This is a genomic window from Brevibacterium sp. AGC70 (assembly GCF_057334195.1).
In genome coordinates this window covers 56,119-105,162 of the sequence record NZ_JBHFIH010000002.1, presented here as the reverse complement: position 1 = coordinate 105,162, position 49,044 = coordinate 56,119, and the positions used below count along the sequence as shown (strand labels likewise).

41 protein-coding genes and 1 tRNA gene are annotated in these 49,044 nt (G+C 61.9%); 11 read left to right on the top strand and 31 right to left on the bottom strand.

Features of this window, described 5'->3' with window-relative positions; all coding sequences use genetic code 11:
- Window positions 1–60: 60 nt before the first annotated feature.
- The gene (locus ACE03M_RS02840) at window positions 61–1,512 is read right to left on the bottom strand and encodes an RNA polymerase sigma factor (RefSeq protein ID WP_485932699.1); all 1,452 of its coding nucleotides are present in this window, start codon (window positions 1,510–1,512) and stop codon (window positions 61–63) included.
- 187 nt (window positions 1,513–1,699) lie between these two features.
- Window positions 1,700–2,887 carry a DUF4192 family protein gene (locus ACE03M_RS02835; protein ID WP_485932698.1) on the bottom strand — a complete coding sequence of 396 codons (1,188 nt, stop codon included), beginning with the start codon at window positions 2,885–2,887 and terminating at the stop codon, window positions 1,700–1,702.
- Window positions 2,888–3,051: 164 nt separating this feature from the next.
- On the opposite strand from ACE03M_RS02835, the gene ACE03M_RS02830 reads away from it, so the two are divergent.
- Window positions 3,052–3,843, top strand: coding sequence for a spermidine synthase (locus ACE03M_RS02830; protein WP_485932697.1), 792 nt, complete (start codon window positions 3,052–3,054; stop codon window positions 3,841–3,843).
- An 86-nt stretch (window positions 3,844–3,929) separates the two neighbouring features.
- Window positions 3,930–6,140: a HelD family protein gene (locus tag ACE03M_RS02825; RefSeq protein WP_143923768.1), complete on the top strand. Its 2,211-nt coding sequence runs from the start codon at window positions 3,930–3,932 to the stop codon at window positions 6,138–6,140.
- Window positions 6,141–6,440: 300 nt separating this feature from the next.
- Here ACE03M_RS02825 and nrdR read toward each other — a convergent pair whose 3' ends face one another.
- From nrdR to ftsW, 14 genes are all read right to left on the bottom strand, one after another.
- Window positions 6,441–6,938: a transcriptional regulator NrdR gene (gene nrdR / locus ACE03M_RS02820; protein WP_143923769.1), complete on the bottom strand. Its 498-nt coding sequence runs from the start codon at window positions 6,936–6,938 to the stop codon at window positions 6,441–6,443.
- A 2-nt stretch (window positions 6,939–6,940) separates the two neighbouring features.
- A complete protein-coding gene (gene hisD, locus ACE03M_RS02815; RefSeq protein WP_143923770.1) occupies window positions 6,941–8,251 on the bottom strand; it encodes a histidinol dehydrogenase in 1,311 nt (436 codons plus the stop codon).
- 60 nt (window positions 8,252–8,311) lie between these two features.
- A complete protein-coding gene (dnaE, locus tag ACE03M_RS02810) occupies window positions 8,312–11,821 on the bottom strand; it encodes a DNA polymerase III subunit alpha (RefSeq protein ID WP_485932718.1) in 3,510 nt (1,169 codons plus the stop codon).
- Window positions 11,822–12,047: 226 nt separating this feature from the next.
- Window positions 12,048–12,971, bottom strand: a complete 924-nt coding sequence (locus ACE03M_RS02805) for an RluA family pseudouridine synthase (RefSeq protein ID WP_143923772.1) — start codon at window positions 12,969–12,971, stop codon at window positions 12,048–12,050.
- Window positions 12,964–13,509, bottom strand: coding sequence for a signal peptidase II (locus ACE03M_RS02800; RefSeq protein ID WP_143923773.1), 546 nt, complete (start codon window positions 13,507–13,509; stop codon window positions 12,964–12,966). The genes ACE03M_RS02805 and ACE03M_RS02800 overlap by 8 nt, the downstream gene beginning before the upstream one ends.
- A gap of 132 nt (window positions 13,510–13,641) precedes the next feature.
- Window positions 13,642–14,478 carry a DivIVA domain-containing protein gene (locus ACE03M_RS02795; RefSeq protein WP_485932696.1) on the bottom strand — a complete coding sequence of 279 codons (837 nt, stop codon included), beginning with the start codon at window positions 14,476–14,478 and terminating at the stop codon, window positions 13,642–13,644.
- Between the two features lie 263 nt (window positions 14,479–14,741).
- Window positions 14,742–15,041, bottom strand: coding sequence for a YggT family protein (locus ACE03M_RS02790; protein ID WP_143923775.1), 300 nt, complete (start codon window positions 15,039–15,041; stop codon window positions 14,742–14,744).
- Window positions 15,042–15,143: 102 nt separating this feature from the next.
- Window positions 15,144–15,632 carry a cell division protein SepF gene (locus tag ACE03M_RS02785; protein WP_143923776.1) on the bottom strand — a complete coding sequence of 163 codons (489 nt, stop codon included), beginning with the start codon at window positions 15,630–15,632 and terminating at the stop codon, window positions 15,144–15,146.
- 76 nt (window positions 15,633–15,708) lie between these two features.
- Entirely contained in the window at window positions 15,709–16,467 is a 759-nt protein-coding gene (gene pgeF, locus ACE03M_RS02780) for a peptidoglycan editing factor PgeF (RefSeq protein ID WP_485932695.1), read from the bottom strand.
- A gap of 4 nt (window positions 16,468–16,471) precedes the next feature.
- On the bottom strand, window positions 16,472–17,644 hold the full coding sequence (ftsZ, locus tag ACE03M_RS02775; protein WP_186293178.1) for a cell division protein FtsZ: 1,173 nt from the start codon (window positions 17,642–17,644) through the stop codon (window positions 16,472–16,474).
- Window positions 17,645–17,834: 190 nt separating this feature from the next.
- Window positions 17,835–18,590 (bottom strand): cell division protein FtsQ/DivIB, encoded by a 756-nt coding sequence (locus tag ACE03M_RS02770; protein ID WP_485932694.1) that lies wholly within the window; start codon window positions 18,588–18,590, stop codon window positions 17,835–17,837.
- 5 nt (window positions 18,591–18,595) lie between these two features.
- Window positions 18,596–19,996: a UDP-N-acetylmuramate--L-alanine ligase gene (gene murC, locus ACE03M_RS02765; RefSeq protein WP_485932693.1), complete on the bottom strand. Its 1,401-nt coding sequence runs from the start codon at window positions 19,994–19,996 to the stop codon at window positions 18,596–18,598.
- Between the two features lie 2 nt (window positions 19,997–19,998).
- Window positions 19,999–21,099, bottom strand: coding sequence for a UDP-N-acetylglucosamine--N-acetylmuramyl-(pentapeptide) pyrophosphoryl-undecaprenol N-acetylglucosamine transferase (locus ACE03M_RS02760; RefSeq protein WP_485932692.1), 1,101 nt, complete (start codon window positions 21,097–21,099; stop codon window positions 19,999–20,001).
- Between the two features lie 4 nt (window positions 21,100–21,103).
- Complete coding sequence (ftsW, locus tag ACE03M_RS02755) at window positions 21,104–22,327, bottom strand: putative lipid II flippase FtsW (protein ID WP_260848229.1); 1,224 nt, start codon at window positions 22,325–22,327, stop codon at window positions 21,104–21,106.
- Window positions 22,328–22,373: 46 nt separating this feature from the next.
- Between ftsW and ACE03M_RS02750 the strand changes: the two genes are divergently transcribed.
- A complete protein-coding gene (locus tag ACE03M_RS02750; RefSeq protein ID WP_485932691.1) occupies window positions 22,374–22,685 on the top strand; it encodes a hypothetical protein in 312 nt (103 codons plus the stop codon).
- 27 nt (window positions 22,686–22,712) lie between these two features.
- Here the strand turns inward: ACE03M_RS02750 and murD are convergent, their stop codons facing one another.
- From murD to mraZ, 8 genes are all read right to left on the bottom strand, one after another.
- The gene (gene murD / locus ACE03M_RS02745; RefSeq protein ID WP_143923783.1) at window positions 22,713–24,248 is read right to left on the bottom strand and encodes a UDP-N-acetylmuramoyl-L-alanine--D-glutamate ligase; all 1,536 of its coding nucleotides are present in this window, start codon (window positions 24,246–24,248) and stop codon (window positions 22,713–22,715) included.
- Window positions 24,241–25,329, bottom strand: a complete 1,089-nt coding sequence (gene mraY, locus ACE03M_RS02740) for a phospho-N-acetylmuramoyl-pentapeptide-transferase (protein WP_143923784.1) — start codon at window positions 25,327–25,329, stop codon at window positions 24,241–24,243. The genes murD and mraY overlap by 8 nt, the downstream gene beginning before the upstream one ends.
- A complete protein-coding gene (locus tag ACE03M_RS02735) occupies window positions 25,326–26,792 on the bottom strand; it encodes a UDP-N-acetylmuramoyl-tripeptide--D-alanyl-D-alanine ligase (protein WP_143923785.1) in 1,467 nt (488 codons plus the stop codon). Before ACE03M_RS02735 ends, mraY begins: the two co-directional genes overlap by 4 nt.
- Window position 26,793: 1 nt before the next feature.
- The gene (locus ACE03M_RS02730; RefSeq protein ID WP_485932690.1) at window positions 26,794–28,356 is read right to left on the bottom strand and encodes a UDP-N-acetylmuramoyl-L-alanyl-D-glutamate--2,6-diaminopimelate ligase; all 1,563 of its coding nucleotides are present in this window, start codon (window positions 28,354–28,356) and stop codon (window positions 26,794–26,796) included.
- Window positions 28,356–30,137: a peptidoglycan D,D-transpeptidase FtsI family protein gene (locus tag ACE03M_RS02725; protein ID WP_143923787.1), complete on the bottom strand. Its 1,782-nt coding sequence runs from the start codon at window positions 30,135–30,137 to the stop codon at window positions 28,356–28,358. The genes ACE03M_RS02730 and ACE03M_RS02725 overlap by 1 nt, the downstream gene beginning before the upstream one ends.
- A gap of 49 nt (window positions 30,138–30,186) precedes the next feature.
- Complete coding sequence (gene ftsL / locus ACE03M_RS02720; protein ID WP_143923788.1) at window positions 30,187–30,753, bottom strand: cell division protein FtsL; 567 nt, start codon at window positions 30,751–30,753, stop codon at window positions 30,187–30,189.
- Entirely contained in the window at window positions 30,750–31,712 is a 963-nt protein-coding gene (gene rsmH / locus ACE03M_RS02715; RefSeq protein ID WP_485932688.1) for a 16S rRNA (cytosine(1402)-N(4))-methyltransferase RsmH, read from the bottom strand. Before rsmH ends, ftsL begins: the two co-directional genes overlap by 4 nt.
- Window positions 31,713–31,878: 166 nt before the next feature.
- The gene (gene mraZ, locus ACE03M_RS02710) at window positions 31,879–32,310 is read right to left on the bottom strand and encodes a division/cell wall cluster transcriptional repressor MraZ (RefSeq protein ID WP_143923790.1); all 432 of its coding nucleotides are present in this window, start codon (window positions 32,308–32,310) and stop codon (window positions 31,879–31,881) included.
- A gap of 653 nt (window positions 32,311–32,963) precedes the next feature.
- Here mraZ and ACE03M_RS02705 point away from each other — a divergent pair.
- From ACE03M_RS02705 to ACE03M_RS02695, 3 genes are read left to right on the top strand one after another with little or no spacing between them, the layout of a single operon-like run.
- Complete coding sequence (locus ACE03M_RS02705; protein WP_143923791.1) at window positions 32,964–33,953, top strand: AAA family ATPase; 990 nt, start codon at window positions 32,964–32,966, stop codon at window positions 33,951–33,953.
- Window positions 33,954–33,957: 4 nt separating this feature from the next.
- Window positions 33,958–35,106, top strand: a complete 1,149-nt coding sequence (locus tag ACE03M_RS02700) for a DUF58 domain-containing protein (protein WP_143923792.1) — start codon at window positions 33,958–33,960, stop codon at window positions 35,104–35,106.
- Window positions 35,070–37,442, top strand: coding sequence for a transglutaminase TgpA family protein (locus ACE03M_RS02695; RefSeq protein WP_485932686.1), 2,373 nt, complete (start codon window positions 35,070–35,072; stop codon window positions 37,440–37,442). Before ACE03M_RS02700 ends, ACE03M_RS02695 begins: the two co-directional genes overlap by 37 nt.
- 458 nt (window positions 37,443–37,900) lie before the next feature.
- On the opposite strand, the gene ACE03M_RS02690 is transcribed toward ACE03M_RS02695, so the two are convergent.
- On the bottom strand, window positions 37,901–38,311 hold the full coding sequence (locus tag ACE03M_RS02690) for a DUF3040 domain-containing protein (RefSeq protein WP_143923794.1): 411 nt from the start codon (window positions 38,309–38,311) through the stop codon (window positions 37,901–37,903).
- 130 nt (window positions 38,312–38,441) lie between these two features.
- Window positions 38,442–39,701, bottom strand: a complete 1,260-nt coding sequence (gene dinB, locus ACE03M_RS02685) for a DNA polymerase IV (protein ID WP_143923795.1) — start codon at window positions 39,699–39,701, stop codon at window positions 38,442–38,444.
- A 66-nt stretch (window positions 39,702–39,767) separates the two neighbouring features.
- Here dinB and ACE03M_RS02680 point away from each other — a divergent pair, with 66 nt between their 5' ends.
- Both ACE03M_RS02680 and ACE03M_RS02675 read left to right on the top strand, forming a co-directional pair.
- Window positions 39,768–40,310, top strand: coding sequence for a hypothetical protein (locus ACE03M_RS02680; protein WP_260848231.1), 543 nt, complete (start codon window positions 39,768–39,770; stop codon window positions 40,308–40,310).
- Complete coding sequence (locus ACE03M_RS02675; protein WP_143923796.1) at window positions 40,307–41,512, top strand: polyprenyl synthetase family protein; 1,206 nt, start codon at window positions 40,307–40,309, stop codon at window positions 41,510–41,512. Before ACE03M_RS02680 ends, ACE03M_RS02675 begins: the two co-directional genes overlap by 4 nt.
- Window positions 41,513–41,545: 33 nt before the next feature.
- On the opposite strand, the gene ACE03M_RS02670 is transcribed toward ACE03M_RS02675, so the two are convergent.
- Entirely contained in the window at window positions 41,546–41,896 is a 351-nt protein-coding gene (locus ACE03M_RS02670) for an Rv2175c family DNA-binding protein (RefSeq protein WP_143923797.1), read from the bottom strand.
- A gap of 129 nt (window positions 41,897–42,025) precedes the next feature.
- Between ACE03M_RS02670 and ACE03M_RS02665 the strand changes: the two genes are divergently transcribed.
- Window positions 42,026–43,171, top strand: coding sequence for a lytic transglycosylase (locus ACE03M_RS02665; protein ID WP_260848232.1), 1,146 nt, complete (start codon window positions 42,026–42,028; stop codon window positions 43,169–43,171).
- Window positions 43,168–45,270: a protein kinase domain-containing protein gene (locus tag ACE03M_RS02660; RefSeq protein ID WP_143923798.1), complete on the top strand. Its 2,103-nt coding sequence runs from the start codon at window positions 43,168–43,170 to the stop codon at window positions 45,268–45,270. The genes ACE03M_RS02665 and ACE03M_RS02660 overlap by 4 nt, the downstream gene beginning before the upstream one ends.
- Before the next feature lie 144 nt (window positions 45,271–45,414).
- Here ACE03M_RS02660 and ACE03M_RS02655 read toward each other — a convergent pair whose 3' ends face one another.
- Genes ACE03M_RS02655 through gcvH form a run of 4 tightly spaced genes read right to left on the bottom strand, consistent with a single transcriptional unit; the run spans window position 45,415 to window position 48,721 of the window.
- Complete coding sequence (locus ACE03M_RS02655) at window positions 45,415–46,809, bottom strand: class II 3-deoxy-7-phosphoheptulonate synthase (RefSeq protein WP_143923799.1); 1,395 nt, start codon at window positions 46,807–46,809, stop codon at window positions 45,415–45,417.
- A gap of 10 nt (window positions 46,810–46,819) precedes the next feature.
- Window positions 46,820–47,305: a bifunctional nuclease family protein gene (locus ACE03M_RS02650; RefSeq protein WP_143923800.1), complete on the bottom strand. Its 486-nt coding sequence runs from the start codon at window positions 47,303–47,305 to the stop codon at window positions 46,820–46,822.
- A 10-nt stretch (window positions 47,306–47,315) separates the two neighbouring features.
- Window positions 47,316–48,317 (bottom strand): FHA domain-containing protein, encoded by a 1,002-nt coding sequence (locus ACE03M_RS02645; RefSeq protein WP_485932680.1) that lies wholly within the window; start codon window positions 48,315–48,317, stop codon window positions 47,316–47,318.
- The gene (gene gcvH / locus ACE03M_RS02640; RefSeq protein ID WP_143923801.1) at window positions 48,317–48,721 is read right to left on the bottom strand and encodes a glycine cleavage system protein GcvH; all 405 of its coding nucleotides are present in this window, start codon (window positions 48,719–48,721) and stop codon (window positions 48,317–48,319) included. The genes ACE03M_RS02645 and gcvH overlap by 1 nt, the downstream gene beginning before the upstream one ends.
- 232 nt (window positions 48,722–48,953) lie before the next feature.
- Between gcvH and ACE03M_RS02635 the strand changes: the two genes are divergently transcribed.
- Window positions 48,954–49,027, top strand: a tRNA-Pro gene (locus ACE03M_RS02635).
- Window positions 49,028–49,044 lie beyond the last annotated feature (17 nt).

The following is a 49,044-nucleotide window of genomic DNA, read 5'->3' as shown; positions in this document are numbered from 1 at the left end:
GGCGATCGTCGTCACCGAGCTCATGCCGTGAGGCCGCAGCCATGGCAGGAGACAGCTGTGTCAGTCGAGGTAGTCCCGCAGAACCTGGGAGCGCGAGGGGTGCCGCAGCTTCGCCATCGTCTTCGACTCTATCTGGCGGATACGCTCACGCGTGACTCCGTAGACCTTGCCGATCTCATCCAGTGTCTTCGGTTGACCGTCGTTGAGGCCGAAGCGCATCGACACGACACCGGCTTCGCGTTCGGACAAGGTGTCGAGAACCGAGTGCAGCTGTTCCTGCAGCAGGGTGAAGCTGACCGAGTCAGACGGCACGACTGCTTCGGAGTCCTCGATGAGGTCACCGAACTCCGAGTCGCCGTCTTCGCCCAGCGGCGTGTGCAGAGAGATGGGCTCGCGGCCGTACTTCTGAACCTCGACGACACGCTCAGGCGTCATGTCGAGTTCCTTGGCGAGCTCTTCCGGGCTCGGTTCGCGTCCGAGGTCCTGCAGCATCTGACGCTGGACACGCGCAAGCTTGTTGATGACCTCGACCATGTGCACGGGAATGCGAATGGTGCGAGCCTGATCGGCCATGGCACGGGTGATGGCCTGACGGATCCACCACGTGGCGTAGGTCGAGAACTTGAACCCCTTCGTGTAGTCGAACTTCTCGACTGCACGGATGAGGCCCAGGTTGCCCTCCTGAATCAGGTCGAGGAAGAGCATTCCACGGCCGGTGTAACGCTTGGCCAATGAGACGACGAGACGCAGGTTGGCCTCGAGGAGGTGGTTCTTCGCAATGCGACCATCGTGGATGATCCACTTGTAGTCCATGGACTCACGGGGTTCGGTGATGCCACCGGCATCGAGCAGGTGCTCGGCGTACATTCCGGCTTCGATGCGCTTGGCCAGATCGACCTCTTCGGCCGCGTTGAGCAGTGCGACCTTGCCGATCTGCTTGAGGTAGTCCTTGACCGGGTCCGCGGTCGCGCCCGCAGAGACGACCTGCTGTGCAGGTGCATCTTCTTCGTCGGCGTCGGAGACGATGAAGCCGCCGGCCTCTGTGACAGCGGCGTTCTTCTCCTTCTCTTCGGAGTTCTTCGTCTCGGTCGCCTCAGCTGGGCTCTGCTCAGTGCCGAGAGCATCAGTTGCCGGCTCGGCTGCCTCGCCCGCCTCAAGCACGTCGTCGGACTTCTTCTTCGCCCCCGCGGCCTTGGTGGGCTTCGTCACCGTCTTCTTAGCGGCGGCGGTCTTCGCCACCTTAGCTGCGGTCGATTTCGTCGCAGCGACTTTGGCGGTCGTGGTCTTTCGGGCCGCGGTGGTCTGCTTGGTCCCGGTCTCCGCTGCGGTCGCTGAAGCCGATGTCTTCGTCGTCTTGGCTCCCTTCGACGCCGCAGTGGTCTTGGATCCAACGGTGGAAGTGTTGGCGGCCGTTCCCTCCGACTCTTCCGTCACCGTCGTGGATTCCTTGTCGACTCTCGGCACGTGTTCACCTTTCGCGAGCGTTGAAACTTCTCGAATGCACCAGGACATTACTAAGACCCATGTCAAGAGGTCCAGATATCTGGCCCGTGGGGAACACAGAGTTCGCCCATGATGCTATGACAGGGTCAACACCCAATTTTCGCACGATATTCCCGGCTTTGCGAATTGGGCCCCGGACGGGGGTTCGGGGCCCTGCGCCAAGCTCTTCGTGAGAGCCGCCACCGTATCGTCGGACTCATCCGGGGCCTCGGCGTGCTGACATCAGCCACCGTGGGAGATACCCCTGTTCCACTGCGTTCAGGATCAGGGTGGCCATCGCATGGTCAGCATCGAGTTCGAGCCCTGCCTGGGCGTAGTGCTCTGCCATGGTCGAGCCTCCCAACGACCATTCGAACCATGCGATCACAGCATATGCGGTGGCCCGAACGTCGGGATGTCCCAAGGGTATATAGGCTTTGAGGAACTCAATGCCCAACTGAACATCACAGGGGCGAGGTGCGCGTGGGGAAAGCCCCACCATCTCCTGTGCGGCTTGCGGGGACCTCGCGTATCTCTGTGCGCGAAGGTGCAGCTGTCCGGGACCGCACTTCTCGATGTCGGCTGGTGCGAAATTCGGGTGATCGAAGCTGAGGATCATTTCTAGTGCGTCCCGGGACCATTTTTCGCTGAGGATCGCGTCGACGGCCATGGTCGTCTGCAGAGTCATCAGCTCTGCGAGGGCAGTCGGGTCGATGCTGTCCTCGACCTCGCTCAGGCGAGCAAGGCGAGGGTAGAGGATGGATAGGACGTCGAAGCCTTCGGCGATGCTCAGCCAGATGTCGCGTTGGCCGTTGCGACTGGCGGTGAATTCTGCTGCCGACACGGGCCTGACCACGAGTTCCCGCGGGGACGCCGCAGGAGAGGAACCCGCCGCGACGAGTTCCGTTGCACACGCCGAGGTCGAGGCGGCTTCGAGCAGCGTGCTGATCTGAGCATCGTCGTCGATGCGGCCGAATCGCTCCTCACTGACCCACCATGCGCTCAGCGTATCGATGCCTCGGTCCCCCAACGACAGCGCGATCTCATCGATCGCCGCCCGGATGAGGTCTCGGTGGACGCGTGGGTACTCGTCGCTGTGCCCGCTGGCTCCTGCCAGAGCCGCCACTGGCAATCCGCTCTGGTACTCCGAGTCGTAGAGGACGAGGAACACCCCTGTCGCCGTGCACGCTCCAGCGATGAGATCGCTGTACCACTGACCACCTTCGGCCACGAGATGGGCCGCTGTCTCCAGGTCGAAGTCGACGCGAAGCGTCGTCGCACATGTCTGGGCGCCGTGTTCGTCGGTGCCCACGATGACGGCCACGAGGCTCTCCCGTGGAATGTAGCCGAGAGTGTGGGGCACGATTCCGATGATGTCTTCTGCTGTCTTCGCTGTGGTCTCCATGACAACACTTCAGCTCCTGCCCTGCCAGGTTGACCAGAGTGAGCTGTGCACATGTGGAAACGCTTGAGGCGTCCACACCCCGAACGCACATGAGTGTGGGCCGATTTCCCCAAGCGAAGTCGCACAGAATTGCCACCGCGGCTCAACTGGCATACAAGTGAGGGGTGGCAAAACGACGGATATACACAGCACCTGGCTCACAAGTCGTCGAAATCTCGACCGGCACCGCGCGCCTGGAGAAGGTCGACGGGGAGGTCGACAGCTATGTCCTCCATGTCAACGGGGTGCCTTCATCATCGATCACTCTGAGCGAGCCGACTCGGCTGGACTTCGAATATCTGGATTGGATGTCACGGATCATCGATATCCAGTTCGCGGCCGGTCCGCTGCGAGCAGTCCACATCGGGGCTGCGGGATGTGCACTTGCCCGGGCCATTCATGCCCAGCGGCCCGGTTCGAAGCAGACAGCGATCGATATCGATCCCCTGCTCCTCGACTACTCACGCACCTGGTTCGATCTGCCGCGCGCACCTGGTCTGGCTCTGCGTGCCGGAGACGGCGCGGTCGAAGCCGAAAAGTTCCGTCCCGACACCCTTGACGTGCTCATCCGTGATGCCTTCGATCATGACTCGGTGCCACCTGCACTGCAGACCTCGGTGTTCTTCACCACCTGTGCGCGCATCCTCAAGGACTCGGGTGTCTATATCGCCAACGTCCCCGATGCTGGTGACCACCGCGTCCTCAGAGCAGAACTGGAGCTGCTGAATTCTGCGTTCGACCATATCGCTGCCGCCGCCGAGCCCGGAATCCTCAAGGGACGCAGACGTGGGAACGTGGTCGTCATCGCCTCCAATTCGCCGCTGCACGTGCACGAGCTCGATAGGAGTCTGCGCACTGCGGCGACAATGGCGACTTTCCTGACGGGGCAAGCGCTGAAGTCGCGACTGGGGCTGTGACGGAACACACCTGGCATGATTCATTGCTTCCAACTACTCCCGGTGAGAAAAGTTCGGCATAATGGAATGCCGATTGGGAAGGTGAGATGACCGAGACTTCAGAAATACGCGTCGAGCAGGTCAAGCTTGACGAGCTCTATGCACGACTCGACGAATTACGAGATGAGGCAACTGCCCGGCTGGGTACGGTGAGGATCTCCGAAGTCGGCGGCAATCATCAGCACCGGAGCGAACGGGATGCGTTCGCCACCCTGTATGAGGACCAGCTGATCCGGCTCAACAGCGCCGAAGACGGGCTGTGCTTCGGCCGTCTCGATTTCAGAACCGACGCCGAGCCCAGCTACATCGGACGGATCGGGCTCACCGACGCCAACCGTCAGCAGATCCTCATCGATTGGCGCGCACCGGCTTCGGAGCGCTTCTACCAGTCGACTGCTGCCAACCCGGCGGGAGTCGTGCGGCGCCGCCACCTGGTGACGAAGAACCGCACGGTCACAGACCTCGAGGACGATGTGCTCGACATCGAGGCTCTCGACGATGCCGACCGATCGAATCTGCAGGGCGAGGGTGCGCTGATCGCGGCACTCACGAATCACCGGACCGGTCGAATGGGCGATATCGTCGCGACCATTCAGGCCGAACAGGATGCCATCATCCGCCAACCCCTCCAGGGTGTGCTCGTGGTTCAAGGTGGGCCGGGAACCGGAAAGACGGCGGTGGCACTCCACCGCGCGGCCTTCCTCCTCTATCGGCACCGTGAGCGGATCGCCAAGTCGGGCGTGCTGCTCGTCGGCCCCTCCGCTGTGTTCCTCAAGTACATCGAGAAGGTCCTGCCCAGCCTCGGCGAGACCGGTGCGCTTCTGCTGACACCGGGCCAGCTCTATCCAGGTCTCGAGACCGAGCTGACCGATGACACGGATGTGGCAGTGATCAAGGGCCGCTCCGAGATGGCCGCGGTGCTGAAGAACCACATCGCGAACTACGAACGGATCCCCGAGCAGGACGAAGAGCTGCGCGTCGGCTCACACACCATCTGGCTGCGCCGCCGCGACGTGCGCGGAGCTCGCGATCGAGCCCGTCGCAGCGGGGATGCTCACAACGCCGCCCGGACCGGCTTCGTCTCAGGTCTGCTCAAGACACTCGCAGAAGATCTGGCCAGGGAGATGGGCCTCGACGGTGCAGGTGAGAGACTGCCGGAGCTGATGGACGAGCTGCGCTCGAGCGTGGATGTGCGCCGAGCTCTCAACCTCGCCTGGTTCCCGATCAGTCCTGCTGCGGCGCTCCGTGCCCTGCTGTCGAAACCGCACAAGCTGCAGGCCGCTGCCAGCCACCTGCTCTCGCCCGAAGATCAGCAGACGCTGATTCGCCCGCCCAATGCCGAGCTCACCGTTGAGGACGTTCCTCTCCTCGACGAACTCGCGGAACTGCTCGGCAGCAGTCCGCAGCAGACTGCTGCCCGCGACGAGTCCGCTCGTGAGTACGCCGAGGCGGTCCTCGATATGACCGACACCTCTGCCCTCATCGATGCCGAGACGCTTGCCGCCAGGTGGGAGGAAGAGGGACCGACTGTCACTCTGGCAGAGCGGGCGCTCGATGATCGCGAATGGACCTACGGCCACCTCGTCGTCGATGAGGCTCAGGAGCTTTCGCCAATGCAGTGGCGTGTGCTCTTCCGGCGAGTTCCGTCGAAGTCCGCGACTGTCGTGGGCGACCTGGCACAGTCCTCGCACGTGGACAACACCCGGACGTGGAATTCCATCCTGTCCGAGTTCGTCGGGGACCGTTACGCACTGCAGGTGCTGACCGTGTCCTACCGGACGCCCCAGTCGGTGATGGACCTGGCCAACCGCTACCTGCACCGTCATTTCCCGCAGCTCGAACTCGTCGAATCCGTCCGGCAGGGCGGCCCTGACCCGCACATGCAGTCGTTCGCTTCGACGCAGGACGCGGTCAATGCCCTCGTGCCCACCGTCACTGATGAGGTCGAATCCGTGGAAGGTGGGAAGATCGCCGTGATCGCGCCTGCCGATCTCATCGATTCCGTCGCCGAGGTGCTCGCCGGCTTCGACATCGGCCGCTCGGTCACCGGCCTCGACCATCAGATCGCAGTCATCACGGCGCAGCAGGCGAAGGGACTTGAATTCGATTCGGTCGTCATCGTCGAACCGGGGCTGATCGCCCCTGACGGTCACGAGGACGGGGTCGGCGCGCTCTATGTATCGCTGACGCGAACCACGGACCGACTCCGGATCCTGGCTGCGGCAGCGACCGAACTGAGCGAGCTCATGGCCGACTGATTTCAGCGCGGCATCTCACGCGTTTACCGGCACCTGCCGGACGCAGACAGAGGGCGCATCGGAGTCATCTCCGATGCGCCCTCTGTTTCAATCTGCGTTTCAATCTGCGTTTCAATCTGCGCCGATGGTCGGCCTGCAACCAGGCTGTTGCCATCGTCATGGAGAAAGTAAAGGGCCGCTTAACGGTTCGGCTTCCCCTCCGAACCGCAAGCGGCCGCGCGCCAGAAGCGCGCACTGTCAATGTTACACAAGAATCGGTGCGCTGGACTACTCCGCTCACAGATTTATGGGGTGATTTTCTCAGTCGTGGAAATCTTCGGGCGTCGCCTGCCTGGCATCCCCCGATTTCAGAGCCGCATCCGCACGCAGTGAGTCGATCGCCGTCTCAAAGTCTTCCAGGGAGTCGAAGCCCTGGTAGACGCTGGCAAACCGCAGGTACGCGACCTGGTCGAGCTCACGCAGGGGCTCGAGAATGCTCAGCCCCACCTCATCGGCGTCGATCTCAGCAATCCCCTTGGAACGAATGTCCTCTTCGACCTTCTGTGCCAGTTTCGCCAGATCGTCATCGTTGACCGGTCGCCCCTGACAGGCTTTGCGCACACCAGACATGATCTTCTGACGGGAGAACTCTTCTGTCACACCGGAGCGCTTGATCACCGACAGGCTGGTCGCTTCCATGGTTGTGAAGCGGCGCCCGCAATGGCGGCACTGACGCCTGCGACGGATCGCGGCGCCGTCTTCGCTGGTGCGCGAATCGACGACTCGAGAATCTGATTCACGACAGAACGGACAACGCATATCTACTCCTCGAACCTGATGCTGACGGCTCGACCGTGAGCGGGGAGCTGTTCGCTGCCTGCCAGCACCTCGATGTGGTCGGCAACCTCGGCCAGAGCCGAACGGTCATAGTCGATGACCTGGCTGACCTTGATGAATGAGTGCACGCCCAGTCCGGATCCGTGTGCTGCCGTTCCCATCGTGGGCAGGACGTGATTCGATCCTGCGCAGTAGTCTCCCAGCGACACCGGTGTCCAGTCCCCGACGAACACCGCTCCCCCGTTGGTGATCCGCGCGGCAACCGAATGAGCGTCCGCGGTGTGGACCTCGACGTGCTCTCCGGCGTACCCGTTGACGACATCGATTCCTGCGTCCAGATCATCGACGAGGACGATAGCGGACTGCTTCCCTGCCAGGGCGATGCCGATCCGCTCCTTGTGGGTCGCGGCGGGGACCTGGGCTGCGAGTTGGGCCTGCACCCGTTCAACCAATTCGGTCGAGTCGGTCACAAGGACCGAAGCAGCGAGTTCGTCGTGTTCGGCCTGGCTGATGAGGTCGGCGGCGACGAACGCCGGATCTGCGCTCGCATCGGCGAGGATGATGATCTCGGTGGGTCCGGCGACCGCGTCGATGCCCACATGCGTTCGCATGAGTGATTTCGCGGCGGCGACGTAGGCGTTGCCCGGGCCCGTGATGAGGTCGACAGGTTCCAGCTGCTCCTCATCGTCAAGGCCGTAGGCAAGCGCACCGATAGCCTGGGCACCGCCCATGGCCCAGACTTCATCGACGCCGAGGATGTGGGCTGTGGCGAGCACTGTGGGGTGAGGCAGCCCATTGCTCTGGGGTGGACTGGCGATGGCCAGTGAGGCGGACCCTGCTGCCTGAGCCGGCACGACGTTCATCACGACGGTGGATGGATAGACGGCCAGTCCGCCGGGTACATAGAGGCCGACCCGTTCGATCGGCAGGTGCCGTGTGGTGACGTGGGCACCGGAGGCCAACTCTGTGCGGACATCGGTGGGGCGCTGGTCGTCAGCGACCTTCCTTGCCCGAGAGATCGATTCGACCAGGGCAGCTTTGACGGAAGCGTCCAGTTCGTCTTCGGCGCGTTTCAGCGCGGAGACGGGCACACGCAGAGCCTCGAGTTCGACGGAGTCGAATCTCGCGGTGAATTCCCTCACGGCACGAGTGCCCTCGGCCTGCACCCGGCTCAGCAGATCGGCCACTCGTCGTTCGATATCGGCATGTGTATCGGCGGCACGGGGCAGCCTCTGCTTGAGGAATCTCTTGCTCAGTCTCTCACCGCGGAAGTCCAGAATGTTCACTCGCACCATTCTAGTCCCCGTCCCTTCGCCGCTTGCCTCGGCCTCCGCTGCAGGCGCTCAGGCAATGCCTCAGGCGGTCAGGCAACGAGATCCCAACAGTGCCTTGAGGTCACCGTAGAGGCTGGGATTCGGGTCGACGCGGATGGCGCGGTCGAGCCGCATCACCGTCTGTCTGCCCGGCTGCGAGAGGACCAGGTGCACATCGGTCTGTCCCTTGTGTGATTCCAGGACCCGGAGCAGCTTGGATGCCATCTCCTCCGTCGCCTTCTCCATCGGCAGCATCAGGTTGAGCGGCCGGTCCTTCGGATCGGTGACGTCAGGGATCGTCATCGACATCGCCATCATCGAGGTCGGTCGATCATCGGAGAGCCGGATGCGTCCCGTCAGGCTGATGACGAGGTCGGTGGCCAGCAGGCTCGCAACGGGTTCGTAGGTGTCGCCGAAGAACATCACCTCGACCTCTGCTTCGAGGTCCTCCACGGTCACGATCGCATACGGTTTGCCCGAGTTCTTCGAGACCTTGCGCGCAACCTGGGTGATCATTCCACAGATCTTCACCTGGGAACCGTCGTGGCGATGAGTCTCCGGATCCACCACATCGGCGATGGAGGCCTCCGATTCAGCGGCGAGGACTCCCTCAAGACCGTTGAGGGGGTGGTCGGAGACATAGAGGCCGATCATGTCGCGTTCGAAGGCCAGCTTCTCCTTCTTCTCCCATTCGGGACGATCGGGAATCGCAACGGAGAAGCTCGGTTCATCATCGTCCCCGCCGAGGCCGGCGAACAGGTCGAACTGCCCATTGGCCTCTTGCCGTTTGACGCCGATGACCGAATCCACTGCTTCTTCGTGCACTTCGACGAGAGATCGCCGGGTCTGCCCCAGCGAGTCGAAGCCGCCTGCTTTGATGAGCGATTCGATCGTGCGCTTGTTGCACACATGGCTGGGCACCTTGTCGAGGAAGTCCGTGAACGAGGTGAATGCCCCCCTCTCTTCACGTGCCTCGACGATGCCATCGACGACGTTGGCACCGACGTTGCGCACTGCACCCATGCCGAAGCGGATGTCCTGACCGACTGGGGTGAAGTGCAGAGCCGAATCGTTGACGTCCGGAGGCAGCACGGTGATGCCCAACCGCCGGCACTCGTTGAGGTAGATGGCGAGCTTGTCCTTGTTGTCGCCCACCGAGGTGAGCAGGGCTGCCATGTACTCTGCCGTGTAGTGGGCTTTGAGGAACGCGGTCCAGTAGGACACGAGGCCGTAGGCAGCCGAGTGCGCCTTGTTGAACGCATAGTCGGAGAAGGGCAGCAGAATGTCCCACAGAGCCTGCGCTGCCGGCTCGGAGTAGCCGCGTTCCTTCATCCCTCCGAAGAAGCCCACCTGCTGTTTATCCAGCTCGGACTTCTTCTTCTTGCCCATCGCTCGACGCAGGATGTCTGCTTGACCCAGCGAGTATCCGGCGACCTTCTGCGCGATCGCCATCACCTGCTCCTGGTAGATGATGAGTCCGTAGGTGGTGCCGAGGATGTCCTCTAGCGGCTCTTCGAGCTCCGGGTGGATCGGTGTGACTTCCTGCAGCCCGTTCTTGCGAAGTGCGAAGTTCGTGTGGGAGTCGGCACCCATCGGGCCAGGACGGTAGAGCGCAATCGTCGCGGAGATGTCTTCGAAGTTGTCCGGCTTCATCAGCCGCAGCAGGGCGCGCAGTCCGCCGCCGTCGAGCTGGAACACACCGAGAGTGTCGCCACGGGAGAGAAGATCGTAGGCCCCGCGATCATCAAGATCCAGGTGCTCCAGATCAAGATCGTAATCACGGTTCGCCTTGATGTTCTCCACAGCGTCGGAGATGATCGTGAGGTTTCGCAGCCCCAGGAAGTCCATCTTGATCAGTCCGAGACCCTCAGAGGTGGGGTAGTCGAACTGCGTGATGACCTGGCCGTCCTGGAACCGGCGCATGATCGGAATGACATCGATGATCGGATCCGAGGACATGATGACACCGGCAGCGTGGACGCCCCACTGCCGTTTCAGCCCTTCGATGCCTTTAGCGGTTTCAAAGGTCTCACGTGCATCGGGGTCCGAGTCGACGAATGCTCGGAATTCCCCCGCCTCGTTGTAGCGCTTGGATTCTGTATTCTCGATATCGGCCAGCGGAATGTCCTTGGCCATCTCGGCCGGTGGCAGGGCCTTGGTCAGGCGCTCCCCCATCGAGAACGGCTTGCCGAGGACTCGAGCGGAGTCCTTGAGCGCCATCTTCGTCTTGATCGTGCCGTAGGTGACGATCATCGCGACACGTTCGTCGCCGTATTTTCTGGTCACATATTCGATGACCTCGCCACGGCGACGATCATCGAAGTCGACGTCGAAGTCGGGCATGGAGACACGGTCGGGATTGAGGAACCGCTCGAAGAACAGTCCGTGTTTGAGCGGGTCCAGATCGGTGATGCGCATTGCGTAGGCGACCATGGAACCGGCACCTGAGCCACGTCCAGGCCCGACCCGGATGCCGTTGTCCTTCGACCAGTTGATGAAGTCGGCGACGACGAGGAAGTAGCCGGGGAAGCCCATCGAGATGATGACGTCGAGTTCGTAGTCTGCCTGTTTGCGCACATCGTCGGGAATTCCTCCCGGGTACCGATATTCGAGCCCCGTCTGCACCTCTTTGACCAGCCAGGATGTCTCATCCTCTCCGGGCGGGCAGGGGAACTTCGGCATGTAGTTCGCCGAGGTGTCGAAGGAGACTTCGCATTTCTCGGCGATCTCAAGCGTGTTGTCGCAGGCTTCGGGGAACTCGGAGAACAGCGCCCGCATCTCCGCACCCGATTTGAGGTAGTAGCCGGAACCGGAGAAGGCGAAGCGCGAACCGCCCTGGTCGTAGGTGGGTTCGATGAGCTTCGACCCTGACTGAATGGCCAGCAGCGCCTCGTGCGCCTTGGCGTCAGACTCATGGGTGTAGTGCAGGTCGTTGGTCGCGACCAACGGAATGTCCATCTCCTTCGACAGACGGATCAGGTCCTTGGTCACTCGCTTTTCGATGGAGAGGCCGTGGTCCATGAGTTCGACGTAGTAGTTGTCCTTGCCGAACATCTCACGGTATTTGCCGGCCGCGGCCTTGGCCTCTTCGTATTGTCCCAGTCGCAGCCGAACCTGGATCTCCCCCGAAGGGCAGCCTGTGGTCGCGAGCAGCCCATCGGAATAGGTTTCCAGCAGCTCCTGGTCGATGCGCGGCCATTTGCTGAACACCGAATCGAGAGAGGCGAATGACGAGGCCTTGAACAGATTGCGCATGCCGGTGTTATTGCGGGAGAGCAGCGTCATGTGGGTATAGGCACCGCCGCCTGAGAGGTCATCGCGCTTCTGCGACTCATCCGTGCGCCATTTCACCCTCGTCTTGTCGCGCCGGTCCGTGCCCGGGGTGACATAGGCTTCGACTCCGATGATGGGTTTGATGCCGGCGGCGGTCGCCTGCGACCAGAAGTCGAAGGCACCGAACAGGTAGCCATGGTCCGTAGTCGCGATGGCCGACATTCCCGAGGCCTTCGTCGCGGCCATCAGGTCCGTGAGTCGGGCTGCTCCGTCCAACATGGAGTATTCGGTGTGGACGTGAAGATGGACGAAATCGTCTTTCGGCACTGGCAGCCTTCCCTCTGATATGACCTGTGTTGCGACCACCAGCTTAGACCATCCGGGACCCGCAGATCAGATCATTCGAGACTCGCCCGACGGTGCCTGCGCCACCGCCTCGGTGGCCGAAACAGAAACGGCCAGCGAGGAGATGATGCGGTGTTCGGTGCACTCACCTGGCTTGCGTTCAGGGTGTGCGGATGCGATCGATCGCATACTGCAGGTCATCGGGGTATCCGCTCTCGAATTCGACCCATTCGTTCGAGTCCGGGTGATGGAATCCGAGTTTGACGGCATGCAGCCACTGACGTTCCAGGCGCAGATCCTTGGCCAGGCCCGGATCGGCTCCGTAGGGAAGATCACCGACGCAGGGTCGCTTGAGGGCGGAGAAATGAACTCGAATCTGGTGGGTGCGTCCGGTTTCGAGGTGAACCTCCACCAGGGAGGCCCGACGGTGCGCTTCGAGGACCTCATAGTGGGTGATCGCGTTCTTGCCTCCGCTGTGGACGGCATAGAGGCCGTCGTGTCGCGGGTTGCGAGCGATGGGTGCGTCGATCGTGCCGAGCACCGGATCCGGCAGTCCCTGGACAACCGCGTGATAGGTCTTCTCCACGGTTCGTTCCTTGAACGCGCGCTTGAGCACGCTGTAGGCGTACTCGCTCTTCGCGATGACCATCAGGCCCGAGGTGCCCACGTCGAGACGCTGCACGATCCCCTGCCGCTCTGGCGCACCCGAAGTGGCAATCCTGAAACCGGCGGCCGCGAGCCCGCCGACGACGGTGCGCCCCTTCCACCCCAACGCTGGGTGTGCCGCGACGCCGACGGGTTTGTCGACGACGACGAAGGAATCCTCGTCATGGACGATCTTCATCCCCGGGACCGGATCTGGCACGACCTCCAAAGGGCGTGGAGGCTCGGGCATCATGATGTCCAGGCGTGCACCGGCTTCGACGCGGTCTGATTTAGCCACGATCTGTCCGGATAGCTGCACGCCCCCTTCTGCGCAGATGTCGGCGGCTGCTGTGCGGGAGAGCCCCAGCAGCTTCGACAGCGCCGAGTCCACCCGCTGGCCCTCTAGGCCCTCGGGTACCAGGATCGAGCGTTCAGCCATGTGTGTCCTCTCCGACCGTGCTCGGGTGCTTCGAGTCCGATCCGTCCAGTTCAATGCCTTTGAGGCTTGCCACCACAAGGGTGACTGCCGCTGCGGATATCGCAATGTCAGCGACATTGCAGATGAAAAACGATAGGTCGATGAAATCGACGACGGCTCCGTGGAGGAAGCCGGGCTGACGAAACAGCCGATCCACGAGGTTGCCGAACAGTCCGCCCAGGAGCAGTCCCAGTCCGATAGCCCACGCCACCGAACCCAACTTCCTCGACAGCATGATGATGCCTGCGAACACAATGATCGCGATCAAGGGGAAGATCCAGGTCACTCCGGAGCCGAGGCCCAGCGCCGCACCAGGGTTCCGGTAGAAGTTGAAGCCCGCCAGTGTGCCGATGACCGAGATCGGCTCCTGACCTTCAAGGAAAGTGACTGCGAGGAGTTTGGTGAACTGGTCCACCGCGAGGACGAGAACGGCTATGCCGAACAACGTCCCGAGCATTCTGCGCCGCCGGGGTCTCGTCTCAGTGGCATCGTCGTTCATTTGGCTCATTCTAACTCACTGTCTGAGGGCACGAGGGCGCCGGCTCTGAAGCTTTGGTCCAACTCAAAAGGGCACGAACAAGGCCCGGGATCTCCTTGGAGTTCCCGGACCTTGCGTGTCTGCTGTGACGAATCAGAGTTTGTGATTCGACGACGAACCGAAGGAGTTCCCGTCCAGGGTCTCCGGTGCCAGACTGGTTGAGTTCTCGAGGTCGCGCAGCTGATCGTTGAGGTAGCTCTTCAGACGCGTACGGTACTGACGCTCGAAGTTCGACAGCTGGTCGATCGAACGCTCGAGAGTCGACTTCTGAGTTTCCAGAGTCGACAGGGTCTCGTCGCGCTTGGTCTCGGCCTTGCCGACGATGTCCTTGGCTTCGGTCTCGGCACTCCTGATGAGCTCGTCGCGACGGCGTTCGCCCTCTGCCACGTGCTCGTCGTGGACGCGTTGAGCAAGCGCAATGAGGCCATGCGCGTCGCCGTCTCCGTTGCCCAAGCTCGATCCGATGCCCAGCCCTGCGGCAGTGCCTGCCGCTGCAGGTGCAGCGCCGTTGGCGGCTGGAGCTGATTGGTTCGCAGGAGGGGTCTGCGAAGCGGGCGATGCTTCCCGGACTGCAGGTGCCGAAGACTGCTCGGTTTTCTCCGGAACAGCAGGTGCCGCAGGAGTCTGGCCCTGCTTCGGCGCATCGGCGTTGTTCCGCGAAGAGGGAGCCGGCACCGCAGCATGCATAGCCTGAGTGGCATCGATGTCTTGAGCAGGTGCCGCAGCAGATGCCCCGCCGGCGTCGAGTTCCTTGACGCGCTGTTCGGCAGTGGAGAGCTTCTGACGAAGTTCGTCGTTCTCCTGGTAGAGACGGCGGATCTCTACGACAACCTCATCGAGGAAATCGTCGACTTCATCCTGGTCGTACCCGTCGCGGAACTTCACATGCTGGAACCGCTTGTTTACTACGTCTTCAGGCGTGAGCGCCATGAGGTCACCTTTGGTCGATCTACATTCATTACGCTGCCGCCATTAAGACGGCTTCAACGTCACATTAGCGTAACACCTGCAGTTTTGTCCTGCAGAAAAGCCGTGTCGCAATTTTCATATGACGAAGTTGTAATAATCGAGCCTAGCAACACTCGGAACTGTTCAGCGAACTGGGCACCATCTCACGATTCTCACAGTGACGTGTGCATCATTCACGTAACGAAGTGGTAACACGTCGCCTTGCGTCGTCCGAGCAGCTGATGTCAGGCGGTCACCCTCGAGAAGTTGAACAGCACCGATGCCAGTATCTGAATTCCGATCAGCAGCACGATGAAGCCCAGATCCAGTGAGATCTGTCCCAACCGCAAGGGTGGAATCACCTTGCGCAGCAGACGCAGCGGCGGATCGGTCAATGTGTACACGATCTCCGCCAGCACAAGGAAGAAGCCGGCGGGCTTCCACTCGCGCGAGAACACCTGAACGAGGTCGAGGACCACCCGTGCCAGGAGAACATAGACGTAAAGACTGAGTGCCGTGCCGAGGATGTAGAAGATGATGGCCACGTGTTTCCTCGTGCCTTTCTTTGATGCTTAGCTGTCGATCCACAGCTTATACGTCGGAGCTGAGGATGAGATAAGAGCGTCGTCAACCGGAGGTCGAACAGCTCAACTCTGGTTGAAGAAACTCGCCTGAGTGTCCGGATCCGACTCGTTCTCTCCGCTGACCTCGATGTTCTCAGGCGTGAGAAGAAACACCTTGTTCGTCACGCGCTCGATGGAACCGTGCAGACCGAAGATCAGTCCAGCTGAGAAGTCGACGAGGCGCTTCGAGTTGTTCTCGTCCATCTCGGACAGGTTCATGATCACCGGTGTTCCCTCACGGAACGCGGCACCGATCACCATAGCGTCGTTATAGCTGCGGGGATGGATGGTCTTGATGCGATTCATGGAGATTCCTGGCGCGGGAGAGTCAACTGGACGTATCGGTGTCGGATGGATCGGCGTCACTTGGGCAGGGGGCCGTTCCTCGTCCTCGACATAGTCTTCGACGGGCTCTTCGTAGGTGTCGATGACCTCACGGTCCCGACGTTCGATGGGCTCGTCCTCTTCTTCGACGAAACCCAGGTATTCCAGCGTCTTCTTGATTGCTGACATTTTTCCACTCCTCGGCCTTCGGCACTTCCTCGCCTGCCGCCAAACTATCTCAACAGACGAGCCCGGCGGGTGAGTCTCATGGGTGTGTCGTGGGGTTTTCTTCCTGGAGCCAGACCACGCCTGCGAATCGGCCGGTACTGTGCTGTCTCCGGTAGGAGAACAGATCCTCAGATTCCCGTGTGCAGGTTCGTGAGAAATGGTCAATGCTCACACCTGCACGGCGCAGCTGTTCAGCCGCCGCCCCCGCGACGTCGATCGCCGGGGTTCCTGTGACAGACACGGAGGCGGCCACAGGTTCGACTGCGGCGACCTCGTCCCGCAGTGCGGCGGGAACTTCGTAGCAGCGTGGGCACACTGATGGTCCGATGATCGCGTGGATGTCCGTGGCACCCAGATCCTGCATTCGGGTGATCGTCTCCGGCACGACGCCTGATGTCATTCCGGGCCGGCCGGCATGAATCGCGCCGATGACACCAACCTCGGTGTCCGCAAGCATGATCGGAGTGCAGTCTGCGACCATGATGGCCAGTCCGATACCGGCGCGGGTCGTGACCTGAGCGTCGGCTGTCACAGGATCCTCGCGCAGCTGTTCCGGCGAATTGATGATGTGCACATCGGTTCCATGAACCTGGGACACGAAGTTCAGCCGCTCGCCACTCAGCCCGAGCACCTGAGCCAGAGCGGCCCGGTTGGCGGCGACGAGCTCATCATCGTCCCCGACGTGGCGGGCGAGGTTGAACGATGACAGGTCGCCTCTCGAGTAGCCGCCGTGCCGGTCGGTGAACGCAACATGTGCCTTCAGCCTTCCGGGAACGACGAATCTCGAGTGCAACATCTTATTACTTCAGGAAATCTGGGATATCGAGGTCGTTGTCGAGGCTCGAGGTGCTGCGCTCATTGGGCAGGGACGCCGGAATCTTGTGCTCGTCGCTGCGAGGTTCAGGCTCGTCGTCCGGTGCCGGTTCAGCCTGTTCGGCTGGCGCTGGTTCGACTTCTGCCGGGCTCGTCGCCATCGGAATCGAGGCAGGCACAGCAGCCTCGGCTGGGGCCGAGTCCTGGCCTGCCACCGTGTTGTCGAAGCCGGCGGCGATCACGGTGACGCGGCATTCGTCGCCGATGTTGTCATCGATGACTGCACCGAAGATGATGTTGGCTTCGGGATGCGCGGCTTCCTGCACCAGTCGGGCTGCTTCGTTGACTTCGAACAGGCCGAGGTCGGCACCGCCCTGGATGCAGAACAGCACGCCATGGGCGCCGTCGATGCTGGCTTCGAGCAGAGGTGAGGCGATGGCGGACTCGGCCGCCTGAACGGCACGGTCATCCCCGGTGGCTGCTCCGATGCCCATGAGCGCCGTGCCAGCGTCCTGCATCACGGACTTCACGTCGGCGAAGTCGAGGTTGATCAGGCCGGGAACGGAGATCAGATCGGTGATGCCCTGGACACCCGAGCGCAGCACTTCATCAGCCGAGCGGAATGCGTCGACGACGGAGACGCTGCGGTCCGAGATGGAGAGCAGTCGGTCGTTGGGGATGACGATGAGGGTGTCGACCTCTTCGCGAAGCGCGGCGATGCCGGCCTCGGCCTGCGCGGAACGACGGCGTCCCTCGAAGGTGAATGGGCGGGTGACGACGCCGATCGTCAGTGCGCCCAGGGAACGTGCGACACGGGCGACGACCGGAGCCGCACCTGTGCCTGTTCCTCCGCCCTCACCGGCTGTGACGAAGACCATGTCGGCACCCTCGAGCGCGTCGCGGATGGCTTCTTCGCTGGAGTCTGCGGCCTTGCGGCCGATCTCCGGATCAGCGCCGGCGCCGAGTCCGCGCGTCTGGTCGCGTCCGATCTCCAGCTTCACATCGGCGTCCGAGAGCACGAGCGCCTGGGCATCGGTGTTGATCGCGATGAACTCCACGCCGCGCAGTCCGACGTCGATCATCCTCTGAACAGCGTTGACACCGCCGCCGCCGGTACCGGCAACTTTGATATCCGCTCCGGATTGTGGGAATTCAGCCAAGTCGGTTCCTCTTTCGGCGCATCGTCCACGCATGATCTGCGTGCAAATTCGAAAAGTCTTCTTTGCCCTGAGGCTATTGTCCGGGGCAACACCACTGCAACCATTCTCTCCGGAGTGTCGGACATCGGCCAAACTTCAGACCCGGTGTGTCGGCGGCAATGCCGGTCAACTCGCGTGGTTTCTCGGGTTTTCAGTTGGTGACGGGCACCGAGGGGATAGAGACGTCGATTTCGGTGCGGCCATCGGCGGCCAACTGCAGGGCGGTGCGCATCTTCAGGCTTGCGCTTGTGCTGTCGCCGAAGACTACTTTCGCCTTCGCATTTCCGGTGTCGATGACCCCTGCAAGGTTGTTCTCGTCCTTGGCGTGGATCGAGGCCAGGTCGGAGCGCAGCTGTGGTCGGAGTTCTGCCATGAAGCGGATCACTGCGGCCACGGTCTTCTGGTCTGGTGCGCCGTCGGACTCTTCGAGAACGGTCACGCTCTTAGGCGCCTTCTTGACGGTGCCCAGATTGACGGCTTCATCGTCGAAGAGCTTGAATCCGCCTGTCGTTGTGATCGCGAGAACCGGGTCCCTGTCGGTGATTTGGATGCTCAGGCTCCGTGGTCCCGAATAGTGCACCGAGGCCTGCTTGGCCCGGGGAAACGCCTTGAGGACCTTCTTCTCCACCGTGCCGGGGCTCACCCGTGGCAGCGGTGTGCCGCCCTCGGTGTCGAGCACTGATTCCGAGACCTGTTCGTGGTCGACCAGCTCGCTGCCTTTGACGCTGACCTTGTCGAGGGCCAACAGCGGCGAGAGCCAGAGCACGGCTGCGATGACGAGGACCGCCGCGACTGCCCCGATGAGCACGAGACGCTGGCGCCAGACCTGGTTCCTACGTGCACGGATGACCCCGGTGAGGTCCGCGGTCGAGTTGTCACCGGTGCGCGGTTCGGGAAGGGGCGCCACGGTGTTCAGGCTTCCAGAGCGGTGAGCAGCTCAGGACCGAGGATCGTCACATCCCCGGCACCGAGGGTGAGCACAAGGTCGCCGGGGCGAACACGCGCTGCGACGTACGGTACCGCTTCGTTGAATGATTCGACGAAGGTCACGTTCTCGTGTGGGACGCGATCGGCGATCAGCGCACCGGTGACACCCGGAACCGGGTCCTCCCTGGCGGGGAAGACGTCCAGGACGACGACTTCGTCGGCGAGCCCGAGGGCTTCGCCGAACTCGGCCCGGAACTCCATCGTGCGCGAGTAGAGATGCGGTTGGAAGATCGCCCACACCCTGCCCTCTCCGGTGACGACACCGCGAGCTGCGCTGAGCACCGCTCGCAGCTCAGTCGGATGGTGAGCGTAGTCGTCGATGACGCGGACACCGGCCGCGATTCCGCGTTCTTCGAAACGTCGCCGGGTGCCTCCGTAGTTTCCGAGTCCGCTGGCTGCCTTGGCCACATCGGCGCCGAGACTGTGGGCGACGGCGATAGCCGCCGTCGCGTTGAGTGCGTTGTGGGTACCCGGCTGCCTCAGCGCGACTGGCAATGGCTCTGCTTGTCCTGGAACATCGAGAACGAATTCGGAGACCAGACCTGATTGGAGTTCGCGGAGGCGGATATCCGCGGTTTCGGAGACGCCGTAGAGGATGACGGAAGTCCCCTGCGCCCGTGCCTGCTCGCCGACTTCGAGCGAACCTGGGTCATCGGCGCAGGCGATGACGGTGCCGCCGTCGGCACCGATGCCGGCACAGAATTCGACGAACGCTTCCCGTACCTTCTCCGGTGTCCCGTAGTAGTCCAGGTGATCCGCTTCGACGTTGGTGAGGATGCCGATCGTGGGTTCGTAGAGCAGGAACGAGCCGTCGGATTCGTCTGCTTCTGCGACGAAGACGTCTCCTGTGCCCAGATGGGCGTTGGTGCCTGTCGTGGACAGCACTCCCCCGATGACGAACGAGGGATCGAGCCCGCAGGCCTGCAGCGCCACGGTCGTCATGGATGTCGTGGTGGTCTTGCCATGGGTCCCGGCCACCGCCACAGCCCGTTTGTCGGCCATCAGGGATGCCAGTGCACCTGAGCGGTGGAGAATCCGCAGGCCCCTGTCTTCTGCTGCGACGAGCTCGGGATTGTCTTTGCGAATGGCTGAGGAGATGACGAGGGTATCTGCCTCGCCGAGGTTGTCCGCCGAGTGTCCGATCTCGACTCTAGCACCCAGTGTCCGCAGCACGTCGACGACCGCCGATTCCTTCGCATCGGAACCGGAGACGGTGACGCCGTTCATGACCATGATCCGTGCGATCCCGGACATGCCCGAACCGCCGATTCCGATGAAGTGGACGGCTCCCAGCTCTGTGGCCGGGACGATTTCAGCTGTGCTCATGTTCAACCTCTCAGAGCGCGAGTGACGATGGTGGCCATGGTGCTGGCGGCAGTGGTCGGATAGTGCAGTTCTAGGGCTGCCTTGCTCATGGCGTCCAAGCGAGCTTGGTCGCTCACCAGGGGCAGGATCTGTTCGGTCACGGTTGACGGGGTGAAGTCCGCATTGTCGACGAGCAGTGAGGCGCCCGCCCTGACGCTGCCGGCGGCGTTGAGGCGCTGTTCACCGTTGCCGATGGCAAGAGGGACGTAGAGCGCGGGAACTCCGACGACGGTGGCTTCGGACACGGTCGCTGCGCCCGAACGTGCCACAAGCAGGTCCGCGACCGCGTAGGCCCTGTGCATTCCATCGACGTAGTCGACGACATGGTAGTCGGGCAGCTGAGCTGCTGCTTCCCGCAGAGCGTCATCCTTGCCAGCACCGGTGATGTGCAGGACCTGCACTCCGTTCTCCTGGCACATCGGTGCCGCTGCAAGGAAGGCATCGTTGATGCGCTGCGCCCCAGAGGATCCGCCGGTGACCACGAGGACGGGCTTGTCGTCGTTCAGACCGAGATCCTCTCGCCACGCCTGTCGCTGGACGGAATCGCTGCGGTCAAGCATGGAGATCTCGGTCGGCATCGGCATGCCCACCAGTTCGGAATTGCGCAGCTTCGTATCGGGGAAGGTGACTCCGACCATGCCCTGTTTCGTCAGGGCGGCGCCGAGGCGGTTCGCCATTCCGGGCTTCGCATTCGCCTCGTGGACGAACAGAGGGATCTTCGCCTGTCTGGCTGCAATGAACGCGGGTGGGCAGACATAGCCGCCAACTCCGACGACGGCTTTCACTTCTCGTTCGGCAATGATCTGCTTGACGTGCGAGATGTTGGCGGCGAAACGTTTCGGGAACTTCAACGCGGCTGGACTGATCGAACGCGGCATGGGTACCTTGTCGATGGTGAGGAGCTCGAAGCCGGCCTTTGGAACAATGTCAGCTTCGAGGCCATCGGCGGTGCCGAGTGCGAAGACGTCCCAATCGGGATGCACCTCACGCAGCTCACGGCCGATCGCCAACATGGGCGAAATATGGCCGGTGGTGCCTCCACCGGCAAGAAGAATGCTCGTCATCTCACTACTTTCTCTTTCTGGCCAGTACGGCGAACGACGATCTGACTCGATCCTTGTGCGCCTTGATCGCTGCCGCGGCGCCGTCTTCGGTCCTGGCGAAAGACAGAACCACCCCGATCGCCAGCAGACATGCGATGATCGACGACCCGCCGTAGGACACGAACGGCAACGGCACTCCGATGACCGGCAGCATCCCGGTCACCACAAAGATGTTGACGGCCCCCTGGCCGATCATCCACGCGAACAGCCCTGCCGTTGCGATTTGGACGAACCTTGATTTCGAACGCATGATGACTCTCACCAATCCGTAGGCCAGGGTCGCAAACAGGACAATGACGATCAATGACCCGAGGAGGCCGAGTTCTTCGCCGATGATGGCAAAGATGAAATCATTGTGCGCTTCCGGCAGCCAGGACCATTTCTCGCGGCTGGCACCGAGACCCACGCCCAGCCAGCCTCCAGATGCCAGAGAGAACAGACCGTGATTGGACTGCCAGGCTTGGCCGGTGATGTCGGAAGCTGTCTGGTCTGCGTGTCCGGTGAGGGACGCAGTGATTCGCTGGAGGCGGTTCTGAGAACTGAACACGAAGAACGTGGTCATCGCCGCAAGGAAGCCGAAGAGCAAGAGAAAGTATTTCCAGGGGAAGAATCCGATGAACAGGCAGACAAGCGCCATGACCATCAGAATCAGGGCCGTTCCCAGGTCATTGCCGGCGACTATGAGACCGACGGCGACTGCGATGCCAGGGACGACGGGGATCATGGCGTGGCCGAAGGTCGTCATCTTCCCGGCCTTCTTCGCCAGGACACAGCCAAGCCACACGGCCAGAGCGATCTTGAGGAATTCGGATGGCTGAAGCTGGATGCCACCGAATTGGATCCAGTTGGCATTGCCCTTCGTGGACTTTCCAAGACCGGGCAGGAAGACCAGAGCCTGCATGAGAATGCCGAGCCCCATGGCTGGCCAGGCGAGTTTTTCCCACCAGCGCAGGGGGAAGAAGGTGGCCGTGACCATGAGGACGATGCCCACCGCTACAAATCCGGCCTGCTTGTTGAAGTAGGCGAAGGATGATCCTTCCCCTCCATCGTAAGAGGTGATCGAGGACGCTGAGAGGACCATGACGAGTCCGAGGGACGTCAGTGCGAGGACTGAAACCAGAACCAGGTAATAGGTAGTCAGCGGGTAGGCAGAGACTCGGTCGAACTCACGGCGCACCGAAGACAGCATTGCCCGAACAGCTCCTGCCCGAGGATGATTCCGAGGGTGAGACGTCTTGGCGCTGCGCACGCTCGTCGTCTGTTCGCCGTTGCGAGCCGAACTCGTGCCGACGTTCTTCTTCGGTTTGGCCTCCTTTGCGGCAGCAGTGGCCATCTTCGGCCCTGTCCGCTTCGAGCCAGCTGTGGTCTTCGAAGACGACGCTTTCGCGGTCGCGGTGTTCTTCGCGGTCGCGGTGTTCTTCGCGGTCGCGGTGTTCGGCGACTTCGCGCTCGGCTTCGCTGCAGTCTTCTTCGCTGCGGCATTCGTATTCCCAGCAGGGCCCACGGCTGGCTCGGCCGACCTGGTCGATCGGAGACGGCGTGACTGAGATTTCGCGGTTGTCTGCCGTCCCATGTCAGTTCCCCAGGTGAGCGTGGACAGCCTGGGTGAAGAGTTCACCCCGAGTGTTGTAGTTGAGGAATTGGTCCATGCTGGCCGCCGCGGGAGCCAGCAGTACGGTATCGCCTGTGCGGGCGATGTCTGCGGCTGCATCCACTGCCGCAGCGACCACGGCTTCGCCCCGGCGTCGGGGTACGCCCGAGTCCACGGCGAGAGCTGGTTCGATTCTGATCACGTCGAGATCTGGAACTGTCGCCGCGATGGCATCCCGGAAGGCTGAGTCTTCGGCTCCGATGAGCACGAGTGCTCGGAGCCTGTGGCCGTGATCGGCGAAAAGTGAGGTGAAGTCCGCCCCTTTGGGCAGTCCCCCGGCGATCCAGACGATCGAATCGAAGCTGCCGAGCGAAGCATTGGCTGCGTGGGTGTTCGTCGCTTTCGAATCATCGACCCAGGTGATCCCGTTGCTCTCCGCGACGGTGACCATCCTGTGGGCTCCAAGCGAGTGGTTCCTCAGTCCCTCCGAGATCGCCTGACCCGGTACCCCGATGCTCCGTGCCAGGGCTGCGGCTGCGAGTGCGTTCGACACCTGGTGGTCTGCCGGCGCACGGCCGGGAACACCAGCCGCCGCTGCGACATCGTCTAAGGAGGCGAGTTCAGCGGCCGAGGAGTATCGCTGCGGGATGAAAGCGCGATCGACAAGCATATCCTCGACGACGCCCACCTCCCCCGGTCGTGGGATGCCCGTGGTGAAGCCGATGGCTTTGGCACCGTCGACGACATCGGCTTCTTCGACCATGTGCAGTGTCACCTCGTCGGCGACGTTGTAGATGCACGCGGTCTTGGCCTGGTGATAGATCTTGGCCTTATCGGCCTCATAGGCATCGGCGCTGCCGTGCCAGTCCAGATGATCGGGGGCGATGTTGAGCACAGCGGCAGCATCGGCGCTCAGCGAATACTGCCAGTGAAGCTGAAAACTCGAGAGTTCGATCGCCAGCACCTCGAGTCCGGGCTCGAGCACGGCTTCGAGAAGAGGTGCACCGATGTTGCCGCAGGCCTTGGCCTTGCGACCATCGGCCAGGAGCATGGATTCGAGCATCGTCGTGGTCGTCGTTTTGCCGTTGGTGCCGGTGATCGCCAGCCATTTGGCGTCGTTGGTGCCACGGATCCGCCAGGCCAACTCGACTTCACCGATCACGGGCACACCCGCCTCGGCGGCGGACAGAAGCAAGGGGTGGTCGGGACGCCAGCCAGGCGAAGTCACGACCAGATCGAGCGGCTCCTCCGGCAGGCGGGAGACGTGCTCTTCTCCGCGCCGGATATCGACGTCGAAGACCTCGAGGATCTGAGCCTTCTCGCTGACGTCTGCCTGATCATCGCCGTCGACGACGATAACATCGGCACCGCGTTCGCCGAGATGGACAGCAGCGGGAAACCCTGTCACACCGAGACCGGTGACGAGGATCCGCAACCCGTCCAAAGACGAGCTCGGCCCCACGAGTGCGGCTGGGATCGCCTCGGCGTTCGGATAATCGGTAAGGGGATTCTCAGCCAACGCGAGACACCCATTCGGCGTAGAAGAGACAGATTCCGGCGATGACGAAGAGTGCGGCGATGATCCAGAACCGGACCACGATCGTGACCTCTGCCCACCCCTTGAGTTCGAAGTGATGTTGGAGCGGAGCCATTCGGAATACGCGTTTTCCGGTGGTCTTGAACGACACGACCTGGATGATCACGGAGAGTGTGATGATGACGAAGAGTCCGCCGAGGACGACGAGCAGAAGCTCAGTCCGCGACATGATCGCGAGACCGGCGATTGCGCCGCCGATGGCCAGGGAACCGGTGTCGCCCATGAAGATCTTCGCGGGTGAGGTGTTGAACCATAGGAAGCCGAAACACGCCGCTGCCATGGCACCGGCGACCATTGCGAGGTCACGTGGATCGCGCATGTAGTAACAGGCGTTCGTGGCATCCGTCATCAGATTGCAGTTCTGCGTCGACTGCCATGTCCCGATGACGACATAAGCGGCGAAGACGACGACCGAGGCGCCGGCGGCCAGTCCGTCGAGGCCGTCAGTCAAGTTCACCGCATTCGATACCGCGGTGACGATGAGGTTGGCCCAGATGACGAACAGGATGAGTCCGAGCACTGCGGATCCGAATGCCAGGTCGAGGTTGGTGTCGCGAATGAACGACACCTTCGTCGACGCCGGGGTTTCACCGAAGGAGTTCGGGAACTGCAGCGCCAACACGGCGAAGGAGATTCCGACGAAGGCCTGGCCCAGGAGCTTGGGCACCGGTCGCAGACCCAGGGAGCGCTGCTTCTTGATCTTGATGAAGTCGTCGAGGAAGCCGACAACGCCGAGTCCTGCGGCCAGCCAGAGGACGAGAAGTCCGGAAGCAGTGGGCACGGATCCTGTGAACAGGTGTCCGAGCAGGTAGGCCAGGACGGCGGCACCGATGATGACGACGCCGCCCATGGTCGGTGTGCCACGTTTCGTGGCGTGTGAGGTCGGACCGTCATCACGGACGAACTGGCCGTAGCCTCGCTTGACCAGAACACGGATGAACAGCGGCGTGCCGACCAGTGCCAGGATCAGTGCCAGGCAGGCGGCGAGCAGTACTGCGATCATTGGGCCCCCGATACACCGGCGATTTCATCTCCGAGATAGCGCAGACCGGCATCTCTGGAGGATTTGAACAGGACGATGTCCCCGGGTGCCAGTTCCGCACTCAGCAGGTCCTTCGCTTCGGCAGCGGTCGCGACCCAAGCCGCTTCGTTGCCCCAAGAACCTTCGAGGTTCGCTGCGTTGAAGATGGGCTTCGCTCCGTCACCGACGACGATCGTGCGGGTGATGTTGAGTCGCACGACGAGTTCGCCGATATCGGAGTGTGCAGAAACGGATTCGTCGCCGAGCTCCAGCATCTCGCCGAGGACGGCGAACGTCCGACGTGGTCGGCTGTCTTCGTCGCCGCGGCCCATCGACGCCAGCGTCTTCAAGGAGGCTCGCATGGATTCCGGGTTCGCGTTGTAGGCGTCGTTGAGCACGGTCACGCCCGACGGTGAGTCGATGAGCTCCATGCGCCAGCGGCTCGCGGCCGAGGAGGTTGAGAGCGTGGTCACGATGGACTTCACGCCCACCCCACAGGCGTGGGCGATGGCTGCCGAGGCAAGGGCATTGCCAACGTGATGTTCACCGATCAGAGCCAGACGAACGTCCTGCGGCTCCTCTCCTGGCAGGTTCAGCGCGAAAGCGGCGTGTCCTGAGGCGTCTGTCGTGACGCCTGTTCCACGGACGACGGAGTCCTCATCGGCAACCCACTCGGGCAGCGATTCCCGTTGTGAGAACCACAAGGTCTCAACCTCAGGTGAGAGGACCTCACGCATCCCGGCGACTCGTGAGTCGTCGGCGTTGAGGATCGCGACAGATCCTGCAGTGAGCGACTCCACGAGTTCGGCCTTGGCTCGGGCCGTGTTATCGATCGAACCGAAGACGCCCGAGTGGGCGGTGCCGACCGCGAGTTCGACAGCGATGTCGGGGCGGACAAGGCTGGTCAGGTAGGCGAGGTTGCCGATGGAACGGGCACCCATCTCCAGGACCAGGAACCGCGTGGTCTCCCCCGCCTGCAGTGCAGTCAAGGGCACGCCGACCTCGTTGTTGTAGGAGTTCGGCGGCCACACCGTCTCGGCTTCGCCGGCGAGCAGGTCGGCAGCGAGATCCTTCACTGTGGTTTTGCCGACAGAACCGGTGATCGCGATGACCGTGATCTCACCAACCTCGCGCAGTGCCTCGATGTTGGCCTTGGCCAGCTGGCCAAGCGCTTCCGTGGCATCGGAGACGTGAACGGTGGGCAGGGTCGCATCGTCGAGGGTGGGAACGGATTCGCCGATGATCAGCGCTGCGCCTGCCTCCACGGCCGCTGCTGCGAATTCGATGCCGTCGAAGGACTCACCTCGGCGGGCAACGTAGATATCGCCGGGTCCGACTTCTCTCGAATCGGTTACCACTCCGGCGGACAATTTGGTCTCGGGGTCTACGCCGTACAACTCGCCGGAGACGGCGGTTGCTATTTCGGCTGCACTCAGTCGCTTCATATCAACTGTGAACTTTACCTGTTTGTGCGCCGCCAAGTCGCGCGCTGAGCGCCGAGCGTGTCCTCGACCGGTCGTCGAAGTCGGTCACCACCCCGCCTGCGGACTGCCCGGTTTCGTGTCCCTTCCCTGCGATGAGCACGGTTGTGGAGGCTCCGGCAGCAGCGATCGCCTGGTCGATGGCGGCCCCTCTTTCTGCCACTTCAATGACTTTCTTCACACGTGCACCTCCGGTTGAGATCTCAGCATCGATGCCATCTTTGATGGCGGCCCGGATCGTTGCCGGGTCCTCGGTGCGCGGATTGTCGTCGGTGAGAACGATCACGTCGGCTCCCCGAGCGGCTGCCTGGCCCATTCCGAATCGCTTCCCTCTGTCCCGGTCACCCCCGGCCCCGAAGACGATCACCAGTTCGTCGCTGTCGGCGTGGAGTGACTCCAGGGCTTTCTCGATCGCATCGGGGGTGTGGGAGTAGTCGACGATCGCGCGTGGGAGAAGTTGCGGATGAGACTGGCCCTCGGCGCGTGGTCCACTGACGTCGATGATCTCCATCCGCCCGGGGACAGATGCGACGAAGGTTCGACCGATCGCGTTGATGTCGCTGGCCGGAATTCCGGCTTCCAGCAGCATTGCTGCGGCCAGTGCAGTGTTCGTGACGTTGAAATCTCCCGGCAGTGGGGATCGCAGTGCGATGCCCTCATCACCGGGTCCGTCGAGGTGGAGGATGAAGCCTGATTCTCCTGGAGTGTGTTCGATCCGCCAGTCGCTGCGATCGTCGCGTCCCAGCGTGCGCACCGGCACCTGTGCCGCCTCGACCATCTTCTCGCCCCACCTGTCCTCGACGACGATGACGGCGGTGTCGGAGAAGGCGCGAGTGAACAGCTCGGCTTTGACGCCGAAGTATTCGTCCATTGAATTGTGAAAGTCGAGGTGGTCCTGGGAGAGGTTCGTGAAACCTGAGACAGCGAAGTGGGCACCGTCGACGCGGTGCTGGCTCAGCGCATGTGAGGACACTTCCATGGCACAGGTGTCGACATCAGCGGCGCGCATCTTCGCAAACAGGGCATGCAGTTCGGGAGCTTCCGGAGTCGTGCGCACGCTCGGCTCGGTGACACCGGCGATCAGCGTCGCCACTGTCCCGATGACACCGGTGCGATGACCGAGGGCCTCAAGCATGCCGTCGACCAGATAGGTCGTCGTCGTCTTTCCGTTGGTTCCGGTCACACCGATCAGCTGGGGGCGCCCCGAGGTGCCGTACACGGCGGCCGAGACATAGCCCAGAACGGCCCGCGGGTGCTCCACGATCAGCCCGGTCACCTCGGCGAGAGTCTGCGAGTCGATGCTGTGGGCGATCATGTCCCAGCCGGTCGCGTCGGTGAGGATCGCGGTGACCCCGCGAGCAATGAGATCCGGTGCGAACTTCGCTCCATGGACGTTCGCGCCCGGCAGCGCGGCATAGAGGTGGCCAGGCGCTACCGTGCGCGAATCGTGAGAGACTCCCCCGACCTCGCGATCGGGATCTCCATGAATGGTTCCAGGGGCTGCTGGCAGCAGCTGTGAGATGCGCATTATTTCCATTCTCGAGCAGGGAGCTGGGGATCTGCGGTCGACGGTGGGATCTTCAGGTGCCGCATGGCGAAGCCGGCGACATCGGAGAATACCGGAGCGGCGGCGCTTCCACCGTAATAGCCGTTTCGGGGCCGCTGCAACGTCACAGAGATCGCGATCTGCGGGTCCTCGGCGGGGAGGACGCCGACGAAGGAGGCTGTGTAGCCGTCGTAGCCGCCACCCTCGGCTGCCGGTGCCTGCGCGGTTCCTGTCTTTCCCGCCACCCTGTAGCCTGAGACCTGCGCCGATTTGCCGGTGCCCTTGGCGACGACGCCTTCGAGCATGGACAGAGTCTGGTCAGCGGCCTTCTTGCTGATGACGCGTTGAGGTTCGCCTGCCTGATTCGGGATCGTCTTCCCTGATGGGGAGACCGTTCCATCGACGAGCTTCGAGGGGACGTGCACTCCGCCGTTGGCAATGGTCGCGATGACATCGGTGGTCTGTACGGCGTTCGCGGCCACGCCCTGGCCGAACATCACCGTGTATTTTGTACGGCCGTCCCACTCCGGGTACGGGTGGAGGATGCCAGATGTCTCGGCAGGGAACTCGATGCCTGTCGGCGAACCGAAGCCGAACTTCTTCAAGTAGCCGTATCGCTGTTCTTCTGAGAGTTCATTCCCGGCCAGAATGGTGCCGGTGTTCGAGGATTCGGCGAGGATTCCGGCGAAGGTGAGCTTCTCATCCGGGTGCGAGTGCGAGTCCCGGAATTCCTCTCCGTTGGGAGCCTTCCATTTGTCTGGGACCGTGAACTCCTGTTCAGGGGTGACCAGACCCTGGTCGAGCAGAGCTGCGGCAGTGACCATCTTTGCGGTCGAGCCGGGTTCGAAGACGTCGGTGAAGATGCGCGACCCACGGTCGGTGCCGCCCACTTTGCCCGGTGAATTGGGATCGACGCTGGGTGCGTCTGCTGCGGTGAGGATCTTGCCGGTCTTGATGTCCTTGATGACGATCGAGGCTGATTCGGCCTCATTTTCCTTCCGCTGCTCCTCGATCGCCTGCTGGGCGTAGTACTGCAGTGCCGGGTCGATCGTCGTCTGCAGGCCCTTTCCATCGATGGCATTGCGCGTGTTGTTGTCGCCGAGCGGGATGATCTCGCCTCGAGCCCCGCGTTCGTACTGCTGTTGACCGTCGCGACCGTTCAACTGGTCGTTGTAGGCCATCTCCAGGCCCGCCTGAGGCTGGCCGTCCGAACTGAGGAATCCCACGAGGTTCCCTGCCACTGCACCTGATGGATAGGAGCGCACGGCGTATTCCTCGGCGGAGAGGCCGAGGATGTTGAGCTTCTTCACGGCTCGCCAAGTCTCAGAGGTAAGTCCCTTGGCGACGGGATTCCACCGTTTGTCGCCGACAAGTTTCGGGTACAGCAGTCCGGGGTCGGTGTCGAGGGGCTTCGCCAGGGCCTCTGCTGCTCCCCAGGCACCGACCAGTTTTCCGTCAACCTTGTACTGGGCCACGTTCTGCTGGTCCACGACGAGCTGATATCGGGAGACGCTGTCGGCGAGGACCGTGCCGTCGGAGGCCAGAATCTGCCCCCGCGAGGCCGGCAGAGTCTTGGTGACGAGTCGGTTGGACAGTGCCTTCTCGGCCAGTTTCATCGAATCCATGCCCTGGATCGAGATCAGCCGTCCGGAGGTGACGAGGAGAACCAGGATGGACAGAGCCGCGATCAGTGCCATCCGCAGGCGAAGGTTGGGTTTGCCTCGTCCGCCTTTTTTCTTCACCCGAGTGGCTCGTGGGCCCATTGCACTGTCCTTGGTCCTTGCTTGTCGGCGAATGGCTGTCGGACTCTCCTTATTTCGGAGTTTCCTGTGCCGGTGGCGCGATGTCCTTGCTGGGACTGCCCCCGACTACTGGCAGCTTCTCATCCGATCGTAGATTGGGACGGAGGTCTTCGCGGGTATTGGCACGCGGTCCGGGGACAACTGTCGGCTTCTTTTCTCCGCTGACGTCGATCGGAGGTGCATCGATGATCTTTCCGGTCTCCGCGTCGAGGAACTCGGGCGAGGAGTCGCGGACCAGTCCGAGCTCCTCGGCCGCGATCGAGATGTTCTGCGGAGATTCGCGGTACGAATTGTCTTCGACCAGTCGATCCTTCTGCTCGGCCAACTGTTCCTTCTCGGAATTCAGTTGGTCGATCTGATACGAGGTGTGGGAGATGAAGATGTTGAGCAGCAGCACTGCCACGAGGGTGGCAACGAGGATCGCCACGCAGAGCATAGAGAACGGGACCCTGGCCTTCGGCAGCTCGAACTTCAGGAGCTTGAGCCGAGGAGGTACCGGCCGACTGGCGGACTCTTCGAGGCGCCGCGTCCGTTCAGTGACGCGGGGTTGGCGGATGGCCGCTTGAGCGTTCCTCACGATCTTGCCTCCCTGATCTTCTGTACTGCACGCAATCGCACGCTCTTGGCGCGAGGGTTCCTGTCTGCTTCGTCACTGTCGGCCAGTTCCGCACCGCGAATGATTTCGGACAGCCACGGTTGGAGTTCCTCGGGGACGACGGGCATGTCCGGCGGCGCCGAGGTGGTGGTTGCGGAACGGAATATCTTCTTCACGATCGTGTCCTCGAGGGACTGGTACGACTCGATGACCGCCACTCCCCCGATATGCAGTGCCCGCAGAGCCTCCGGCAGAGCTGTCCGCAGCACTCCGAGTTCGTCGTTGACTTCGATGCGCAGGGCTTGGAACGTTCGCTTCGCGGGGTGGGACTTCTTCTTCGTCTGGGGAAGAACCCGTCCCAACATCGCTGCGAGCTGCTCCGAGGTCTCCCAGGGCGCATCCTCACGGTCGGTGACGATGATCTTCGCGATCCGGCCGGCCATCTTCTCTTCGCCGTACTCACGGAGGATGCGCCGGAGTTCAGCTTCGGTGTAGGTGGCCAGCACCTCGGCGGCGGTCAGGCTCTGGGTTCGATCCATTCTCATGTCCAAGGGCGCCGGACGGGAGTAGGAGAACCCTCGCTCGTCCTCGTCGAGCTGCAGGGACGACACCCCGAGGTCGAGGAGAACGGCGCTGATGTGATCGACGCCGAGGTCGTCAAGTATCGCTGGGATCTCGTCATCGACGGCATGGACGATGTCGATGCGGTCGGAGAAGGGCGCAAGTCGCTTCGTGGCGATATCGATGGCCTGGGTATCGCGATCGACTCCGATGAGGTGAACATCGGGGAAGGCGGTGAGGACCGCTTCGGAGTGTCCGCCCATCCCCAGTGTTCCGTCCACGACGATCGGTGCGTGACCATTGTCTCTGGCGGCCTGGACTCCGACCCCGATGAGCTCGACCACGCGCTCCAGGAGCACTGGTACGTGCTGATCGTTCATAGGTGAGTCCTTCGTGGGTGGTGGTCGTGGGGGTGAACTGCTGGAGCCAGAACCTTGTCCGCCGCTGCCCTGGCACCGGGGAAGTGTGTCAGGACTGCCGAACTTCGGAAACGGGGAAGTTCCCCGAAACTCGAACACGGCGGGCAAGGATCAAACCCGAGCAGAATCAGATCACTCCTGGAATCACCTCGTTCTCACGTTCAGCGAATGCCTGCTGAGCGCCGACCAGGTAGTTATCCCATGTCGGTGAGTCCCAGATCTCGACGCGGTTGCCCATGCCGATCACCGCAACTTCCCGTTCAAGTGATGCGTACTGCCGCAATATGTTCGGGACCGTGATGCGCCCCTGTTTGTCCGGTTGATCCGCAAAGGCCGCCGACAGGAATACACGCTGGTAGTCGCGAGCTTCCTTATTCGTCTTCGGCGCGTTCTGGATTCGCTCATGCTCGGCTTCGAATTCCGTGGTGGGGAACAGGGTGAGGCAGTTCTCCTGTCCACGGGTCAATACGAGACCGGGCGAAAGCTCCTCCCGGAACTTTGCGGGCAGGATGAGCCGACCTTTGTCGTCGAGCTTCTGCAAATGAGTGCCCAAGAACATGTCGTCTCACCCCTTTCGAAACCCAATTGGCTCCGATAGCAACCACAGTACTCCACTTCCCTCCACCCAATCTAGTGGTTTGCCCCTACGACACCCTTGCGACCTATAAAACCCCAGGTCAGATTGGTGGAGGAAAGTGGGGAAAATTTGCGGTCGGCGAGTCGGAAGTGGTGCACAGTGGGCCTTTTGCGGCGTATTTCAACCGTCAGGATCTCCTTAACGCCGAGTCCGCGAGGTGGCCAGATCCCTGATTTTCCGCGGGAGACCGAAGCCTCGAGCTCCCCGGGGAGGGAAGTGGGGAGGGAAGTGGGGAGGGAAGTGGGGGTCTCCGGTGGAGCGAAGTGGGGAGGGATGTGGGGAGCGAAGTGGGGAGCGAAGTGGGGAGCAATGTGGAGGGGGCTGGTGGAGCCAAGTAGGGAGCGAAGTTGGGGCCCGTTCTGCAGGGCAGGGAAAGGCAGCTGCGCAGTCCCCCGACACCGGCACCGTGGCTGAGACACCAGTATCAGACCCCCATGCCGGCGCGACCGGTGACGCAGAACGCGGCTGCCCGCACGGGCCGAATGGTGACCACCCGAAAGGTCGAGCGATGACTACCCGAACGGCCGAACGATGCCCGTGTGGATGCAGGAGACGGGATAGGGGACAATGGGATCATGTCGATCAGCCAAGAAGGTACTCAGGCCAATTCCGTGATCGGTGCCGAGCACATCGAATGGGTTCAGCAACTCACCTCACGGGCACGCACAGCAATGAACGCCGTCCTCGAAGGCAAGGATGAAGCAGTCGGACTGTCCCTGGTTGCGCTCCTTGCCGGGGGCCACGTCCTCCTCGAGGACGTGCCCGGAGTCGGGAAGACTCTGTTGGCACGAGCCATGGGCAAGGTCGTCGATGGTTCGGTCAGGCGCATCCAATTCACCCCCGACCTGCTGCCGACTGACGTAGTCGGCGTGAACCTGTTCAATCAGGAGACCCGGCACTTCGAGTTCCGGCAGGGCCCCGTGTTCGCCAATATCGTCATCGCCGATGAGATCAACCGCGCTTCCCCCAAAACTCAGTCCGCGATGCTTGAGTGCATGGCCGAAGGTCAGGCCACCATTGACGGCGAGACCTACCCGATGCCATCGCCTTTCATCGTCGTCGCCACTCAGAACCCGATCGACATGGAAGGTACATACGCGCTTCCCGAAGCACAGCGGGACCGCTTCATGACTCGAATCTCGCTGGGCTACCCCGAAACTGCTGACGAGATCGACCTCCTGGACAACCAGATCGAGCACGATCCGCTTTCCAGCGCAACTCCGGTGACCAGCCTCGAGCAGATCAACCAGGCCCGGGGAATCGTCCGACATGTCAGTGCAGCCAGAGAGCTGCGCGAATACATCGTCGCCATCCTCCATGCCAGCCGCAACGACGAGGCCATCCTTCTCGGCTGCTCGCCCCGAGGCGGTGTCCACCTTCTCCGCGCGGCCAAGGCTCGCGCCGCGCTCTCGGGACGGACCTTCGTGACTCCGGATGATATTCAGGCTCTGGCCCCCTACATCTTGGCTCACCGGATCATCCCGCGCGATGGTGACGATTCGGAGCTGGCAGCCGAACTGATCGGCCGTCTCCTGGCCCGCGTGCCCATTTCGACGGTTCAGTGACCACATGCGTCTGAGCACCTCAGGAATCATCTTCGTCCTCGCCGGAGTCGCACTGATCATCACCGCGTATCGGTTCGCACTCCCCGGGCTGCTGCCTGCTGGAATTCTGCTTCTCGCACTGGTCATCCTTTCGGCGCTGCTGATCACCTGGGGCGCCCGCCGCGTTTCGATCACACTGCGGACTGGACTGCCTACTGTGGCACTGCCTCAGTCAAGAGACCGCTACCCGCTTGCCCACGAGGGGAAAGAGGTCCAGGTCGAGGCACTGGTGACCAACACCGGACGTCTGGCCATCCCGTCCTCGACAATCAGCTTCGTGGCTGGCGAGGGCTTCGGCGATTCCACTGTCGGGCAAGTTCCACCTCTGGCACACGGAGCTTCTCAGACCGTCCTGACGTCCTTCACCCCGAATCGTCGTGGTCTCAGCGGAGTGGAAACTGTATTGATCACTGTCTCTGGCCCCTTCGGCCTTGTGACGAGGAAGAAGAAGGTCATCGCCGGCTACCCGGTAGCTGTCTCAGTGCCGATCCTTCCCGCACGGATTCCCACTGACTCGGCGATCAGACCGGCCCGCTTGGATGACGGCAAGGTCCGTGCCGGCCACACTGCTCGGGACTTCCACACGCGAGAATACGTTCCCGGAGACGATCTCCGACACGTCCATTGGCCGAGCACCGCGAAGTCCGGTGAGCTCATGGTCCGTCACGAAGCCGACGAGGAGACGCTCTACGCTCTCATCGTCGTCGATCTCGAGGGTGACGGTGACCGACCGGACGCCCTTGAAATCGAATTCCTCCTGGCCGCGGCGGCCGCAGCCGGCACGGCTTTCCTGCGTGCTGGCTACGAGGTCTTCGTCGTCACACCCGGCCATCAGATCAGGTTCAAAGGACAGCGCGATATCGACAGACTGCGATTGCTCACCGCCCTCGTCGAGGCCGGCCGAGTGCAACTGCCTTCCCATGACAACCCCAACCACATCGTCATCTGCGCCGTCGACGACGCTCGCGGGAAGGAGCTGGCGGCCCAATTCTCCCGGCGCGTTCCGGTGACCGTCCGAAGCCTCGACGACATCAATGACCTGACGATGGTGGGACTGAGCGAGGATCTGCCCGAATCATGGACCGCATTCGATTCGAAGCGGGTGAAGCGATGAACCCCGAAACATCAGAGAGTGCAGACAGACATTCCCCGGCTTGGCTCGAGGCCTGTGCAGTATTCGTAGCCATGGTCTTGGCCGCGATCGGACTCTCCGCCGTCTTCTCCGACTTCGCGTGGCTTCCCTCCGTGCTCATCTCGATTCTCCTGATCGTTCTGGTCGGCGCGATCTTCCGCAGTGTCCCGGTCCTTCGGGCCACCGGAGCTGCCGTCATCGCGCAGTGCGTGGTGGGTCTGATCGCAGTCCTCGTGCTATGTGCACCGAGCACGCTCATTCTCGGCGTCGTGCCCACCGGCAGCTCATTCACCACCGTGATCGATCTCCTGTCCTCGGGAGTCAGCGACCTGTACGCAACGACTCCCCCAGCGCCCAGCACTCCTGGCTTCACCACGATGCTCACGATTGCGTTCACTCTGATCACCATCCTCATCGACGGACTCGTCTCCGACCTCAGAGCTCCTAAGGTGAGCGGCGTTCTGCTCCTGGTGCTGTGGATGATCCCGGTCTTCTTCGCCCCCACCCAGGTGAGGTGGTGGCACGTCGTCGCCATCTTGGCGGCTTTCCTCATCCTCATACTCAGCCCCTACTTCCCTGCAGCGAAGTGGCGCGGCGGTCTGACCGCAACCGTGGCTGGAGCTGTGGCCGTTGCAATCGGCATCGGAGCTCCCGTGCTCCTGCCGGAGGTTCCGACCCTGCCTGATCGCGCAGCGAGCGACAAGGGCGATCTCACCGTGACGAACCCGTTCCTCGACCTGCGTGCCGATCTCGGTGACCGCGACGATTCGACCCTGTTCAACTACACCACTTCGGAATCCGAAGGGCAGCCGATCAGGCTGACCTCGATCAACTCCTTTGACGGCCAGTCGTGGGCACCGACCCCGTTCCCGCTCGACCCCTTTGCGATCGCGAACGAGGGATTGCCCTGGCCGCAGGGACTGCCACGTGAGAAGAACTACAACGAAGAGCGCATCGACGTCACAGTCTCTGACGAATACGATCAGCAGTATCTTCCCACCCCGTACGCCCCACAACAGCCAACTGGCTTGGACCGGCGCTGGATCTATGACGAGACGTCGCTGACAATCGTCGGCAATGGCGAGAAGTCGGGTGGACAGGACTACTCGATGGAGTATCTCTCCATCAATCCCGATGTCAACGATCTGCAGAGCGCGGCACCGGTGAACTCCAGCGATTTCGAGACGGAACTCGAAGTTCCCGACAGTCTGCCGGGCAGCGTGAAGGAAACCGCTGAGAAGATCACCGCGGACGCAGACAACCAATGGGAAGCCGCCGTCTTGCTCCAGGCCTACTTCCGAAGCGGCGACTTCGAATACTCGCTGGATGCTCCCGAAAAGGCCAGCGGAGATGCGATCTCTGACTTCCTCGTCGATAAGAAGGGGTACTGTGTTCAGTTCTCGTCGGCCATGACGATCATGGCTCGGACGATGGGAATTCCGGCACGCATCGGCGTCGGTTACGGCGAAGGCACCAAGAGCGGTGAAGGCTTCGAGGTCAGCATGCAGGATTCGCATGCGTGGCCGGAACTGTACTTCGAGGGAGCCGGATGGGTCCGCTTCGAACCCACTCCAGGCGGTCCAGCCGGCGAGCCGCCGAAATGGACGGTCGCCAGCGGCAGCACCGGAGGGGACTCCGAGGAGGATTCCGAAGAGACCTCGTCACCGTCTGAGGAGCCCACAAAGGGCTCTGAGGAATCGGAAGCGGCGGAATCCGAGAGCTCCAGCCCCGAAACAACAGCGGCTGGGGAACCAGCTGGTGCGAATCTCGGTACGTACCTGTGGGCGGGTCTCATCGTGCTTGCGATCGTGCTGCTTGCGGCGATTCCGGCTCTGTGGAGACTCATTCTGCGTCGTCGACGCACACGTGACCCTGACAAACTTGAGAAGGTCTGGACGGAGATACGGGCGCTGTCGACCGACTATGGTCAGAGCCTCGACCCCAGCCGAACGTTGCGATACAACGAACTCGTGTTGGCCAGCAGAGCCGGTGGAGGGACCGCTGAATCCGAGGACCCCACTGCGGAACCTGGTTCTTCGTCTTCTGACGCGCGTGGCGATTCCAGTGATGGATTCACCGCGCTGCGCAGTCCGGCCCCGCCGTCAGGGTCACGCAGCGCCGGCGATGACACTGCATTGTCAGCCTTCGTCGACGCTCTTGAAACCCAGCGCTACGGCGCGAGTGAGAAGAGCATCTCGTCAACAGAGGTCAGTGCCCTCATCGACGAGGTCAGGACCGACCTCGCAGAAAACGCGTCTCCCGGAAAAAAGATCACCGCCAGAATCTGGCCGGCAAGCATCTTCAATCCACCGCGCTGATTGCGATGCCCTGTTGCTGCCCCGGATGCCTTCCGCGTCCGGGGCAGCAACTATTCCATGACTGCGTCCGTTCGAGGCAGCGCATGTTCAAGGTGCCATCGTTACAGCCCCCATTGGGCGCGGCTCTCCCGGCCGCCATCTGATGACCGCAGGTGTCCTCCGAGCGCATCGGAGTGCCCCTACCCGTGGACTGTACCTGCGGACGCCGACACAGGCCGAAGACGATGCGAGACGGCGCTGCCTATGCCGAAGCCAATGCGTCATGATTCCTGCTGATTCCGATGCACTATAGAGCACGAAAAAGCGCCCTCTCTGCAGAGGACGCTTCACTTGGGTGGATTGTGTACCAGGCCTTAATCGCAGGGTATCCGCGAACAATGACGATCGGCTCACAAGTCATCCGTCTGCCAATCAGTCTCGGCAGCCAGTCTCAGCGGCTCGACCGAGTGCCGCGAAAATCATTCGCCGCGCTGGCGCTTCTCCCACCGGTCTTCGATCCGATTCATGAAACCGGACGGCCCCTTGGCTTCAGACTGGGGACCTTTCGACGGCTGAGCTCGCTTGGCTTTGTCGCCCACCTGACGCGGACGGCTGAAAGCCCAGTACATTCCGGCAACCATCAGCCCGAAGCCGACGACACCGAGGATGATCCACCATGTGCTGTTCGTCACCATCGAAATGGCGAAGATCACTGCGGCGAGTCCTACAAGCGTGAGCAGAATACCCAGCACGAATCGCTTCGCGGAGAACCCCGGCCCATTAGCTGCTGCCTGGGTTTCTGAAATGTTGCGTGCGAAACGTGGGTCTTCACTGCGCAGCTGCTTCTCCAACTGATCGAGCAGCTGCTGTTCGTGATCGGAGAGTGGCATCTCGAACCCCCGTTTCCTTACTATGGCCTGATGACACAATCATAGTCTCTGAACACTGAAAAAACATCTTGAGGACCGTTGCATCCCCTGGATTCTCACTGCGTCCTCAGACTATGAGGCACCTCACCTCCTAAACGTGGTCAGGACCCGTATTTTCGGGGTCAGGGTGCCTTCTGAGCAGAGACGCCTGCGAGATCGAAGCGGTCCCGAATTTTTTCCGCACATCGTCAAGAGCAACCTCTGCTTCCCTGCCTGAGTGCTCGGCCTCGTCCAATTTCGCCTGTCTGCCGCTGGCTGCGAAGTCCATCAGACCGGCTGCGCGGATACCCAGCAGGCGCACTCCCTTGGATTTCTGCTCCCGCAGGTTCCTCATTGCCGGCCGCAAGGCCTCATAGATCTCACGGGCGAGGTCGGTGGGAGCATCAAGAGTGATCGATCGCGACAATGTGGTGAAATCACCGAGTCGATATTTCAGCCCCAAAGTGGTGGCGACCTTGCCTTCGGCCCGAACCCTGTGCGCAACTTTGTCCGACAGCCGCAGCAGCTCGTGCTCAAGCTGACTCAGATCCCAGACGTCGTCATTGAAGGTGTGCTCAGCGCTGATCGACCGGTCCTTCACCTGCCTGTCCATACCATGTGAGTCCAGTCCGTGGGCGCTGCGCCACAGATGATGGCCGTGGGCGCCGAATACCCGACCTGCCCACGCTTCGTCGACTGCGGCTAAGTCCCCGATCAGACGTATGCCGTACTTGAAGAACCCATCCTTCGTCTTCTCCCCCACTCCCGGAAGCGCTTCGATCGGCATCGGATCGAGGAACTCCTGAGTCGCCGACAGCGGGACGAGCAGTTGTCCGCGCGGTTTGGCACGGGTGGATGCGAGCTTCGCCACGACTCGACTGCCGGCGATCCCCACAGATGCGTTCAGCCCCGTCTGTGCTTCGATCTCGGCTCGAAGCTCGGAAGTGATCACCACCGGCGATCCCAATCTGCGCACCGCTGCTGACACGTCGATGTACGCTTCGTCGACACTCACCTGGTGAAAATCAGGTGTCACCTCGCCCACCAGGTCGAAGACCTTCTGGGAATACGAGGAGTACAGGCCATGCGAAGGAGGAATCACCTCGGCGAAGGGACAGAGACCCATCGCCCGACCCATGGGCATGGCCGCGTGCACGCCGAACTCACGAGCCTCATAGCTCGCCGAAACCACGACGCCCCGCCCGCTGCGACCGCCGACGATAACGGGTCGACCGAGAAGTTCCGGGCGGCTCAGAAGCTCCACCGACACGAAGAAAGAATCCATGTCCAGGTGGAGCATCGTGGCTCCGGCATCGTCCGTCCCGAGACGGCTGAGATCGCCACCGGATCGTGACAGCTGTTTACGACTCATCGAGCACTCATGTGTCTGCGTTGGCTCCTTTCGGCTCCCGTCGCCGAGTCCGGGTAGTCTGTAGTCATGGTAACGCGCGCCACTGTCATGACATTGCCCCTCGCCGCCGCTCTCCTCCTCGCAGGATGTTCTGGACCGGCCAACGAGGCGGCCGAAGGATCACCCACTCCGGAGAAGACCCAGTCTTCGGCCGCAGCCTCGACGTCCGAAGGTTCGGAGGCTGCGAGCAGCGATCAGCCGAGCAAGGAATCCGAGGCTGCCGACACCGACGTCGAAGATCTCCCGAAATACCTCAAGCCCTACCCGGACTCGACTGTGCTGTCGAGCGCCCGTGCGAAGGCCGAGAACGGAGCCGATTCAGGAAAGCTCGAAGAGGTCAGCCTAGTCATGAGCGCCAAGGCCGAGCCCAAGGACATCTTCACGTTCTATTCCAAGGCCCTGAAGAAGGCCGGATTCGAAACGTATGGCGACGAGATAAAGACGAAGAGCGCCCAGGTCGTGAACTTCCGACACAAGGACAATGAAGGACTGCTCGTCGTCACAATCGCCAAGGACCCCTCAGAGAAGGCGAATTCGATCGTGACGGTCGGCGGGAACATCGTTCCATGATGGGTGCCGATTCTCCGTCAGCGGTTAGGGCGGAGACCGCGGAGACACCAGAGGCTTCCGACCGGAACCGCACCATCGAAGCCCTCGAGTCACCCGAATCCATTGCGGCCGAGGTATCGACGAGAATCGAAGGATTCCTCGCATCGAAGGCGGCCGAGTTCCTCACGATCTCACCCGATGCGCACGACATCGGGCGTGCGCTCCTCGACTTCACACGGGGCGGGAAGATGATCCGTCCGGTCCTGCTGTGGTGGGGCTACCAGCTGGCAGCCGGAGACGATCCTTCAAGGGACAGGATGACCGGCGGCGTCGCCGAGGCCGCCGGATCACTCGAACTTCTCCACGCGGCCGCTCTCATCCATGACGACGTCATCGACCATTCCGATACGCGTCGCGGCAAGCCGGCACTGCATCGCCAATTCGAGTCCCATCACGCCGAACGCAGCTATCAAGGCGGAGCCGAGCCCTTCGGAATCGCGGCCGCCATCGTCGTCGGAGACATCTGCCTCGCCCTCAGCGAAGAGCTCTTCGAGAGGTCCCAGACAGTCCTGGGCATCACGCCCTTGGCACGAGATCTGCGTGCCACGCTCCGCAGGGACGTGATGGTCGGGCAGTACCTCGACGTCCTGGCCGAGGTGGTCCCGCTTGAGGACGAACGCATCGGAGAAAGGGCCTGGGAGGTTCTCAGCTACAAGTCCGCGAAGTATTCGGTCGAACAACCACTCCTTCTCGGCGCGGCCTTGGGAGGTGCCGACGAGGAACAGCTTGCGGAGATCTCCAAGTTCGGATTCCCGCTCGGGCAGGCATTCCAGCTTCGCGACGACGTGCTCGGCATCTTCGGCGATCCCGCTGCCACCGGGAAACCAGCCGGCGATGACATCCGTGAGGGCAAACGCACCGTGCTCATCGCCGAGAGCATGAAGAACCTTCGCCCTGAGCAGGTTCAGGTCATGGCCGAGCGTCTGGGAGACCCGCATCTCTCCGATGACGAGGTCGACGAGTGCGTGGTGATGCTCACCGAATCGGGCGGTCTCGACGCGGTCGAATCCTTCATTCGGACCAAGTACGACGAAGCACTGTCCGTCGTCCGCGAATGGGCGGATAGAGGTGCCCACGCTGACACAACACGGACAACGATCGGCGCCACGGCCCAGAGGCAGCTCGAGGGATTCGCCAAGTCTCTCAGCTATCGGACGAGCTGAGAGACCCTGCTGAGCGACTAGAAGGCTGAGGTATCAGAAGGCCAGGGCCTGGGCCCGCCGTCTGACCTCTTTGCGATTGCCCGCCCGCAGCAGATCGATGGGACGCCCTGGCAGAGAATCATCCGGGGTGAAGAGCCAGGCGATGGACTCGTGGTCGTCGAAGCCCGCATCCCGCAATGTGCTCAGCGTGCCCTTCAACGGGGTCAGCACCGAGCCGTCGACGAAGAACGCCGTCGGCACCTTCATCACTTTGGGTGTCCCGTGCTTATAGCCGCAGATCGCGCCGTCTTCCAAGAGCCTGCGCACCTGCATGATGCCAAGACCCGTCGACTCGGCGATATCTGGCAATGTGGCCCAATCCTGGACGAGTTCTTCCGTATTCACATCCTCAAGCCTAGCAATATTTGAGAGAAACACCCCGCCATGCGGAGTCGAATGCTCGGGTGCAGGCCGGGCACTCGATAGTCTGGAGTGTGAAACTTCCCCATCCGATATGAAGTCAACAGGTGACAGATGACACGTATGCGACGGAATCCTCAGGTGCCCGTTACCGCCGCTCCTGACATCCGTGCTGCTTCAAAGGTGAATTCCACCGGCCCAATTCCGGGACTCACCGACCCCATCCCCACGGATCATGACAACGCTGACCTCGACTTCGCCGAGGCGGCCCCCTCCCCCCGTACCGACGACCTTGAGAGCTCTCGCGGCACACCGAACGACGCCCCAGCGACGTCATCGGTGACTGCCCCGGGGCCGCAATGGACGTCTGGAACAAGCGGCGAGACCATTCCAGTGACTCACGGCGGTCGCACCTACAAAACCAGAGAAGGCGACACTCTGTACGGAGTCGCCAGCAAACATGGCGTTTCCGTGCCCGCTCTGGCTGAGCTCAATCGCATCTCGCCGCGTCAGAATCTCCATCAGGGTCAGGTGCTGTCCCTGCCTGAGAAGAACGACCTGCCCGATACCGACCCTTCGCATGTCGTCGCGCCGGGCGAAACTCTGCCCGGAATCGCCGCCAGACATCAGATGTCGCCCGGCAGCCTGCGTCGTGCGAATTCGATGGGCGACGACTCGTTCCTCCAGGTCGGCGAGCTGCTGCTGCTCAGAGATTCGACGGCTCGACGGCATCGCACACCGCCCCAACCACCGACCGATATTCCGCGCGTCGCCACGAGCGCACAGGTCGAGGGCATCAGGCCCACTGTGCTCGCAGCCGCACGACTGAACAAATTCACTCTCCTGCAGAGAACACATCCGGCACCAGCCCAGGCCCGATTCATCATTGCATCCATCGCCGAAGAACTCGGAGCCGACCCGGCACTGATGCAGGCGGTTGCCGCGCAGGAATCAGGTTTCCAGCACACCACGGTCTCGGCTGGGAATGCCATCGGCATCATGCAGGTCACTCCTCGATCGGGCAGGTGGGCCAGTGACATCGTCGGCCGCAGTCTCAATCTCCTTGATCTCGGCGACAACATCGTTGCGGGCACCGTCATCCTGGGGTGGCTGATCGAAACTGCAGAATCGGAGAACGAGGCGCTGGCCGGCTACTATCAGGATCTTCGCTCCGTGAGGTCCGAGGGATTGCTGCCCGAGACGAAAGCCTTCGTCCGCGCCGTTCAAATGCAGCGACAGCGAATGCAGGAGGCGCTATGAGTGCCCGCACGGATCCGCTCATCGGCACCATTCTCAATGACCGGTACAGCATCGACGCGAAGATCGCGCGCGGTGGAATGGCCATGGTCTACCGCGGCACAGATCTGCGCCTTGACCGTGAGATCGCAATCAAGGTCATGCATGACCACCTCATCAGCGACGACACCTTCGTCGAAAGGTTCCGACGCGAGGCCATCAACGCCGGACGGCTGACCCACCCGAATCTCGTGGCTATCCATGACCAGGCCCGCGACGGCGACACGGTCTATCTTGTGATGGAGTACCTGCCGTCGGTGACTCTGCGCCGCGAGCTCAAGCACCGGGGCACCTTCACTCCGCGTCAGGCGATCGTCGTCCTCGATGCGATCCTCGCCGCACTCGAAGCAGTCCATTCCACGGGAATCATCCATCGCGATCTCAAACCCGACAACGTACTCCTCGGCACCGATGGTCAGGTCAAGCTCGCGGACTTCGGCTTGGCGCGCGCCGTCACCACCGCGACGACGACCAAGACTCTGATCGGCACCGTCGGATATGTGGCGCCTGAGCTCGTCACGCGTACTGGTGCGGATATCCGCACCGACCTCTACACGGTCGGCATCATGTTCTACGAGATGCTCACCGGGATGCAGCCGTATACGGATGAAGTCCCCATCCAAGTCGCCTACCGCCACGTACATGATTCCGTACCGCCTCCGTCAGACCAGGTCGCCGGACTGAGTCCGCGCCTCGACGCCCTGGTGCTGTGGGCGACGTCGAAGGATCCCGCCGACCGTCCCGATGACGCCGCGCAGTTCCGTCATGCCCTTGCCGAGGCCCGCTCCGAGATGAGCGAGAGCGAACTCGACCTCGGCGATCCCAATGTCGTACCCGGTGAGCACTCCCCCGCACTGACAGCGAGCATCGATCTCGGAGCTGAAGCTCCGAAGGAGAAGAGATCGCGCACCGACGAGATCCCCTACCTCGAGAACGACGAAGACAACGAGAACGCCGAGGCGAACCACTCCGATACTGACACCGACCAAGAGTCTGGTGCGGCGGGCACAAACGCAGCGGCTGGTGCCGCAGGCATCGGTGCCGCTGGTGTGGGTGCGGCTGGTGTGGGTGCGGCTGGTGCCGCTGCCGTATCAGAGGCAGACGATACGGGGAGCTCCTCCGACGGTGCGTCCCAGGAGAACACCGATCACGGTGACGAGAACGAACCCGAGCACGGCGAAGACAAGGCCGATGAGAAGACCACAGTCGCGGCGGCTGCAGGCACAGCCTCGGCAACTGCAGCACCGGCCCGTCGACGCAGACGACGACTGGCTGCAACCGTCGGCGCGGCGTTGCTCGTGCTCGCCCTTGTGGCCTGGCTGGTCATCGCAAACCTTCCCGCGCCCACCTCGATCGTGCCTGCCCAGCTGGCGGGCAAGGACCTTGACAAGGTGACCACGCAGATCGAGGACACCGGTCTCGACGCTCAGCCGAAGGAAGTCTTCGATGACAGCGTCCCAGCTGGTGTCGTCATCGGGACCGACCCGGTGGGCGGATCCGAACTTGCCCCGGACTCGACCGTCACGGTCGTCGTGTCCAAGGGCGAAGAGATGTTCGCCGTTCCCAAGCTTGAAGGTCTCAGCGCCGACGAGGCCGAGGCCGCACTGAAGAAGGCCGAGTTGAAGCTCGGCAAGGTGGACGAAGAGTACAGCGATTCGGTCGACAACGACGATGTCATCAAAGCGTCGAAGAAACCAGGCGAGGATCTGTCCAAGGGCACCGAGGTCGATCTCGTCGTGTCCAAGGGTGTCGAGCCGACTCCCGTGCCCAATGTCGAGGGCCTGACCTTCGAAGCCGCATATGCGACCTTGGCCAAACGCGGATTCCGTGTGGGCAAGGACGAGGTCTTCTCCGACGACATCCCCAAGGGCAAAGTGGTCTCACAGTGGCCGAAGAGCTCTGAGGCGAAACCCTATGACTCTCTCATCATCGTCCGCGTCTCCAAGGGCAAGGAGAAGAAGGAAGAGTCCAAGGACGACAAGAAGGACGAAAAGAAGGACGAAAAGAAGAAGGACGACGCCAAGGACAGCAAAAAGGACGAAGATAAGAAGAAGGACGACTGATCTGATCGATCAGGACCCTTCCCCGCTGCAAGTCTTTTCCAGAAGCCGAATGAAATAGCAGGTGGCCGTGCGATTCGTTCGCACGGCCACATGTTTAGCTGTTGTCTGAGAAGACGAGTCGACGCCTGTCAGCCGACACCCGGATCAGTTGCGACGAGTCAGGTACTCCGCGACCTGGAAGGCCATCTCGAGAGACTGGTCGTGATTGAGACGAGGATCGACGAGTGTCTCATAGCGACGGCGCAGCCCCTCGTCGTCGATCTCGGTCGCTCCGCCCATGATCTCTGTGACGTCGTCACCGGTGAGTTCGATGTGCAGTCCGCCCGGAATGGTCCCAGCTTCCTGGTGGGCGCTGAAGAATCCTTCGACTTCGGCCATGACATCTTCGAATCGGCGGGTCTTGTACCCGGTATTCGAGGTGATGGTGTTGCCGTGCATTGGATCGCAGACCCAGGTCACGTGCGGCAGGCGGTCACCGACTCCGGCAAGCAGCTTCGGCAGCGCCTCGGTGATCTTCCCTGCGCCCATGCGAGTCACGAAAGTCAGCCGGCCGGGCTCGGCACTCGGGTCGAGCTTCTCAGCTAGTGCCAGTGCTTCGTCCGCGGTGGCCGTCGGACCGAGCTTGACGCCGATAGGATTGCGGACCTTCGACAGGAAATCCACGTGGGCTCCGTCGACGTCACGGGTGCGTTCGCCGATCCACAGGAAATGTCCGGACACGTCGTATGCTTCGCCTGTCCGCGAGTCGATCCGCGTCAGTGCACGTTCGTATTCGAGCAGAAGAGCCTCATGAGCGGCGTAGAACTCGGTAGTCCTCAACGCATCGAAGTCAGCGCCGCAAGCGTCCATGAAGCGGATGGCACGATCGATCTCGCGCGCAGTCTGCTCATAGCGCTGGTAGCCCGGGTTCGATGTCAGGAATCCGCGATTCCACTCGTGGACGAGGCGCAGGTCTGCGAAACCACCCTGAGTGAAGGCACGGATGAGATTGAGCGTGGACGCAGAGACATGGTATCCCTGCAGCAGTCTCGCTGGATCGTGACGGCGTGACTCCTCGGTGAACTCATAGCCGTTGACGATGTCGCCGCGGTATGAGGGAAGCGTGACGCCGTCGCGCGTCTCCATATCCGCGGACCGGGGTTTGGCAAACTGGCCGGCCATGCGACCGATCTTGACGACCGGCATCGAACCGCCGTAGGTGAGCACCGCCGCCATCTGCAGCACAGTCTGCACTCGGGCGCGGATCTTGTCAGCTTGAGCGCCGGCAAAGGACTCGGCGCAGTCGCCACCGGCTAGGACGAAGGCCTCGCCACGAGAAGCAGCTGCAATTCGCTGTTTGAGGACGTCGGCCTCGCCCGCGAAGACCAGCGGAGGAGAGCTGCGCAGACTGGTCAGCGAATCGTCGAGGGCCTGGCCATCGAGATAGGTCGGCTGCTGCTGCGGATTCATCTCACGCCAGTCGTCTAGACCGCTGAGATCGTTCGTGCCCGCTGGGGCGCTGTCCCTGTTGGCGAATACCGGATCGATATGGAGGCTCACAATCGTTCTTTCATGGTGTTTCGGTACCGGTTTCGAAGTCCTCGGCAGAGACGTTGTCGAGGAAGTCCCGGAACTGGGCCACTTCCTCTTCGTCAGCCGCTGGTGCTTCGATTCCGGACTCTTCGAGAAGTTCTGAATCGACGTAGACGGGACACTGTGCCGTGAGAGCCAGTGTCACCGCGTCAGATGGTCGTGCCGAGATCGACTTTCCATCGTTCGTATGAAGTTCGGCCAGGAATATCTGCCCATCGCGGCCGGTGATTGTCACGTCGGACAATGATGCCTCATATGCTTCGAGCGTGTCGAGCAGCAGCGCATGTGCCATCGGTCGCGGCGGGGTCAGGCCCCGCTGCGCGATCGAGAGTGCATTTGCTTCGATGGCTCCGACCCATATCGGCAGATAGTAGGCCGGTTCAGTTGCTTTGAGCAAAAGGATCGGCTGGTTGGCTGGCATCTCGATGCGAACACCAACAACCTCAACTTCGATGTTTGACATTATCCCCCGGTCAGGAGCGCGGACGCTGCTGGAAAATCATCCGGAACTTGCCGATCTGCACATCGGCTCCGTTCTGCAGTTCAATGGAATCGATGAGCTGACGGCCCACATAGGTTCCGTTGAGCGACCCGGTGTCGCGAAGCGTGAATCCGCTTGGAGTTCGAATGAACTCGGCGTGCTTGCGCGAGACTGTGACATCGTCAAGGAAGATGTCCGCATTCGGGCTGCGACCCACCGTCACCACATCTGTGTCGAGCAGAATCTGCGAACCCGAGTCCGGGCCCGAGACGACGACGAGCAGCGCATCTGTGTCCTGTAGACCTTCAAGGTCGGGCACTGGGTGAATCTCGCCGGTATGCGGATCCAGAATTCCATGGAACTGCTGGCTGCCGGAATCGTTGGAGACCGGCGCGTCGTTGCCGTACTGCTGGCCCTGACCGTTCCCGTTGTACGGGTTCTGGCCCCGGCTGCCATACTGCGGCTGATTGCCCTGACCGTTTGGATCCTGTGGAATATAGCCACCGCCCTGGGGCTGATTGCCCTGAGGAGGGTACTGACCCTGATCCTGCTGGTGCTGAGGCTGTCGATATGAAGGCTGCTGGCCCTGTTGATATGGAGGCTGCTGACCGTTGTTGTACTGACCCGGCTGCCCCTGGTTCTGCTGGGCACCATACTGACCGTAGCCTGGCTGCTGCGCGCTGTTCTGCTGCGGAGCATTGCCGTACTGCGGTGCCTGCGATCCGTTGTTCACGGGCTGCTGACCGTAGGGAGGTGTCTCCTGCGAAGCCGGTCCGCCCTGCGGCTGTGACTGGGCATAGTTCTGGGCGTTGCCCTGGCTGCCGCCGCCGTTCTGACCGTGTGGGTCGACCAGCGGGTTGTGACGCGTCTCGGGGTCCCTGCTCTCATCGCCATTGCCGGCGCCGAACGGAAACTTCTTCGATTGCGGCACTTGACCGTTGTCATACCAGGTCTGCGAGGGGTTGGGACGACCTTGATCGTTATTCTGCGACATTACGCCTCCTCGCTCTTAATGAGCTCTTGGTACTGCTCGCTGTCCAACAGCGCGTCGACCTGCTCTGGATCACTGAGTTCGACGAGATACATCCAACCGTCCTGGAATGGGGATGAATTCACGGTCTCGGGAGCGTCGTCGAGTCCTTCGTTGACTTCCGTGACCGAACCGGACACGGGTGCGATGAGATCGGACACGCTCTTCGTGCTCTCAACCTCACCACAGGATTCTCCAGCAGTGGTCTTATCGCCGACATCAGGAAGATCGACATACACGACATCACCCAGCTGTTCCTGGGCAAAATCGGTGATACCCACCCGCACAACTGCACTGTTGTCCGTGGTCTCGACCCATTCGTGGTCGCGCGAGTATCGCAAGGACACTGGATAATCCAGGTTTGCCATGTCGACTCCTCTTAGCTTGTTGGTCCTCCAAGCATAGCCGCCTGAGGTGGTTTCATAACAATCACGAAACAGAAATGTTACCGATCCTCGGGACCAGCCCAGGCTCGCACCCGCCTCTCACGTGACTACCTGGGATGATACCCGTTTTTTCGAGGTCACGAAACGCGGTTTTGGCACTTGGCCGGGGATCGTTATAGGCTGGGTCTCGTTGCTTTCCGAAGCAGCACGGAAACGGGCTATAGCGCAGCTTGGTAGCGCGCTTCACTGGGGGTGAAGAGGTCGTGGGTTCAAATCCCGCTAGCCCGACTGTGTGATGTGTCGGG

What these genes read in the sequence shown, in the direction of transcription:
- ACE03M_RS02840 (WP_485932699.1), bottom strand. Translation starts at nt 1,512, where the DNA reads ATGTCCTGGTGCATTCGAGAAGTTTCAACGCTCGCGAAAGGTGAACAC.
- ACE03M_RS02835 (WP_485932698.1), bottom strand. Translation starts at nt 2,887, where the DNA reads ATGGAGACCACAGCGAAGACAGCAGAAGACATCATCGGAATCGTGCCC.
- ACE03M_RS02825 (WP_143923768.1), top strand. Translation starts at nt 3,930, where the DNA reads ATGACCGAGACTTCAGAAATACGCGTCGAGCAGGTCAAGCTTGACGAG.
- nrdR (WP_143923769.1), bottom strand. Translation starts at nt 6,938, where the DNA reads ATGCGTTGTCCGTTCTGTCGTGAATCAGATTCTCGAGTCGTCGATTCG.
- hisD (WP_143923770.1), bottom strand. Translation starts at nt 8,251, where the DNA reads ATGGTGCGAGTGAACATTCTGGACTTCCGCGGTGAGAGACTGAGCAAG.
- dnaE (WP_485932718.1), bottom strand. Translation starts at nt 11,821, where the DNA reads ATGTTGGACGGAGCAGCCCGACTCACGGACCTGATGGCCGCGACGAAG.
- ACE03M_RS02805 (WP_143923772.1), bottom strand. Translation starts at nt 12,971, where the DNA reads ATGGCTGAACGCTCGATCCTGGTACCCGAGGGCCTAGAGGGCCAGCGG.
- ACE03M_RS02800 (WP_143923773.1), bottom strand. Translation starts at nt 13,509, where the DNA reads ATGAACGACGATGCCACTGAGACGAGACCCCGGCGGCGCAGAATGCTC.
- ACE03M_RS02795 (WP_485932696.1), bottom strand. Translation starts at nt 14,478, where the DNA reads ATGGCGCTCACGCCTGAAGACGTAGTAAACAAGCGGTTCCAGCATGTG.
- ACE03M_RS02785 (WP_143923776.1), bottom strand. Translation starts at nt 15,632, where the DNA reads ATGTCAGCAATCAAGAAGACGCTGGAATACCTGGGTTTCGTCGAAGAA.
- pgeF (WP_485932695.1), bottom strand. Translation starts at nt 16,467, where the DNA reads ATGTTGCACTCGAGATTCGTCGTTCCCGGAAGGCTGAAGGCACATGTT.
- murC (WP_485932693.1), bottom strand. Translation starts at nt 19,996, where the DNA reads ATGAGCACAGCTGAAATCGTCCCGGCCACAGAGCTGGGAGCCGTCCAC.
- ACE03M_RS02760 (WP_485932692.1), bottom strand. Translation starts at nt 21,099, where the DNA reads ATGACGAGCATTCTTCTTGCCGGTGGAGGCACCACCGGCCATATTTCG.
- ftsW (WP_260848229.1), bottom strand. Translation starts at nt 22,327, where the DNA reads ATGCTGTCTTCGGTGCGCCGTGAGTTCGACCGAGTCTCTGCCTACCCG.
- mraY (WP_143923784.1), bottom strand. Translation starts at nt 25,329, where the DNA reads ATGATCGCAGTACTGCTCGCCGCCTGCCTGGCACTGATCCTGGCACTG.
- ACE03M_RS02735 (WP_143923785.1), bottom strand. Translation starts at nt 26,792, where the DNA reads ATGAAGCGACTGAGTGCAGCCGAAATAGCAACCGCCGTCTCCGGCGAG.
- ACE03M_RS02730 (WP_485932690.1), bottom strand. Translation starts at nt 28,356, where the DNA reads ATGCGCATCTCACAGCTGCTGCCAGCAGCCCCTGGAACCATTCATGGA.
- ACE03M_RS02725 (WP_143923787.1), bottom strand. Translation starts at nt 30,137, where the DNA reads ATGGGCCCACGAGCCACTCGGGTGAAGAAAAAAGGCGGACGAGGCAAA.
- rsmH (WP_485932688.1), bottom strand. Translation starts at nt 31,712, where the DNA reads ATGAACGATCAGCACGTACCAGTGCTCCTGGAGCGCGTGGTCGAGCTC.
- mraZ (WP_143923790.1), bottom strand. Translation starts at nt 32,310, where the DNA reads ATGTTCTTGGGCACTCATTTGCAGAAGCTCGACGACAAAGGTCGGCTC.
- ACE03M_RS02705 (WP_143923791.1), top strand. Translation starts at nt 32,964, where the DNA reads ATGTCGATCAGCCAAGAAGGTACTCAGGCCAATTCCGTGATCGGTGCC.
- ACE03M_RS02700 (WP_143923792.1), top strand. Translation starts at nt 33,958, where the DNA reads ATGCGTCTGAGCACCTCAGGAATCATCTTCGTCCTCGCCGGAGTCGCA.
- ACE03M_RS02695 (WP_485932686.1), top strand. Translation starts at nt 35,070, where the DNA reads ATGGACCGCATTCGATTCGAAGCGGGTGAAGCGATGAACCCCGAAACA.
- ACE03M_RS02690 (WP_143923794.1), bottom strand. Translation starts at nt 38,311, where the DNA reads ATGCCACTCTCCGATCACGAACAGCAGCTGCTCGATCAGTTGGAGAAG.
- dinB (WP_143923795.1), bottom strand. Translation starts at nt 39,701, where the DNA reads ATGAGTCGTAAACAGCTGTCACGATCCGGTGGCGATCTCAGCCGTCTC.
- ACE03M_RS02680 (WP_260848231.1), top strand. Translation starts at nt 39,768, where the DNA reads ATGGTAACGCGCGCCACTGTCATGACATTGCCCCTCGCCGCCGCTCTC.
- ACE03M_RS02675 (WP_143923796.1), top strand. Translation starts at nt 40,307, where the DNA reads ATGATGGGTGCCGATTCTCCGTCAGCGGTTAGGGCGGAGACCGCGGAG.
- ACE03M_RS02665 (WP_260848232.1), top strand. Translation starts at nt 42,026, where the DNA reads ATGACACGTATGCGACGGAATCCTCAGGTGCCCGTTACCGCCGCTCCT.
- ACE03M_RS02660 (WP_143923798.1), top strand. Translation starts at nt 43,168, where the DNA reads ATGAGTGCCCGCACGGATCCGCTCATCGGCACCATTCTCAATGACCGG.
- ACE03M_RS02650 (WP_143923800.1), bottom strand. Translation starts at nt 47,305, where the DNA reads ATGTCAAACATCGAAGTTGAGGTTGTTGGTGTTCGCATCGAGATGCCA.
- ACE03M_RS02645 (WP_485932680.1), bottom strand. Translation starts at nt 48,317, where the DNA reads ATGTCGCAGAATAACGATCAAGGTCGTCCCAACCCCTCGCAGACCTGG.
- gcvH (WP_143923801.1), bottom strand. Translation starts at nt 48,721, where the DNA reads ATGGCAAACCTGGATTATCCAGTGTCCTTGCGATACTCGCGCGACCAC.